This window comes from Flavobacterium sp., from assembly GCF_027531905.1.
In the GTDB taxonomy this organism is placed as follows: Bacteria; Bacteroidota; Bacteroidia; order Flavobacteriales; family Flavobacteriaceae; genus Flavobacterium.
This window is the reverse complement of record NZ_JAPZSU010000008.1, coordinates 1-57671: the sequence shown is the minus strand read 5'-3', so window position 1 is coordinate 57671 and position 57671 is coordinate 1. Positions and strand designations below refer to the sequence as shown.

The 57671-nt window shown below is 35.5% G+C and carries 51 protein-coding genes (1 of these 51 running past the window's edge); 24 read left to right on the top strand and 27 right to left on the bottom strand.

Going from position 1 to position 57671, the window contains the following annotated elements:
• Nucleotides 1-827 carry the 5' portion of an amidohydrolase gene (locus O9307_RS02450; RefSeq protein ID WP_298294980.1) on the bottom strand. Its footprint begins 799 nt before the window's first position, so the window shows 827 of its 1626 coding nt (coding positions 1-827); the start codon lies at nucleotides 825-827; its stop codon lies off the left edge, out of view.
• 363 nt (nucleotides 828-1190) lie between these two features.
• On the opposite strand from O9307_RS02450, the gene O9307_RS02445 reads away from it, so the two are divergent.
• Nucleotides 1191-1451, top strand: a complete 261-nt coding sequence (locus tag O9307_RS02445) for a hypothetical protein (RefSeq protein WP_298294979.1) — start codon at nucleotides 1191-1193, stop codon at nucleotides 1449-1451.
• Nucleotides 1452-2029: 578 nt separating this feature from the next.
• Here O9307_RS02445 and O9307_RS02440 read toward each other — a convergent pair.
• From O9307_RS02440 to O9307_RS02420, 5 genes are all read right to left on the bottom strand, one after another.
• A complete protein-coding gene (locus tag O9307_RS02440) occupies nucleotides 2030-2479 on the bottom strand; it encodes a hypothetical protein (protein ID WP_298294977.1) in 450 nt (149 codons plus the stop codon).
• Nucleotides 2480-2606: 127 nt separating this feature from the next.
• Entirely contained in the window at nucleotides 2607-3653 is a 1047-nt protein-coding gene (locus tag O9307_RS02435) for a carboxypeptidase-like regulatory domain-containing protein (protein ID WP_298294975.1), read from the bottom strand.
• 22 nt (nucleotides 3654-3675) lie between these two features.
• Nucleotides 3676-5430 (bottom strand): TonB-dependent receptor, encoded by a 1755-nt coding sequence (locus tag O9307_RS02430; RefSeq protein ID WP_298294973.1) that lies wholly within the window; start codon nucleotides 5428-5430, stop codon nucleotides 3676-3678.
• A 47-nt stretch (nucleotides 5431-5477) separates the two neighbouring features.
• Nucleotides 5478-6341 (bottom strand): PhzF family phenazine biosynthesis protein, encoded by an 864-nt coding sequence (locus O9307_RS02425; protein WP_298294971.1) that lies wholly within the window; start codon nucleotides 6339-6341, stop codon nucleotides 5478-5480.
• 66 nt (nucleotides 6342-6407) lie between these two features.
• Nucleotides 6408-9422 carry a tetratricopeptide repeat protein gene (locus O9307_RS02420; RefSeq protein WP_298294969.1) on the bottom strand — a complete coding sequence of 1005 codons (3015 nt, stop codon included), beginning with the start codon at nucleotides 9420-9422 and terminating at the stop codon, nucleotides 6408-6410.
• Nucleotides 9423-9828: 406 nt separating this feature from the next.
• Between O9307_RS02420 and O9307_RS02415 the strand changes: the two genes are divergently transcribed.
• The gene (locus tag O9307_RS02415) at nucleotides 9829-10512 is read left to right on the top strand and encodes an ATP-binding cassette domain-containing protein (protein ID WP_298294967.1); all 684 of its coding nucleotides are present in this window, start codon (nucleotides 9829-9831) and stop codon (nucleotides 10510-10512) included.
• On the top strand, nucleotides 10512-11408 hold the full coding sequence (locus O9307_RS02410; protein WP_298294965.1) for a glycosyltransferase: 897 nt from the start codon (nucleotides 10512-10514) through the stop codon (nucleotides 11406-11408). Before O9307_RS02415 ends, O9307_RS02410 begins: the two co-directional genes overlap by 1 nt.
• Here O9307_RS02410 and O9307_RS02405 read toward each other — a convergent pair.
• Genes O9307_RS02405 through O9307_RS02395 form a run of 3 tightly spaced genes read right to left on the bottom strand, consistent with a single transcriptional unit; the run spans nucleotide 11395 to nucleotide 13723 of the window.
• Entirely contained in the window at nucleotides 11395-12498 is a 1104-nt protein-coding gene (locus tag O9307_RS02405) for a glycosyltransferase family 4 protein (RefSeq protein WP_298294963.1), read from the bottom strand. The genes O9307_RS02410 and O9307_RS02405 overlap by 14 nt on opposite strands.
• Nucleotides 12495-12902 carry an FdtA/QdtA family cupin domain-containing protein gene (locus O9307_RS02400; protein ID WP_298294961.1) on the bottom strand — a complete coding sequence of 136 codons (408 nt, stop codon included), beginning with the start codon at nucleotides 12900-12902 and terminating at the stop codon, nucleotides 12495-12497. Before O9307_RS02400 ends, O9307_RS02405 begins: the two co-directional genes overlap by 4 nt.
• Nucleotides 12899-13723: a glycosyltransferase family A protein gene (locus O9307_RS02395; RefSeq protein WP_298294959.1), complete on the bottom strand. Its 825-nt coding sequence runs from the start codon at nucleotides 13721-13723 to the stop codon at nucleotides 12899-12901. The genes O9307_RS02400 and O9307_RS02395 overlap by 4 nt, the downstream gene beginning before the upstream one ends.
• Before the next feature lie 44 nt (nucleotides 13724-13767).
• On the opposite strand from O9307_RS02395, the gene O9307_RS02390 reads away from it, so the two are divergent.
• Nucleotides 13768-14907, top strand: a complete 1140-nt coding sequence (locus tag O9307_RS02390) for a glycosyltransferase (protein WP_298294957.1) — start codon at nucleotides 13768-13770, stop codon at nucleotides 14905-14907.
• On the opposite strand, the gene O9307_RS02385 is transcribed toward O9307_RS02390, so the two are convergent.
• The 4 genes from O9307_RS02385 to O9307_RS02370 are packed head-to-tail and all read right to left on the bottom strand — an operon-like array spanning nucleotide 14904 to nucleotide 18882.
• The gene (locus O9307_RS02385) at nucleotides 14904-16175 is read right to left on the bottom strand and encodes an O-antigen translocase (protein WP_298294955.1); all 1272 of its coding nucleotides are present in this window, start codon (nucleotides 16173-16175) and stop codon (nucleotides 14904-14906) included. The two genes, O9307_RS02390 and O9307_RS02385, sit on opposite strands and share 4 nt — an antisense overlap.
• A gap of 33 nt (nucleotides 16176-16208) precedes the next feature.
• Nucleotides 16209-17318, bottom strand: a complete 1110-nt coding sequence (locus tag O9307_RS02380; RefSeq protein WP_298294953.1) for a DegT/DnrJ/EryC1/StrS family aminotransferase — start codon at nucleotides 17316-17318, stop codon at nucleotides 16209-16211.
• Nucleotides 17315-18265, bottom strand: coding sequence for a FemAB family protein (locus O9307_RS02375; RefSeq protein WP_298294951.1), 951 nt, complete (start codon nucleotides 18263-18265; stop codon nucleotides 17315-17317). The genes O9307_RS02380 and O9307_RS02375 overlap by 4 nt, the downstream gene beginning before the upstream one ends.
• 2 nt (nucleotides 18266-18267) lie before the next feature.
• Entirely contained in the window at nucleotides 18268-18882 is a 615-nt protein-coding gene (locus tag O9307_RS02370; RefSeq protein WP_298294949.1) for a trimeric intracellular cation channel family protein, read from the bottom strand.
• Nucleotides 18883-19050: 168 nt separating this feature from the next.
• On the opposite strand from O9307_RS02370, the gene O9307_RS02365 reads away from it, so the two are divergent.
• From O9307_RS02365 to nudK, 6 genes are all read left to right on the top strand, one after another.
• Entirely contained in the window at nucleotides 19051-19836 is a 786-nt protein-coding gene (locus O9307_RS02365) for an RNA methyltransferase (RefSeq protein ID WP_298294947.1), read from the top strand.
• Between the two features lie 89 nt (nucleotides 19837-19925).
• Nucleotides 19926-22148, top strand: coding sequence for a RelA/SpoT family protein (locus tag O9307_RS02360; RefSeq protein ID WP_298294945.1), 2223 nt, complete (start codon nucleotides 19926-19928; stop codon nucleotides 22146-22148).
• Nucleotides 22149-22229: 81 nt separating this feature from the next.
• Nucleotides 22230-22688 carry a transcriptional repressor gene (locus O9307_RS02355; protein ID WP_024981183.1) on the top strand — a complete coding sequence of 153 codons (459 nt, stop codon included), beginning with the start codon at nucleotides 22230-22232 and terminating at the stop codon, nucleotides 22686-22688.
• Between the two features lie 78 nt (nucleotides 22689-22766).
• Nucleotides 22767-24038, top strand: coding sequence for an adenylosuccinate synthase (locus O9307_RS02350; RefSeq protein ID WP_298294942.1), 1272 nt, complete (start codon nucleotides 22767-22769; stop codon nucleotides 24036-24038).
• Between the two features lie 55 nt (nucleotides 24039-24093).
• Nucleotides 24094-25104, top strand: coding sequence for a cellulase family glycosylhydrolase (locus O9307_RS02345; protein WP_298294940.1), 1011 nt, complete (start codon nucleotides 24094-24096; stop codon nucleotides 25102-25104).
• Between the two features lie 5 nt (nucleotides 25105-25109).
• Entirely contained in the window at nucleotides 25110-25730 is a 621-nt protein-coding gene (gene nudK / locus O9307_RS02340; protein ID WP_298294938.1) for a GDP-mannose pyrophosphatase NudK, read from the top strand.
• Between the two features lie 359 nt (nucleotides 25731-26089).
• Here the strand turns inward: nudK and O9307_RS02335 are convergent, their stop codons facing one another.
• Nucleotides 26090-27001, bottom strand: coding sequence for an AEC family transporter (locus tag O9307_RS02335; RefSeq protein ID WP_298294936.1), 912 nt, complete (start codon nucleotides 26999-27001; stop codon nucleotides 26090-26092).
• Nucleotides 27002-27038: 37 nt separating this feature from the next.
• Nucleotides 27039-27236: a hypothetical protein gene (locus O9307_RS02330; RefSeq protein WP_159682995.1), complete on the bottom strand. Its 198-nt coding sequence runs from the start codon at nucleotides 27234-27236 to the stop codon at nucleotides 27039-27041.
• Nucleotides 27237-27338: 102 nt separating this feature from the next.
• Here O9307_RS02330 and meaB point away from each other — a divergent pair, with 102 nt between their 5' ends.
• Nucleotides 27339-28427: a methylmalonyl Co-A mutase-associated GTPase MeaB gene (meaB, locus tag O9307_RS02325; RefSeq protein WP_298294933.1), complete on the top strand. Its 1089-nt coding sequence runs from the start codon at nucleotides 27339-27341 to the stop codon at nucleotides 28425-28427.
• Nucleotides 28428-28475: 48 nt separating this feature from the next.
• On the opposite strand, the gene O9307_RS02320 is transcribed toward meaB, so the two are convergent.
• The 5 genes from O9307_RS02320 to O9307_RS02300 all read right to left on the bottom strand — a co-directional run bounded on the left by O9307_RS02320 (nucleotide 28476) and on the right by O9307_RS02300 (nucleotide 34711).
• Complete coding sequence (locus tag O9307_RS02320; protein WP_024982332.1) at nucleotides 28476-28706, bottom strand: hypothetical protein; 231 nt, start codon at nucleotides 28704-28706, stop codon at nucleotides 28476-28478.
• Nucleotides 28707-28842: 136 nt separating this feature from the next.
• A complete protein-coding gene (locus O9307_RS02315) occupies nucleotides 28843-29748 on the bottom strand; it encodes a prohibitin family protein (RefSeq protein WP_298294930.1) in 906 nt (301 codons plus the stop codon).
• Between the two features lie 71 nt (nucleotides 29749-29819).
• Nucleotides 29820-31202, bottom strand: coding sequence for an MATE family efflux transporter (locus O9307_RS02310; RefSeq protein ID WP_298294928.1), 1383 nt, complete (start codon nucleotides 31200-31202; stop codon nucleotides 29820-29822).
• Between the two features lie 129 nt (nucleotides 31203-31331).
• Nucleotides 31332-33101, bottom strand: a complete 1770-nt coding sequence (locus O9307_RS02305) for a cytochrome c peroxidase (protein WP_298294926.1) — start codon at nucleotides 33099-33101, stop codon at nucleotides 31332-31334.
• Nucleotides 33102-33265: 164 nt separating this feature from the next.
• On the bottom strand, nucleotides 33266-34711 hold the full coding sequence (locus O9307_RS02300) for a hypothetical protein (RefSeq protein WP_298294924.1): 1446 nt from the start codon (nucleotides 34709-34711) through the stop codon (nucleotides 33266-33268).
• A gap of 327 nt (nucleotides 34712-35038) precedes the next feature.
• Between O9307_RS02300 and O9307_RS02295 the strand changes: the two genes are divergently transcribed.
• The 3 genes from O9307_RS02295 (at nucleotide 35039) to O9307_RS02285 (ending at nucleotide 37147) form a co-directional block, all read left to right on the top strand.
• Nucleotides 35039-35878: a hypothetical protein gene (locus O9307_RS02295; RefSeq protein WP_298294922.1), complete on the top strand. Its 840-nt coding sequence runs from the start codon at nucleotides 35039-35041 to the stop codon at nucleotides 35876-35878.
• Between the two features lie 104 nt (nucleotides 35879-35982).
• On the top strand, nucleotides 35983-36639 hold the full coding sequence (locus O9307_RS02290; RefSeq protein ID WP_298294920.1) for a hypothetical protein: 657 nt from the start codon (nucleotides 35983-35985) through the stop codon (nucleotides 36637-36639).
• A complete protein-coding gene (locus O9307_RS02285; RefSeq protein WP_298294918.1) occupies nucleotides 36614-37147 on the top strand; it encodes a hypothetical protein in 534 nt (177 codons plus the stop codon). Before O9307_RS02290 ends, O9307_RS02285 begins: the two co-directional genes overlap by 26 nt.
• A gap of 496 nt (nucleotides 37148-37643) precedes the next feature.
• Here the strand turns inward: O9307_RS02285 and folK are convergent, their stop codons facing one another.
• The gene (gene folK / locus O9307_RS02280; protein ID WP_298294916.1) at nucleotides 37644-38786 is read right to left on the bottom strand and encodes a 2-amino-4-hydroxy-6-hydroxymethyldihydropteridine diphosphokinase; all 1143 of its coding nucleotides are present in this window, start codon (nucleotides 38784-38786) and stop codon (nucleotides 37644-37646) included.
• Between the two features lie 136 nt (nucleotides 38787-38922).
• Here folK and sppA point away from each other — a divergent pair, with 136 nt between their 5' ends.
• The 10 genes from sppA to mtaB all read left to right on the top strand — a co-directional run bounded on the left by sppA (nucleotide 38923) and on the right by mtaB (nucleotide 48892).
• Nucleotides 38923-40683, top strand: a complete 1761-nt coding sequence (gene sppA, locus O9307_RS02275) for a signal peptide peptidase SppA (protein WP_298294914.1) — start codon at nucleotides 38923-38925, stop codon at nucleotides 40681-40683.
• A 347-nt stretch (nucleotides 40684-41030) separates the two neighbouring features.
• Complete coding sequence (locus O9307_RS02270) at nucleotides 41031-41954, top strand: ATP-binding cassette domain-containing protein (RefSeq protein ID WP_298294912.1); 924 nt, start codon at nucleotides 41031-41033, stop codon at nucleotides 41952-41954.
• Between the two features lie 235 nt (nucleotides 41955-42189).
• Nucleotides 42190-43506: an ABC transporter permease gene (locus O9307_RS02265; RefSeq protein WP_298294910.1), complete on the top strand. Its 1317-nt coding sequence runs from the start codon at nucleotides 42190-42192 to the stop codon at nucleotides 43504-43506.
• A gap of 70 nt (nucleotides 43507-43576) precedes the next feature.
• Nucleotides 43577-44740, top strand: coding sequence for a sigma-54 dependent transcriptional regulator (locus O9307_RS02260; RefSeq protein ID WP_298294908.1), 1164 nt, complete (start codon nucleotides 43577-43579; stop codon nucleotides 44738-44740).
• 107 nt (nucleotides 44741-44847) lie between these two features.
• The gene (locus O9307_RS02255) at nucleotides 44848-45492 is read left to right on the top strand and encodes a DEAD/DEAH box helicase (RefSeq protein ID WP_298294906.1); all 645 of its coding nucleotides are present in this window, start codon (nucleotides 44848-44850) and stop codon (nucleotides 45490-45492) included.
• A 162-nt stretch (nucleotides 45493-45654) separates the two neighbouring features.
• Nucleotides 45655-45873: a DUF2007 domain-containing protein gene (locus O9307_RS02250; protein WP_159682878.1), complete on the top strand. Its 219-nt coding sequence runs from the start codon at nucleotides 45655-45657 to the stop codon at nucleotides 45871-45873.
• A gap of 35 nt (nucleotides 45874-45908) precedes the next feature.
• The gene (locus O9307_RS02245) at nucleotides 45909-46286 is read left to right on the top strand and encodes an addiction module protein (RefSeq protein ID WP_298294901.1); all 378 of its coding nucleotides are present in this window, start codon (nucleotides 45909-45911) and stop codon (nucleotides 46284-46286) included.
• Nucleotides 46286-46594, top strand: a complete 309-nt coding sequence (locus tag O9307_RS02240) for a type II toxin-antitoxin system RelE/ParE family toxin (RefSeq protein ID WP_298294899.1) — start codon at nucleotides 46286-46288, stop codon at nucleotides 46592-46594. Before O9307_RS02245 ends, O9307_RS02240 begins: the two co-directional genes overlap by 1 nt.
• Before the next feature lie 69 nt (nucleotides 46595-46663).
• Nucleotides 46664-47455 carry a Cof-type HAD-IIB family hydrolase gene (locus tag O9307_RS02235; RefSeq protein ID WP_298294897.1) on the top strand — a complete coding sequence of 264 codons (792 nt, stop codon included), beginning with the start codon at nucleotides 46664-46666 and terminating at the stop codon, nucleotides 47453-47455.
• Nucleotides 47456-47563: 108 nt separating this feature from the next.
• Nucleotides 47564-48892, top strand: a complete 1329-nt coding sequence (mtaB, locus tag O9307_RS02230; RefSeq protein WP_298294895.1) for a tRNA (N(6)-L-threonylcarbamoyladenosine(37)-C(2))-methylthiotransferase MtaB — start codon at nucleotides 47564-47566, stop codon at nucleotides 48890-48892.
• A gap of 394 nt (nucleotides 48893-49286) precedes the next feature.
• Here mtaB and O9307_RS02225 read toward each other — a convergent pair whose 3' ends face one another.
• The 6 genes from O9307_RS02225 to hisS all read right to left on the bottom strand — a co-directional run bounded on the left by O9307_RS02225 (nucleotide 49287) and on the right by hisS (nucleotide 57118).
• The gene (locus O9307_RS02225) at nucleotides 49287-51440 is read right to left on the bottom strand and encodes a von Willebrand factor type A domain-containing protein (protein ID WP_298294894.1); all 2154 of its coding nucleotides are present in this window, start codon (nucleotides 51438-51440) and stop codon (nucleotides 49287-49289) included.
• Nucleotides 51441-51475: 35 nt separating this feature from the next.
• Nucleotides 51476-52420: a hypothetical protein gene (locus O9307_RS02220; RefSeq protein WP_298294892.1), complete on the bottom strand. Its 945-nt coding sequence runs from the start codon at nucleotides 52418-52420 to the stop codon at nucleotides 51476-51478.
• Between the two features lie 2 nt (nucleotides 52421-52422).
• Complete coding sequence (locus O9307_RS02215; protein WP_298295128.1) at nucleotides 52423-52923, bottom strand: sigma-70 family RNA polymerase sigma factor; 501 nt, start codon at nucleotides 52921-52923, stop codon at nucleotides 52423-52425.
• A gap of 765 nt (nucleotides 52924-53688) precedes the next feature.
• Nucleotides 53689-54798, bottom strand: a complete 1110-nt coding sequence (dnaJ, locus tag O9307_RS02210) for a molecular chaperone DnaJ (protein WP_298294890.1) — start codon at nucleotides 54796-54798, stop codon at nucleotides 53689-53691.
• A 51-nt stretch (nucleotides 54799-54849) separates the two neighbouring features.
• Nucleotides 54850-55425, bottom strand: a complete 576-nt coding sequence (locus O9307_RS02205) for a nucleotide exchange factor GrpE (RefSeq protein ID WP_298294888.1) — start codon at nucleotides 55423-55425, stop codon at nucleotides 54850-54852.
• A 322-nt stretch (nucleotides 55426-55747) separates the two neighbouring features.
• Nucleotides 55748-57118, bottom strand: coding sequence for a histidine--tRNA ligase (gene hisS, locus O9307_RS02200; protein WP_298294886.1), 1371 nt, complete (start codon nucleotides 57116-57118; stop codon nucleotides 55748-55750).
• Nucleotides 57119-57671: the final 553 nt, after the last annotated feature.

The window sequence follows — 57671 nt, the reverse complement described above, 5'->3', positions numbered from 1 at the left end:
TTTTTTTGATTGGCCGTAATCATCGCATAGACGTTGATTTTCATTTTACCCGCTTGTTGCAAACTGTCTATCAAATGGATAATATCTGGATCTAATCCTGCGTCGTTTACTGTTGTCAAACCATAATCAAACATTACTTTTTCGGCATCCAAAAGCGCGGCGATTTGTGTTTTTCGGCTAGGTTTTGGAATGATTTTAAAAACCAATTCCATAGGATTATCAATCAGAATTCCGGTTGGTTCTCCATTTTGAAGTTCAATTTGTCCGCCATCCGCTTTTGTTTTGGAGGTAATTCCAGCCAATTGAAGCACTTTCGAATTGACCACAATAGCGTGTCCGTCAATGCGGTTGAGCACCACTGGAATGTTTGGAAAAGCGGCATCGAGTGCTGTTTTGGATGGAAATTTCTTCACCGCCCAATCGTTTTGATCCCAACCATTGCCAACAATAAATGTTGGATTTTTTGCTTTTTGAAACGCTTTAAGGCGAGTGATTATTTCTTCGAAGCTTTTGGTGCCTCGTAAATCTACTTCTTGCAAGGTTAGTCCATAGCCATAAAAATGACAATGCGCATCTATTAATCCAGGATAAATAAATTTTCCTTTGTAATCTAAAATGGTCTTGGAAGTGTATTTTTTCAGAAGCGAATCCCTATTTCCGATAGCTAGAATTTTCCCATCCTTAATCGCCATCGCAGTAGCTTTTTCGAAGGCAGCATTTACGGTATAAATGGTCGCGTTGGTCACAAGCGTATCCACTTCAGTCTGTGTGCTAGACGTACAAGAAAACAGGAATAGGGATACAAATAACAGAGCAAATGATTTCATATATGTAAATTTTGTTTTTTAGAGGTCATATATGGTTTCGCCTTTTACTTATCGGTGTTTGTTTTCAACAAACTTGTTGTTAGTGGCGATTTCATATTTTTGAAATTGAGTTTGGTCTTGCTAAGATAAGGAAAAGTAAAGTTTAAAATGCTTTTAGTCTGATTGCTAAAAATGAAGTTATTGACTATAAGCTGGCTTTATAGAACAGTTATTTAATCTTCAAACACAAAAAATAGTCTAAAATTTTAAAGATATTTACAGAAAAAATCGTGAGACTTTTAGTATGTTTACGTATTCAAAAATAAAAAATAAACACGAAAACATAAGACTTCGTAGAGCGAAAAACAATTAAGTAAATTTAATATGGATTTTTTTGAAATATTTTTTGGTAGAGGAATACTTGAACTTGTTGGAGGATTTATTAGATTTTTTTTAAATAAGTGCTATTCATTATTAACTGGAAAACCTCCCAAGTCATTATCTTTTTATTTTAAAGAGACAAAAGATGAGACATTTTCAAATGGCGCGGGAAATCATGTAGTAGGAGTTATTTTCTTTGGACTAATTGTTCTAATTACCATCTTTTTAATGTCACCTGAAGGTAGAAAGTTTTTTAGCAAATAATATCTACAAGAATACTCATAAGTTATTATTTTTTATTGCCGATGGCTCGAATATGGATAAAACTTCTCAAGCATAATAGGGCAATCTCAAACTTCTCATCATTTCAAATCGTGTTGCCTATTCGTAAACGCGAAAAAGTCACGCTACTTTTACCATTACAATTTATAGAGTAATTGGCTTTTCGAAAGCAAAAACTTTAAAACAATCCTTGGGTTATATTGATAAAACTATAGAGATTTAGAGGCTTTAGCCGAAGTTAAAGTCCATTTTTGGCTAAAGCCTATACCAAACTCATTTTAAAGAACGGGCTAAAGCCCATTCCTATTCAATATTTGCATAAAAAATCTAACACAAGAACGGGCTAAAGCCCACTCCTATTAAATATTTACAAAAAAATAACCGAACTGGAGCTTCAACTATTTTTTCCCTTCTTTCCAAAATATCCAAAACAATCCCTGCTAGCCCCGGGAGGAGCGGCATCCTTTGCTGCCGGGGTTCGGCAGCAAAGATATAGCGGATCACGGGACGATGAAGCCAAGAAAACCAAATGCTTTCTGCTCCTACTCCAATTAATGCTTTTAATATATTTCTTGAATGGTGTATTTAGTGGTGTTGATTTCGAATTCGAAACCTACTTTGTTGCCCATTAATTTACTGCCCAAAGGCGATTGTGATGAAAGCGCGATGATGTTGATGCCTTCAATGGTGATTTTGGGCAAGGCCAAACTAAGGTACAGGTAAATACCATTGGCAACGACTAAACTCCCCACGACGATGGTTTCGGGGATAATGGTGGAATCGATTTTGTCTAACACCGCTTTTTGTCCTAAAACTTCTTGGAGTTTGTGGTTGAATTTTTCTTGCTCAAGATGCATCATTGAAAGTGCGGTTTCATGCTTGTCACCTGCGGACCCTTTGGCGTCATTTTTTGAGTCTTCGGTCAATGCAGTAATCATATCGCGAAAGGCATCGATGCGGTCTTGCACTAATTGTAGGTAGTAGGCGTGTATTTTTTGTTTGAAGGTCATAGGAAAAGGTTAATCACAAAGTACACTAAGAGAGCGCAAAGTACACAATGTATTATTATTAATTTCTTTTGAAAAATGTTTCGCAAAGTAATTCAAAAAAAAGAAAAATATAACTTCTAAAACAACTCTAAATTTGCTTCAAATTAGTTTTTGAATCAGCTTGTGATTTGTAGTTCATAGGGAGTAAATCGCCCATTTTTTTGGTAGATAAAACCCCTGAATACTCCACATCTTTGACATTAAGATTATTTCCAAAATTATCGATGTAAAGTGTATTTGTCTTGAAAATAATCTGAGATTGCTCTTTCTTTTTGTACAAGACGTTATATACTGAATAAAATTTAGGTTTCTTACCCGCAAGCAATACGTCTTTCAAATCATTGACCAGAATCGTTACTTTTTTCAAATCTCCATTGTCCTCGACTTTAAAAAATTGTGAAGGGTCGGCTTGAAAACTCTTTCGAAACAATAAAAAGTCATCTTTTCCCCAAATAGCATTGGTAAGGTTCTTAAAAAAATGCATAGATGAACCTTGGTAAACTTTCTCTCTTCTTGATTTTACTTTTTCATCATTAATTACCTCAGAAAACAAGGCAGTTCCTAGAAACAAACTTTGAGTTGCATCTTGACTTTTTATTGACTTTTTATAAAATTTCAGGCTAAACTCATATAAATCAAACTTTATTTTATATCCCAAATACTCATTATTTACTATCAAAGGAACTGAAGAACTAGCCGTCAATAGGTTGTTATCATAATCGTATACAAAACTAATTTCATCCTCATTTTCTATCTTACATGATTTTCCTGCTACCGTTCTTCCTAAAAAATACTCTCTGAAAATGTTTAGCATACTTTTTCGACTGAACCCATTTTTCACAATTACTACTTCTTTTAAAGCTTCAGGTTTTAAAGAAAGAGTAACGTTCTGATTGTTGTTTTCAAAAGGATTAGCTATAAAAACCGAATTATAACCTAGGTAACTAATCACCAATGAAGAATTAATCTTTTCTTTTACCACAAGATAATACTTCCCCTCTGAATCAGTCAAAGTACTGATTGTTGTCCCATCCAAATACACTGTAGCTCCGGGTAAAGGCTTTTTTTGTTCATCCAACACAGCGCCTTGAATTACTTGTGCAAAAGCAACGTATGAGAAAAGTAAAAAAAACAAAAGCACCCTTATTTTCATAACTTTAAAAATCAAATTTATAACTCGCTCCCGCTACGATTTGAAATCCTTGAACGGGAAGATTGAGCCATTTTTGATAGGCTTGGTTAGCGATATTGTTGGCTCTTAAAAAAGCAGTAATGCGTTCGCTATATTTATAACCTACATTCAAGTTTACATCAAAATAAGAAGGCAAAGTAATACTAGCAGAATTGGTAACCAAATCCGTGTTGAGTTGATTCTCTTTTCTCTCGCCTACGAAAAAGGCTTTCGCACCTGCAAACCATTTATCGGTAATGACAACGTCTAATGCCGAATTGATTTTCATAGTGGGCAAATTCCAAGCCTCTGCTTGCACATCTGTCGTATAGGTATTTAAAGTAGCATTGATTCCAAAGGCCACGTTTCTTGAAAAATCGGCTTTTAATTCTGCAAAAAGGATCATCGTTTTTACATCATCATAGACAATACCTAATGAATTTCCGAAAGCGTATGGCTCATTGGCACTGTTTTCTGTATAATTATTTGCTTTGAACAAGGCCTTATTCCCTTCATTCAAATAAGACGCGCTAACATTGTAACTAATTGAATTCGCCAATTTCCCCTTTAATCCAGCAAAAAGATTGTACTTGGAATCTGTGGGCTGAATTAATAAAGTTGGTGAAAGAAAAGGATTTTCGTTCACGAAATCCATATAAGTATTCTGTTTTAAACTACCGTCTGCACCTAAATAAAAAATCATCAAATCGCCCACCACTTTGTAGGATGCTTTAAAATTAGGATAGAAATACAATTTGCTTTTACTAGCTTGGGCATCCAAACTATAAAACAAACTTGCGCCTATTTGCAAAGTCCAATCGTTCTCTGCAATGGCAAATCGAGGGGCTAATCCAAAATTCAAGAAGCGATACTCAATAGCCTCTGTATTGGTTTTAGCATAATTATTCTCAAAGGATCCTCCCAAATAATCCAAAACAACAGAGGTAGTGACTGCTTCATTCCAAAGATCCATTCCAAAAATAGATTCTGCAAAAAATCGATTTTCAGAAGATCCAAAACCATCTGTAAAATGATGAAATTTTATTTTGGATTCATCTAACAAACTTTCATCCATAGTGAGATTTCCTGACAGCGTAATGGTATTGTATTTTTGTTCAGGAGCAATTCCGTTGATTAAATCGTTACGCTCACTTGGAGTCAAAGAAATTCCGAAATCAGCTGGCAATCCATACCAATTATAAGTTTGACTTTGAAATCCACCAGCAACATCCCAAGAATAATCACTTTCTTTTACCCCATAAAATAAATCTAATTTGGTATCATAAAAATGGTCATCGAGTAGCACATCATTTATACCGCCTTGAGAAGAATGATGCTGAAAACTTGCTCCTATAAAATCTCTAGCTTGTAATTTTTTATACACAAACAACGAACCTTGAAGCGTTCCGTAATTCCCAATACCCAAAGCAGCATAATTTTCGAACAACTTAATGGCTTTGCCTTTTTCTACGGCAGCTGCCACTCCTTTGCTTGGGGTAAAAGTTGAGGCAACTGGAAAAGGCAAAACCGTATACTTCACGGTTTCTTTCTTTGCATTACCCTTATCGTCCAAAAGCGGTATTTCTTTGATCTTGAAAGCATCCGAAACCGTTGGCGAAAAAGATTTAACCACATTTACTTCTTCTGCTCCAATGGTTTCGTTCTTTTTTTGGGCAAACGAAAGTTGAAGTGTCAACAACAACAGTATAGAAAGGATTATAGTTTGGTGTTTAATTTTCATTTTTTTTCTATTTGTTAAATAGTATGTTCATTACTGAATTGTCTCTGTTATATTTCCCATTCTCCTTTGGCAACAAACTGTGCTTTTCCGCCAATTTGAATATCAAATTGATCATCGGTTACTTTCCCTTTAAAATAAATCTGAGAAGGGCGTCCAATATAATCTCCTTGATAATTAATAATTTCCAATGCAGGCAGATGATATTTCAACAAAAAAGCTTGCAAACAAGAACTAGCGCTTCCGGTAGCGGCATCTTCAATCAATTGATTGTTTTCGATGCACAACATTCGGCTAAACAATTTTGACCCTTCTATATAATAAAAATACAAGGCTCTGTGGGCTGTTTTGCAATTATTTTTCAACCAGTAATCGGTTTTATCTTTATCTAAAACCAATTGCTCCAGCGCTCTTTTACTACTCAAACCCACCAACACAAAGGCGCTTCCTGTTGTTACTTCTTGAATAGGAAATTGATTTTCAAAATCTTCTTTGTTCAGGTTAGTAAATCCTGAAAATTCTTCTTTCGAAAAAATATCCCAAAATTTGGGCTGTGCTGCTTTTAACCAAATCAACTCCTCTGTTCTATGAATCGAAATTGGACCAATCGGAACATTTAATTTTATAGTTTCAGGAGAATTCTCAAACATTTTTCGCATCAAAACCCACGAAGTCCCAATAATCGGATGCCCAGCAAATTGCATTTCATGAGCTGGTGTAAAAATCTTAATCTCGGCACTATTATTTTGGGAATCTAGCTTGGTAATAAAAGTACTTTCGGCAAAATTTATTTCGCGAGCAATCTTTTGCATTTGTTCTGAACTCAAGCAAGCTGCATCTAAAAAAACAGCCAGCTGATTCCCTGCATATTTTTTGTCTGTAAAAACATCAACTATATAAAATGGTAAAGTCATAAATTGTAAAAGGTATTTTGTTAGAAGTAAAATGTAAAACCATCTTTTTTACATTTTGTATCGAACCTATTTGGTAATCGAAGCATTCGTTTTGGCTTCTTCTGTTTTAATTTTCTCTAATGCTGCTTGTGCCGTAGCGACCACATCTTTATAATCCGTGAAATTTTTGATGACACTTTCTAAAATATAAGTCGCTTGAAAACTGTCTTTCAAACCATAAAAATTATTAGCCATAACGACCAAACCTTTGGCTCCCAAATAACGATAGCTGGAATAATTTTTTGCTAATTTTTGAACCGCTTCGTTTGAAGCTTCAAATTTCCCTTCTTTATTTTTAAAATAGGCATCATAATAAATCGCTTCGGCGGCTAATTCCCCTTTAGCAATAGGCAATAATCTCGCATAAGCTTCTTTTGCTTTTGTTTCGTTTCCAGCTTGAATAGCGCTTCGTGCAATAATTATTTGCGCATCGCTTTTCACCATTTCTTCAATCTTGGCTTCGGCTAAAACTTTTTCTGCATAAATAACTGCTTTTGGGTATTCTTTCGTTTCATAATACAACTTCATCAAATTAGAAAGTGCAAAAAACTTATTTTGTTCGATATCCGATTCTGTTTCTAAACGCAACAATACTGGAATAGCATAATCGGCTCTTTTGTCTTTTAGATGAATTTGAGCCAAACGCACCAAAGATGGCTCTGTATATTCAGAACGTGCTTGTTGCACTACAAAATCAAAATGAGGAATAGATTTCCCCACAGCGCCTTCATCATAATACGCTTGCGCCAACTGGTAATTGGCTTTCAAAGCGTGAACGCCATTAGGGAAAGAGGTCACATATGCATTAAGCCCAGCTATCGCTTGCTTCGTATTGCCTTGCTGCAATTGTTTTTCGGCGGCTTCATAACTGTCATTATCTAATTCTACATCAGTTACCGATACAAATGACAACGTACGTACCCAAGTCGCATATTCATTTACTTTCCCGCTATCTACATAAATCAAACGAGCCGAGGCAACTGCTTCGAGTGCTTCTGGTGTTTTGGGAAAATCGGTTGCAATTTTTTTGAACTTGGTTAACGCCAAATCATCTTTATCATCATTATAATACACTAAACCTTGTCGCAGCAATGCCTTTGATGTAAAGGTTCCTTCTGGAAATTCGGTTATTAATTGGTTGTAAGTAGTTATTGCTAATTCGTCTTTTTTGTCAGCTACGTAAGTATTTCCCAATTCGAATAGCACATCATCTCTGTAAACAGATTGTTTGTAACGCTCCAAGAAAGCTTTCAACTCTATTATTTTCTTGTCATTTTTTCCTAAAAAACCATATGATAATGCCTTTTGAAGATAGGCATAATCAGCATCTACACTTTTTAACTCGATAGCTTTTACATAATTATCAATGGCTGGCCAATATTTTGACCCCACAAATCTACAATCTGCCAAACGCAAGTAAGCGTCTGCCAATCGGGCTTTATCCTCTGTATTAGTATCGATTTGTTTTTGAAAATAACTCGCTGCCGATTCATAGTCTTTTAATTTAAAACAAGAATAGCCTAAATTATAATTGCTGTTTTTAAACTCCATTGTAGTTGCTGCACTAGGCAAAACAACAAATTGTTTAAAACCTGCCAAAGCCGATTTGAAATCTTCCAAAACAAAATCCGATTCGGCTTTCCAGAAAGTAGCCCTTGCGGTGATATTTGCGTCTTTTGACTGATTTATTGCACGATTAAATAATTTGTTAGCAGTTGCATAATCGGCAGCAGTAAAAGACTCTAGTCCGCTATAAAACAACACTTTTTGATAAGCCAGTTTATTCTCAGCCGTTTTATTTCTTTCTAACAAAACCAATGCTTCTTTATAATTCTTAGAGGAGATATAAGAATCTATCAACAAACGCTCTACCTCAGCAACATTAGGATTACGAGGGTATTTATCTAAAAAAGCCAACAAAATAGAAGGCACACTTTCGTATGAATTTCCAATTTCATAACTCAACTTGGCATAATTAAGTGTGGCATCTTCCTGAAGCTCGGTATTAAAATCCATTTCAGAAGCATTCTTAAACGCGTTCAATGCCTGCGTTTTTTGTCCTAAATCCAAATACGATTCTCCCAAATGATAATACGCATTTTGAGCCACAAAATCTTTTCCATCAATGATTTTATTAAACTGTGCAATGGCATTTTCATATTGCTTTTGCTGGTAATACGCGTAACCCAATTGGTAAAAATCGGTATTGTTCCATTTCCCTTTTTTCCCTTTGTATTCGGACAAATAAGGAATCGCTTTCTCGTAATTTTTTAAATTAAAATAACTCTCCCCAATAATTTTATTCAATTCAGACAACTCCATTTCATTCGATTGTGCCATTGCTTTCACCCCTAAATCAATCGCTTTTTGGAAATTACCTAACTTAAAATTCATATCCGCCTGAAAATACGACAACTTCTCTTTGTATTTTTCTTCACCCGAAACCTCGTCAAAATACTTAGTTGCCGCTTTGTAATCATCACCTTCATACGCCATAAACCCTAGATAATACTTAGCCTGAGCACCGTATTCTGCCGAGTTCAAAACCATATTCAAGTATTTTGTAGCTTCTTTTTTCTTTCTGGTGGTGTAATAGCTATACCCTTTTTGAAAATTAAAACGCTCCAATTCTTGTTTTGTAAGTTCGTCAGCTTCCACTTTATCAAACCAATACAAAGCTTTTGGGTAATTATTTTGTTCAAAATAGTAATGTGCAGCTTCAACATAAGCTTGATTGCGCTTAGAGCTAGTAGGGTATTTTTTTACGAATAATGCCACCAAATCCTCAGCATTATTGGTGTTTGTTCGGATAGCACAATTTGCAATGTAGTACGCACAATCCCCTTTGATATCCTCATTAGAAACATTCTGTTGCACTTTTTCAAAAACAAGTTGAGCGCTAGCATATTGCTTATTCGTATACAAATCCATTGCTGTATCAAAACGCTGCAAATCGTGAGTATAAACAGTAGATTTTTGTGCAAAAACACCAGAAAAACAAAGTAAAAAAGGTAGAATTAGGAGCCAATAAAAGGTACGCATTGTGCTATTTTTTTGATGATTCAAATATATCATATTTATCGTATTACAAACGAGAAGAAACAACATTTTATTATCTCACTCCAATCGAGAATCGTAATTAGGAACAGAAAAATAAGGCTTTTTTGTATACATCGTCCTGCTATACACTATATCTTTTGTTACGCTATCGCTTCACAAAAGGATGCCGTTTCTATCAGGGTTAAAAGCCAACATTATGGCATTCTTGGAAGCATTAAAATCCGACTTAAACTTCCCCAAATTACTTTACAAAACAAACTAAAGCCTTTCGCTATTACCATTACACAACGAAGCAACAATCAAACTGATGATTTTAGCTCATTAGCTTCGAATTTATTTTGAATACAAAGGCTAACTTCTTACTTTTACGCAATAAATCACTTCAATCATGTCACAAACCGTATTAGCTTTAAACAACGTAACCATTTATCAAGAAGGAAGAACCATTTTATCCGATGTTAATTTAGAAGTAAAACATGGTGAATTCATCTACTTAATAGGAAAAACAGGTTCAGGAAAAAGTAGTTTACTCAAAACCTTATACGGTGACTTGCCTTTAACAGAAGGTACTGGACATATTGTAGATTACAATTTAGAAACTTTAACTGAAGTAGAAATTCCTTTTTTAAGAAGAAGAATCGGAATCGTTTTTCAAGATTTCAAACTCTTACCCGATCGTTCTATAAATGACAACATGTTGTTTGTACTCAAAGCAACTGGTTGGACAGATTTGAACGATATGAATAACAAAATCGAAGAAGTGCTTACCAAAGTTGGCATGCAAGATTTTGGCAACAAAATGCCACACCAACTTTCTGGAGGAGAACAACAAAGAGTTGCTATTGCTAGAGCTTTGCTCAACGACCCTGAATTCATTCTTGCTGATGAACCTACTGGAAACTTAGACCCACAAACCAGTGCCGAAGTACTTGAGGTACTAAAAACCATCAATGCTCTTGGCAAAACCATCATCATGGCCACTCACGATTATGCTTTGTTAATGAAATACCCTTCTAAGACCTTGAAATGTGAGGACACCAAAATTTTTGAGGTAGTTCAGCGCACGGTATAATGCTTTCTGTTCTTATTCCGGTATACAATTATGCTGTATTTCCATTAGTTTTGGAAGTACACAAACAATGTATTGCCGCCGGAATTCAATTCGAAATCCTTTGCCAAGACGATTGTTCTACATCACATATAGAAGAAAATCTTGCTATTGAGCAGCTACCCTATTGCACCTTTTCTCAAAACAAAGTCAATTTAGGCAGAGGAAACAATCGAAACCTACTGATTCAAAAAGCTCAATTCGATTGGTTACTGCTTTTGGATTGCGATACCTTTCCTAGAGATTCTTTTTTTATCAAAAACTATCTTTCATTTATACAAAAACCGATGTCATCTTTGGTTTTTGGAGGCATTATATATCATCCCAAAAAGCCACACAACTCACAATTGTTACGCTGGGTGTATGGTCAAAAAAGAGAAGCACTTCCTTGCAACATCAGAAATAAAAAACCTAATAGCAGCGCTTTAACTTCTAATTTATTAATAAAAAAAGAAATCGCTAAACAGTTTCCATTTCCAGAATCTCTAAAAGAATACGGATATGAAGATTTTTGTTTTCTCACCAATTTAGCTTTACACAACATTACAGTATTCCATCTTGACAACCCTACTTTTCATCTCAATTTAGAAACTTCAACAGCATTTTTAGCCAAAACAGAAATGGCGCAAAAAAACTTGTTGTTTTTAGTCCGCCATCAAATCATCGATACCAAAGAAAGCAAGATTGCTCGCGTATTTTTATTAGCGGAAAAATTAAAATTATTGGGACTCCTCAGTTGGTTGTTTCAAAAAACGAAAATGAAAGTCAGCCAAAATTTGTGTTCAAAAAAACCATCATTACTCCTTTTCGATTGGTACAAATTGGGTTATTTATGCCACTTGCAAACTAACACTGTATAATCAAACTATCGAACAAAGCCTTCCACTGGTTCATAATAGCATTTAGCTCGTAGTTAGCTATGCTTTTTTGAGCATTTTCACCCATCGTTTTTCTCAATCTTTCATCCTGAAAAAGCAATGCCAATCGCTCCACAAATGCCTCAACATTGCCATCCTCAACCAAAAAACCATTTACACCATCAGTGATAATTGACCTTGGACCAATTGGACAATCGTAAGCCACACAAGGCAAACCAGAAGCCATAGCCTCAAGCAGCACCAAACCCAATCCTTCATAACGCGAAGTCATCACAAACACAGCACTATCTAAATAAACCGTCTCAACGGCCACAAGAGGTGGATAAAACGTAACGCTACTTTCAATACCTAATGTCTGAGCCAACTGAAGCAATTGGGTTTCGGGATTCAAAACGCCATAAATACAAAGTTCCCATTCGGGTTGAAGCTTAGCCACTTGCTGCCAAATAACCAGCAAACGGTCCAATCCTTTTTCATAAGCATTTCTGGCAATTGCCACTACGCGTTTAGAACTGATTTGCTTTTTTTCTGCAGTTCTAATTACTAAGGGATTAGTAATAATTGTGCAATTTGAAGCTGGCCACTCTTTGGCACTTTCAGCATTCAAAACAACGAAAGTATCAAATCGTTTGGCTGCCCATTCTTTAAACCAAAGGGTGCAATTGTATTTCATTTTGTTCAAAAAGGAAATAGAAAACGGCGCTTCTTTTTGGTATTTCGACCCGTGACATTCGAATACAATGGGTATTTTTTTGTTTAATAAAAATGGAACCAAATAGGCTTTCAATCCATTGTCTGCAACAATAATACTATCGGGTTGTAAAGAAAGTGCTACTTCCTTAAGTTGCTTTTTATATTGAAAAACAGCCTTCATCGATTGCCCTTTTCGCTCAATATCATGCCAAACAATAGTAGGATGAAAATCAAAAAAAGGATTTTTATGACCTTCGTTTTGGGTAACTACGTGGATTTCATAACCCCATTTTTCAATAAAATAATGCGTTTTAAGAGCAAGTATTTTGGCCACACCTCCCGCATTATTGACTGACGGAATCAGATAAAGCAATTTCATTGTTTGGAAGCCAAAAATTGTGGATAGTCTCGAATATAATCCGATTCTTCAAAAACATCCGATGCCAAAACCAAACAAACAGAACCCGAAGAAAAATTTTGTAATTCTCTCCAAATCCCTGTCGGAATCAGTAATCCCAGCGAAGGTTTATTGAGCAAAATTGTTTTTTTCTCAAAACCATCATCCAAAACTACCTCAAAGCTTCCGCTGAGAGCAATCAAGACTTCTTGTTGTTCAATATGAGCGTGTCCACCCCTAAAAGCACTACTAGGCACATCAAACAAGTAATACACTCGCTTAAAATCGAAAGTTAAGATATCATTTTGAATAAATCCTAAATTCCCACGGGTGTCTTCTACCACTGGAATTGCAATCGTTTTTAGGTCTTTAAGAGTAGTTTTCATTGGGTAATTTCTAAATAATTTTTGCGCCCATTAAACGCAAATTGAATGGCTTTGGGTGTTTCTTTTAGCCTTATCTTTTTCTGTTTTACATCATAAAACACTTTTTGTAAAACGCGAAAAATCCAATTGCTCATTCCTATACGTTTCAAAAAAGCGCCTTGAATGTAATACCGCTGCAAAAATGATACTTTATCTGTCGTTGTTTTGTCTGTATGCGAAGCAATAACTTTGGGAACAAAAGAAATTTGCTGTTGTTGACGGTACAAATCCATTAAAAAAATGGTCTCTTCCCCCATTTCAAAGATCGCTCCTAATCCAAAATGAGTATCAAATTCAATTCCTGAGGCGTCCAAAATGGCTTTATTTATCGTTATTTCAATAGACATCACAGAAAACAAAGTCAATGGTTTTAAAAACATTTGACTTTTTTTTGGATATTTTTTAAACAACTTCCTATTTTCGTTTTCAATCTGAAAACTAATCACTGCTGCATCAGGAAACAGTTCATAAGCAGCGACAATTGTTTCTATAAAATCAGGTTGAAATACTTCATCATCATCTGCCAAAATTAAAATTTCTCCTCGGGAATTTTTCAATCCCAAATTTCTACTTTTAGACAGCCCTATTTCAAAGGAATTAATGACTTTGACAGTAGGAAAATCGGAGGTCAAAATAGCATTTTCATGGGTTTGATTGACGATTAAAATTGAAAAATCAGCAAAATGAGCAAAAGGAAACATCGGAATCAAAAAATCCAACGAATCCCTATTCATCGTTGCAATTATAATTTCAACAGCCTCTTTTGTATAGCGAATATTCAATTTGTTCTTACATTTACACAAATATAGAAAAATAGGGTTTGTAAATGAAAATACTTTTGATTGGCGAATACAGCAGGTTGCACAATTCTTTAAAAGAAGGCTTGGTGGCATTGGGTCATGAAGTGGTACTTGTAGCCTCGGGTGATGCTTTCAAAAACTTCCCTTCTGATTATTCAATTCGAGCCCAAATCACCAATAGTAATTGGTTTTTTAAGAAAATAAGAAACCTTATTTACAGTGTAAGTCGAATTGAAACTGAACAGATAGAACATGCGATTCGTTTTTACTTTTTACTTCCAAAACTTAATAAATTTGACCATGTTCAACTCATCAATTCAGATGCATTAGCCACTTTTCCTTGGGTTTCGAGATTTCTATATCGCAAGTTATTTCAAAATATAAAAAGTCGAAGTTTGGTGGTTTGCGGTGACGAAACGCCCGTCATTGATTATTTGCTAAAAAAAGAATTGCCTTATTCTATTTTGACGCCTTTTTTTGAAGATGCTACACTCAAAAATCATTTTTATTACCCTCTAAAATACACCAAACCTCAGTATCGAAAAACCTTCGAATGGTTAGCACAAAATTGTCAATCGATGACGACTTCTGATATGGATTATAAAATTCCGATGGAACGTATGGGATTCAATGCACCCTTGATTCCTAATCCAGTCAATTGTGAAAAGATTTCTTTTGAAGCCATAAACCATCTTGAACCCGTTGTGATTTTCTTGGGCATTAATCGAGGCAGTTATATTAAAAAAGGAATACCTTATTTTGAAAAAGCATTGGCCGAAATTGAGAAAAAATACGGCACTAAAGTTTGTATCTCTATTTGCGAAAACCAACCCTATGAAGCTTACATCAGCCTGTATAATAAAGCACATATCGTGCTGGACCAAATTTATGCTATGGACCAAGGGTATAACGCTTTGGAAGCTATGGCAAAAGGAAAAGTAGTTTTTACGGGTGCAAGCGAGGCGTTTATGAATTATTATGGTTTAAATGAAAATGTAGCAATTCACACGCTACCAGATAAAGATTACCTTGTGAACCAATTATCCCACTTAATCGAAAACCCAAGTAAACTAAAGGAAATTGGAGAACGAGCAAGAGCATTCATAGAAAAAGAACATCATTATAAAAAAATCGCAAAGCAATATCTTGCGGCTTGGAAACTTTAACTCTTCGGTAAAAAGAGTTTTCTAAACACTAACAAAATCAATACAAAACCTAAGGCACTAGCACAGCAATACGCTTGAATCGCTCCTTCATATCCTCGCGTTTTTATCCAATACAGTGATAGCACTAAATAGCTCAAATTAAAAGTTATTTCAAGAAAAAAATAAACTTTGAGTCGTGCTTTGACCAAAATTTGGTAGCCAAAAGCTAAAGTTAGTATTTTAAAAAAATCACCTAAAAATTGCCAAATCAATACCGATTGTAACTTCAAAAATTCTGGTGTGAATACCCACTTCAAAATCCATTCTTTGGCAAAAAACAAAACCAATAACATTACTAAAAACAAAGGAACAAAAGACGAAAAATACACCTTTACTTCTTGCTTAAAAGCGTCCTCGGTTGACAATGACGCTAATTTTGGCATATAATACAATGACAATCCAGAAGTAAAAAAAAGCATATAAAAACTAGATAATTTGGTGGTGGCTTCCCAAAAACCAGCTTCGACTAAAGAATAATTTTCAGTAATTGCATTCCGTATCAAAAGCAGTGTTAACGGAGCAATAATGGCCGTAAGCAAAGCCATCGCAGAAAACTTTTGAATCGCCGTCGCGTATTCTTTTTTAATAAAAAACCGAAAGTGAAATTGAAAAAGGCGTTTGTCTTTTATGACGAAAACAAAAGTAGCAAGAACCATCAATAATTCACTTAAAGCAATTGCCCACACCGCACCACTAATGGTATGAAAATAAATCAAGCTTATGGTAACCAAAAAAACCAAAACAGAAGAAACCAATTGCACCAAAACAATAGTTTTGAACTGTTCCAATCCATTATAAATGGCTAACCAAAACGTATTAAGCAAGACCAAAGGCAAAGACAAACCTACTATTCGGATTGGAGTAGTCCATTGGTTGGAATGAAACAAAAGCTGTCCGATAGCCTCCGCAAAACAGAAAACCCCAATGGCTAATAAAGAAGAAATAATAAAAAAAACGGATAGAAAAGTAGCATACAATTCCGAAATTGCTTTTTTATTTTCTTTGTTCTCAGCTACTAATTTTACCAAAGAAGTACTAATACCAAGCGTTGCAACGGATTTTAGCATCGCACCCAGATTTCTGAAATTGCCCAATATTGCCATTCCAGAGGGTCCTAAAAAAACCGCAACCACCTTGTTCGAGATAAAACCCAATACAAAAGTAGTTCCTACCGAAAGTGAATTCACACTCAGCACCTTGAATAGATCATTTTCTTTAAAAAACTTCAAATACTTATTCTTAAAATGGGTCAAAATCAGCAATTAATATTGGTTTAATGCATTGATAATAGCACTAACTTCTTCATCCTCTAGAGCTGGATGTAGCGGAATACTCAAAACCTCCTCGTGTATCTTCTCGGTAATGGGAAACGAGAGTGCATTCATTTGTGTCAAAGCCTTTTGCTTGTGCGGCGGAATGGGATAATGAATTGCTGTTTCGATGCCGTGTTGTTGTAAATAGACTTGTAATTCAGCCCTTCTTGAAATTCGAATCACAAACAAATGGAAAACGTGATTTTTAGAAAAATCCCAAAATGGCAAGATGATTTTATCGTTTTTGATTTCGGTCAAATAACGTTTGGCAATACTTCTTCGCTTATCATTATCTGCATCTAAATTAGATAATTTCAGGTTCAAAAAAGCGGCTTGAATTTCATCCAATCTTGAATTTACACCAATAAATTCGTTCAGATATTTTGTTTCGGAACCATAATTACGAAGGGATTGTATCACTTTCTCCAATTTAGCATCATTGGTAACAACCGCTCCTCCATCGCCCAAAGCTCCTAAATTTTTACTCGGATAAAAACTGTAGGCAACAGCCCAGATTCTGGTTTTGGAATTTGGAATTTCAAAATTAGAATTTCTTTCTATTCCGTGAGCTTGCGCTGCATCTTCCACAACAATCAAACTATGTTCAGTGGCGATAGCATTAATTCGCTCCATTTCTGCCAACTGACCATACAAATGAACCGCCAAAATAGCTTTGGTCTTTGGCGTTATTTTTTCTGGAATCAAATCAGGATTAATGTTGTAAGTTTCTAATTTGGGTTCGACCAAAACGGGAACCAAATCAGCAGCTAGAATAGCTAAAATACTTGCAATATAAGTATTGGCTGGGACAATAACTTCATCCCCTTTTTGCAATTTTCCTAATTGGATATAGCCTTTAAAAATCAAAATCAAAGCATCCAAACCATTGCCCACTCCCACACAATGTTGGGTTTTACAATAGGTTGCAAAATTATTTTCGAAGGTTTCGACTTCTTTGCCTAAAATATACCAACCACGCTCTAAAACCGATTTCAATGTGTCTTGAAATGCCGTTTCATACCGTTCGTTTATTTTTTTTAAGTCTAGAAATCGTATCATTTTAAGGAGTTTTTATAAAAATCCTGACTCCATACCGTGCAACCCAATTCTTCTTTTTGCTGTAATAAGCCGCTATGAAATCCTTTTTCGCCAGAGTCATTTACAATTCCCATATCAAAAAAAAGTTTGCCCTTTTTTTGAAAAATATCTAGTAAAGAAATGAATAAAAAATCCAAGGCGCGGTATTTTTCACCTTTTTTGGAAGTGGCACCGTACTGCGATTTTACTCCGTTTTCAAATTCAAAAATGGTGATTCCTGCTACAATCTTATCCTCTAAATAAGCTGAAAATTGTTTGATATTTTTGGGGAATCTTTCGTGAAGCAATTGAATTTCTGCTAAGCTATGAACTGGTTTTGCATCGTATTTTTCTACTAATCTTGGCTCTAGAATTTTTTCCCAAAAAGGCTGAAAATTAGTTTCTTCTACTACTCTCAATCCTAATACTTCTGTCCGTCTAAAATGCTTTAATTTACTTTTAGAAATTGGAATCTCTTGAGGCAAATGTGCGACCATATTCATTTCTTTTCGGTACAATTGCGCTCCTTTTTTCATCAAAAAAAAGTCAATTGCTGCATTGCCTTGTCCTAAATAAAACGAAGGAATTGGATGTAAATAAAAATGTTCTATTCGCTTGCTTTTGAAAAAATCAAATAACAAATCCAGAATCGTTTCTATCTTTTCTATTTTTAATTTGGAAGCATACACCAATCCGCCGTATGTCAATCCTTGATGTGAATATACCTTGTTGTCTACTCTATTGGCGGGTAAGACTGCGACCAATTTAACTTTATCAAATACTAACAATGAAAAATCATCGAATCGATCTTGATGGTACTCCATAAAGTCCCTATGAAACAAAAAGGTTGCATTGTATGCGGCACTCACAAAGGTGTTCCAAAGCTCATAATCGCTTTCTTGATAAGGCCTGACACTATAATTTTTCACTTTTATTTCAATTTTAAATCCAATGTAGGCAACGACCAATTGAATTTGACCACCAACAATCGAATAATAATAATCACCAAAGAGGTGACTAACTGAATGAATTGATCAGGGAAGTTTCCTTGCTCTAACATAAAAAAAACAAAACCTCCAAAAATACATATCGTTGCATAAATTTCTTTTCTAAAAATGACGGGGATTTCTGCACACAAAACATCTCTGATAACACCACCAAAACAAGCGGTCATAGTACCCAGTGCCACACAAATAAACGGATGCATCCCAAAATCGAGTCCTTTTTGAATTCCAATTAAAGTAAAAACTCCCAAACCAATGCTATCCGAGAATAGCATTGATAATTTAAACCGATGTAAATTTCCTCTGAAAATCAACACTAAAACAAAGCCCAAACTTATGATATATAAATAATTCAAATCTTGCATCCAACCCACAGGTGTCCTACCAATCAAGACGTCTCGAAGCGTACCCCCACCAACGGCAGTAACAAAGGCGATAATTAAAACCCCAAAAGGATCCATTCTTTTGTGAAGCGCTGTAAGTGCTCCAGATATGGCAAATGCCAATGTTCCGACTAAGTCTAATGCCTCAAAAAATGTCATACAGTAACTTTTAAGTTGCTAAATTAAAATGTAAAAATTGTATCAAAAGTAAAGAATTATACTTTGTAAAAAGACATTGATTTGAAATGGAATTGATCTGAGTGATTTTCTTGGTTCAGAATTTTAAACAAAACCCACACAATATGTATCTTTGTCATTAAAAAAAGCTTGAAACAAATTACTTCTATACAAAATCCGTATATCAAATCCTTGGTTTTATTGCAAGAAAAAGCCAAAGCTCGTAAACAAACGGGCACTTTCTTGATTGAAGGGCAAAGAGAAATTAGCATTGCCATTAAAGGCGGATACGAAATTGAAACCTTATTGTTTGTTCCCGAAATTTGTTCAGAAAACCAAACCAAACAATTGGCTCCAAATGCAGATTTAATCGAAATTACTTCGGTAGTTTATGAAAAACTGGCTTACAGAGATTCTACTGAAGGTGTCTTGGCTGTAGCCAAAACCAAATCGACTTTGTTATCAGATTTAAAGCTCTCCGAAAACCCATTGATTTTGGTTGCCGAAGCTCCTGAAAAACCAGGCAATATTGGCGCATTATTACGAACGGCAGATGCCGCTAATTTGGACGCCGTAATCATTGCCAATCCCAAAAGTGATTTGTACAACCCTAATATCGTTCGTTCGAGCGTCGGTTGTTTGTTTACCAACCAAATCGCCACAGGCAGTACGGAGGAAATCATTGCTTTTTTGAAAGCAAGAAATATTAGTTTTTATTGCGCTACTTTACAAAACTCCAATAGCTATCATCTTGAAAATTATACTAAGCCTACCGCTTTGGTCGTGGGAACAGAAGCTACAGGATTAACACAAGAATGGCGCGATGCAGCTACACAAAACATCATTATCCCGATGCAAGGCGAGATTGATTCGATGAACGTTTCGGTTGCGGCGGCTATTCTGATTTTCGAAGCCAAAAGACAAAGAGGATTTTAATACCTCCAAAAATCTCAAAACAGAAAGACTAACTCGCAGTTGCAAGTCCCACAATAATTGTTTAGTTTTAGAAATTGAACCATGCCGTTATGACAGAATTAGAAATAGAAAAAGAAAACAAAGCGATTGCGCAAGAATACAAAGAATTATTGCGAATCAGTTATCAAACGTTGACGCCTACCGACAAAAAACTAATTCGGAAAGCTTTTGACGTATCTGTAGATGCTCACAAAGACCAAAGAAGAAAATCAGGGGAAGCTTATATTTTTCACCCCATTGCTGTGGCCAAAATTGTGGCTTCAGAAATTGGTTTAGGTGCCACCTCTATAGCTGCTGCCTTACTTCATGATGTGGTCGAAGATACACCAATGACCGTTGAAGATATTGAACGCCTTTTTAATCCAAAAGTTGCTCAATTGGTCGAGGGACTTACCAAAATTTCATTGGTTCAAAAAGACTTAAATGCCTCCATTCAAGCAGAAAATTTCAGAAAAATGATTCTTACTTTGAACGATGATGTTCGGGTAATTTTAATCAAACTTGCCGATCGTTTGCACAATATGCAAACTATGGATTCGATGCGTGAGGATAAACAAACCAAAATCGCTTCTGAAACTTTATATATTTATGCTCCTTTAGCGCATCGATTGGGATTGTACAACATCAAAACCAAATTAGAAGATTTAGGATTAAAATATACTGAACCCGAGATATACAATGAAATTGTCAGTAAAATAAAAGAAACCAAAGAAGAACAAGACGCCTATATCAAAGATATTTCGGATGTACTAAAAAATTCTTTGGACCAAGAAGGAATTGAATACATTATCAAGGGTAGACCTAAATCAATTTATTCTATTCGTAGAAAAATGAAGGCTCAGAATGTAAGTTTTGACGAAGTTTACGATAAGTTTGCCTTACGTATAGTGTATAAAGCATTACCTAATGAAGAGAAATTTTTTGCCTGGAAAATTTACTCAATAGTTACCGATCACTACAGACCTAGCCCAAGCCGTTTGAGAGATTGGATTTCCTCTCCAAAATCAACAGGTTATGAAGCTTTGCATATTACCGTTATGGGACCTAGAGGACGCTGGGTAGAAGTGCAAGTGCGAAGTGAAAGAATGGACGAAATTGCCGAAAAAGGCTATGCAGCGCATTACAAATATAAAAATGGTGCCTCAGAAGAAAGTGGCTTAGATGTTTGGCTAAACTTACTGAGAGAAGCTTTAGAAAATTCTGAAACAAACGCCGTTGATTTTGTAGAAGATTTCAAAATGAATCTCTATTCTAAAGAGATTTTTGTATTTACTCCAAAAGGAGAAATCAAATCACTCCCAAAAGGCGCTACCTCGTTGGATTTCGCCTTTAGTATTCACTCTGAACTAGGAATTAAAACCCGAGGAACTCGCGTTAACGGAAAACTAGTGCCGCTGAATTATGAACTCAAAAGTGGTGACCAAATAGAAGTCATTACTTCGCAATACCAAAAACCAACCGCTAACTGGTTGGACTATGTGACCACTTCAAGAGCAAAAACAAAAATTAAAAACGTTCTCAACGAAAACACCAAAAAAATTGCTGAAGAAGGAAAAGAAATACTTACCCGTAAGCTAAAACATTTAAAAATCACCCTCAGCGAATCCGTTACCAATGAGTTAGTGAATTTCTTCAAACTCAAAACCAGTTTGGATTTGTATTATAGAGTAGGAATTGGAGCCATTGAAAATCAGCAATTGAAAGATTTTGCAGCTAAAAAAAGTAACACTTTCATCAATTTTTTCAAAAATAAAATCAAACGCAATCCAAAAAATACAGCTGACGCCGACATTCACAAACCAGAAATCAATACTAATTATGATTTACTAGTTTTTGGCACAGAGCATGACAAATTAGATTACAAATTAGCCCCCTGTTGCAACCCAATTCCCGGAGATGATGTTTTTGGCTTTGTTACTATAAATGAAGGCATTAAAGTACACAAAAAAGATTGTCCAAATGCCATAGGAATGCAGTCTAACTATGCTTATCGCATCATGATTGCCAAATGGATCGACTCTACGCAAGAAGAGTTTAAGGCACTACTCGATATTACAGGAATGGATATACTTGGATTGACCAACCAACTTACAAAAGTAATTTCAAACAATATGCATGTCAACATTCAAAGTATTTCCTTGAGTACCAATGCAGGGCTTTTTCATGGTCAAGTAGCGGTAATTGTTCAAAACAATGCCATTCTCAAGAAAATGATCAACAACATCAAAAAAATAGACGGCATAGAAAAAGTAACTAGAGTCTACAATACTTAAATTTCGATTAAGAACATTTAATCACAAACTTTAAAACTAGGGACTTTAATCTTTAAACAAAATAATTTATCTTTGCAAGATATGACACTCATCTCCACAGAAAACAATAAAAATCAAGAAATTGTAAAAAATGTTTTTACAATGTATCTTGAAAATAAAGGACATAGAAAAACGCCTGAACGCTATGCTATCCTTCAAGAAATCTACGATAGTGAAGAACATTTTGATATCGAAAATTTGTATATCAAAATGAAAAACAAAAACTATCGTGTGAGCAGAGCTACCTTATACAATACGATTGAATTGCTTCTGGATTGTGCCTTGGTGCGTAAACACCAATTTGGTCAAAATCAGGCGCATTACGAAAAATCATATTTCGACAAACAACACGATCACATTATCATGACCGATACGGGAGAAGTAATCGAGTTTTGTGATCCAAGAATACAAACGATAAAAAAAACGATCGAAGAAATTTTTGATATAGAAATCACCAATCACTCGCTGTATTTATATGGCAACAAAAAGAAAACAGAATAATTTTTTTATAGACTAAAGAAGACTGGACAACACAACCGTTGTCCAATTCTATTTATTTAACAACAAACAATACACATAATGACCGTAGATTTATTATTAGGATTACAATGGGGAGATGAAGGAAAAGGAAAAATCGTAGACGTACTTACCTCTAATTATGATATCATTGCACGTTTTCAAGGAGGACCAAATGCAGGTCACACCCTAGAATTTGATGGAATTAAGCACGTTTTAAGAACGATTCCTTCTGGTATTTTTCATAAAAAAGCTGTAAATATTATTGGAAATGGTGTAGTAATTGATCCTGTTGTTTTTCAAAAAGAAATTGAAGGTCTTCAAAAATTTGACATCGATATCAAAAGTAAATTAATCATTTCTAGAAAAGCTCATTTAATTTTACCTACACACCGTTTGCTTGACGCAGCTTCTGAAGCGGCAAAAGGAAAAGCAAAAATTGGCTCTACTTTAAAAGGTATTGGCCCAACGTACATGGACAAAACAGGTAGAAACGGACTTCGCGTTGGCGATATCGAATTAGAAGATTTTGCTGATCGCTATAGAGCTTTGGCAGACAAACACGAAGAAATGATTAAATTCTATGATGTAGCCATTCAATATAACTTGGCCGAAATGGAAGCTGAATTTTTTGAAGCTATTCAAGAATTAAAAAAATTAGATTTTATTGATAGTGAAGAATATTTACACCAAGCACAAAAAGCAGGAAAATCTATTTTGTGTGAAGGGGCTCAAGGTTCTTTATTAGATGTTGATTTTGGAACCTATCCATTTGTAACTTCATCTAATACTACAGCTGCTGGAGCTTGTACAGGTTTAGGTATTGCCCCGAACAAAATCAAAGAAGTGTACGGAATTTTCAAAGCTTATGTAACACGTGTAGGAAGTGGACCATTCCCAACTGAATTGTTTGACGAAGTAGGTGCAACAATGGCCAAAATTGGTAATGAATTTGGATCGGTTACCGGAAGACAAAGACGTTGTGGTTGGTTGGATTTAGTAGCATTAAAATATGCCGTTCAAGTAAACGGTGTAACCCAATTGATGATGATGAAAGGTGATGTACTTTCTGGTTTTGACACTTTAAAAGTGTGTACTTCATATCAATACAAGGGAGAAAAAATCACTCATTTCCCTTACAACATTGAACCAGAAAATGTAACTCCTGTTTACCAAGAATTCAAAGGGTGGGCACAAGATTTGACTGGAATGACTACTTATGAGGAATTACCAAAAGAATTGAAAGAATACATTGAATTTATAGAAAAAGAGGTTGAAGTACCTATCAAAATAGTTTCTGTTGGACCTGACAGAAAGCAAACTATATTAAAATAAAAAACCAACGCTCTGAGATTTCAGAGCGTTTTTTATTCCATCTTATTTGAAGAACATGAAAAAAAAGTTATCTGTTTTCCTTCTGATTCTAATTCTTTTTTCTTGTAAAAAAGATGAGATAGAAACTCCCATAAATAGCACTACAAAATACAGTATCTTGGGTGCAAAGCTTCTTATGGACCAGAAAACTATACAACTTATTGGTGTGAATGCATTTCATGTTTTTGGGGTAGGAAGTACCGATATGAATGCTTGGAAAATAGATATTATTAGAGAATTTATTGGCAATACAAAGGAGACACCACTTACGGGTAGCCTAATAAAAGATGCCACAGGAGCCTATTTATATTCGCTTGAAAATATCATAGCAGATAATAGAGTCAATAAAAGAGTTACTATTATTTGTGCTTTTGGTTGGGATGGCACCCAAAACACCGCTTTTACTGGGAAAAGTCCACAACAAACCAATTGGTGGCAGGAATACAAAACCCGATTAAAAGAATGGGCTACTTTCCTTAAAGACCAGCCTGATGTATGGATTGAAGTATGGAATGAACCTTACAGATATGACAGAACTGATGGCTATACCGACCAAGTTTGGCTACAAGACATGAATGAATTAGTATCAATAATTCGGTCTACAGGAAATCAAAACATTGTCGTTGTGCCTTGTGCGGAACAAGGACAAGACGAAAGTGTAGTATTAAATAAAGGCAATGAATTTCTTAACGGAAAATCCAATATCTTATTTGATATTCATGCGTATGAAAAATGGCTTTTGGATAGCAATAGTTCAATTGAAAATCGGTTGAACCAATTGAAAAATAAAAACATTCCGATAATTATAGGAGAAACTGCTCCTATGAATGCAGGAATTTTAATGAATCCAAAACCATTTCTGGATCTTGCTTATGAAAAAGGACTATCAGTTTGCGCTTGGGTTTGGAAAAAAGAAGCCAATGATAAAGATGCATTATTAACCGAAAATGGACTAGTTAACGACAATAACAATAATAATTGGGAAACAACATTCAAAGACTTAACCAATAGAAGTAGAAAACCATAAAAGCTATGTCAAATCCGAAATACAAAATCCAAAAGACCGAATTACTATCCGACAATTGGTATATTTTGAACAGGGTCACTGTTGATTATCAAAAAAAGGATGGCACATGGGATACTCAAAAACGAGAGGTGTACGACAGAGGCAACGGAGCCGCCATTTTATTGTACAACATTCACAAAGGAACTGTGGTCTTGACCCGACAATTTCGATTACCAACTTATATGAACGGTAACCCAACTGGAATGCTAACCGAGGTATGCGCTGGTTTACTTGACGAAGATGACCCAGTCGCTTGTATCATTCGTGAAACCGAAGAGGAAACAGGTTATCGCCTTTCGTCTGTAAGAAAAGTATTTGAGTCTTATATGTCACCTGGAGCTGTGACTGAAATTTTATATTTTTTTGTTGGCGAATACGATGTTAGTATGAAAGTTAGTAGTGGCGGTGGATTGGATCAAGAACATGAAGAGATTGATGTGATTGAAATTCCATTTGACCAAGCGTATTTGATGATTGAAACCGGAGAAATCAAAGATGCCAAAACAATTATGCTCTTGCAATACGCCAAAATCAACCAACTGATTCCAAATGCAACAAGGCTGGCTGATGATTATAGTAATGAATAATTTTGCTAACTCAAAAGCCCTTTGCTTCTAACTAGCCCCGATAGGAACCTACCGTCTGGACACATCTTTTGATAGGCCACAGATGACACAGATTGAACGGGTTTAAACCAATAAGTTTGTTGTCTTTTAAAAAAATGTGTTGAAAAAATATTAAGTTTTATAAATAATATTTTTAACATACAACCAAAAATCGGCGATAATCTGCCTAATCTGCGTGCCATTTTAACATAAAAATATTTGTGTCCAGACGGTAGGATAGGAACGGCATCCTCCTGACTTGTGACCGAACAAGGCAGGAGATATAGTGGATAGCGGGAAACCTGCCTCCTGAAAAAGCCAACTGTTTCGCTCCTAAAACATTAGATATTTTGCACTAAAAAGTACCAAAAAAGAAGAGTGAAAAAGGAAATAGGAATCCCAAAACCAATCATCATACTGCATAATTTTGGTTTTAATCCGTGACTTGCGGCCAAAATACAACCAGTAATCATAGGCGCCATAGCGGATTCTAACAAAGCTACCTGAATAACCTCTGAACGTTGCTGTAATAACACCACATACAGCAAAAAAAGAAATGCTGGAGCGATAAGTAGTTTATAAAAAAGTCCAAGTCTCAAAAAAGACCAATGCTTGCTTTTGCTATCAAATTGTAACTGCAAGCCCACCGAAACCAATGCCAAAGGCGTAACCCCCGCGCCAATAATTTTGAGTCCTTGTTGAAAGAAAGCGGGCAATTCATAATCGTAGCAATTCATTAAGCAAGCGATGACAAAGGTGATAAAAGGCGGAAAAAAAGCTATTTTTTTTACGATTTGTAGCCCGCTTGTTTGCCCTTTGGAATACAAAGTTGCTACCAATATTCCTAAAGTGGATAGCACCACAAAGGAACCCGGCTGATCGACTAAGATGGCAGTTTTCATTCCGCTTTCGCCATAAAGGGCTGTAATAATGGGAAATCCGAGAAAGGACGTGTTACTAAGACCACTACAGATAATTAAACAACCTGTGAGTTTTCGGGACCAACCGAAATGTTTCCCAAGAAGCGCAAACACCAACCAAGATAAAAAGAAAATAATCCAAGCGACTAGAATTGGGTATAACAATTGAGCATTCCACTGAATCTTTGGAATGTAATACAAAGCCAAAGCCGGAAAACAGATTTGAATAACAATCCAGTTGAGTTTTTTCGGAGCTGTTTTTGGGATAGAAGGCAGTCGCTGAAGTGCTAGTCCGAGAATCAAAAAAACAACGATACTAATAAAATTAATCATAGGGTTTGTTTATAAATGATTTTACAAACAAACATATTTAGTCTTTATAATTTACTATTCTTACAAGGAGTGCTAATCCAATAAAGGTTTTCGAAAACAATCCAGTATAACTTCCTAAATTATATGCTGTAGAATTTAAATTATTCCAATCAAAATGAAACAATTGACTAGCACCTTTAACAAAAAGACCTAAGGCTAAAGAAGCAATTAAAATTAAATAAAATTTGTTATTCATTGTGACACTTAATTTTAGTTTCTCAAAAATACAATTAAAAAAAATTCAATAACAATAAAAATCATAAGTTTTATTTAATTTTACTCTCAAAACAATTTTATCTTGGCCAATACGAATCCAAAAAAATCAGCGCTTCACGAAATTCCGGGTATTGCTTCACCCGAAAGTGTTAGTGCTGTAGCGGCTAACACCATTCAATCGTTTCGAAAAAAAACACCTACTCCTACGGAATTAGTTCAAGGGATTTTGGCTGGTAATATTACCGCTTTGAGCCGTGCCATTACGCTAGTGGAAAGCACTAACCCTAAGCATTTGAGTCAAGCCAACGAAATCATTAATTCGTGTTTGTTACACGTAAAAGAATCCGTTAGAATAGGCATTACAGGAGTGCCTGGTGTTGGCAAAAGTACTTTTATAGAAGCTTTTGGAAAACACTTAACGAGTTTAGGCAGAAAAGTGGCTGTTCTCGCTGTCGACCCTAGTAGCACCATTTCGCACGGAAGTATTTTGGGCGACAAAACCCGAATGGAAGAATTGGTGAAAGATAAAAATGCTTTTATTCGACCTTCGGCATCTGGGGAAACCTTGGGCGGTGTGGCTCGAAAAACCAGAGAAACCATCACCTTGTGCGAAGCTTTTGGCTTTGACACCATTATCATTGAAACCGTTGGTGTTGGTCAAAGCGAAACCGCTGTGCACAGTATGGTCGACTTTTTTTTATTGCTAAAAATTGCGGGAGCTGGCGATGAATTACAAGGCATCAAACGCGGCATTATGGAAATGGCCGATGCGATAGTCATCAACAAAGCAGATGGCGACAATATCCGAAAATCAAATTTGGCTAAAGTGGAATTCAACCGTGCTTTGCATCTTTTCCCAGCCAAAAAATCGGGTTGGGCACCTACTACTTCAACGTGTAGTGCCCTAACAAAAGAAGGCATTTCAGCCATTTGGGAAACCGTTTTGAGCTATATAGAAACCACTAAAAGGAATCTGTATTTTTTTGATAAAAGAGCTGCACAAAACCAATATTGGATGCTGGAGACTATCAATGAGTATTTGAAAAACCATTTTTATAATCATCCAGAAATTGTTCCGCTATTAGAAAAAAACAAAGAAGCTGTTGCGCAAAATGCCCTCTCGCCATTTGCTGCTGCGCAAAATATTTTGGATGCTTACTTTAAAAAATAAAGGAATCCAATTTGACATGAATTCCTTTAAAAGCTTTATTTGCCAAAATTATTCTTCTTCGAATCGTGCTATTTCGCGGTCATAAAACGCATTCGCTTGTTCGATTAAACCTTCCATTTCGGCGTTCAATTCGGCTTCGTCTAAATCTTCGGGTTCTTCTAAAAACTCTACCTCATCATCTTTAAGATTAATGATAAATCGAGGATAATCCATATGAATGATAAAAATATCGTCTGGAAAGTCGGTATTGTCGCCTAGTAAAAATTTTGGTAATTCCATTTTTATTTGTTGTTTATTGTTTGTTGTCTATTGACTGTATTTTACTTCAAAGCAAAGCGTATAACTTTTTACAAATTTAAGCATTCAGTTCGTAACAGTTAACCGATTAAACAAATCACCGATTAACCTCAAAAAACTATTTATCCGAAAGAATCACGGGTGCAGTTCCTTTTCCCATAAAAATAATTTTAGTGTTCGGTGAAGTGGCAATTTCTTTCTGTGCTTTGATTTGCTCGTATTGCAATTGTTTCTCGGTTAGCCCTAAAGAAATGATACGTTGGTAATCTGCGATACCTTGTGCTTCTACCCTTTTACGTTCCGCTTCTTGCTTTTCTTTTTGCAAAACAAAGGTCATTTTTTGAGCATCTTGTTCGGCATTAATTTTACTTTCGATGGTTTTCTTTACGGATTCTGGCAAATTGATGTTTCGAATCAATAATTGCTCTAACACCAATCCTCTAGATTTAAAATCGGCTTCAATACTTTTGAAAATGCGTTGTTGAAATTCATTTCTTTTGGTCGAATACAAAGCCACTGCATCATAATAAACAGCGTTGTCGCGAATACGAGTTCTCGTCACTGGACGTACAATTTTATCGGTGTAGCTTTCCCCAATTCCTTTCAAAATTTTAGGTGCTTCATTTGGGATTACACGATACAACACCGTTAAGTCTATGACTACTTCCAAACCATCATTGGATAATACTCTGATGGCGTCATCACCTTCTTGAGCCCCTTCATTATGAACGGCTGACATGGTATAGTTTTGTGTTTGTACATCAAAAACAGTAATATCCAAAAGCGGATTTACTACGTGAAGGCCACTTTCTAAAACATCGGGTTGTACGCTACCATAAAGCGATTTTACGCCTACTTTACCCGCGTCGATTTGCTTGAACATCGAAGAAAAAACTCCGATTAGGAGTAATAGAACACCAATAATTTTTAAAAGATTAGAAAATTTAGATAAAGGATTAGCGTTGTTGTTTAAAGTAAAACTAACGACTAATAAAATTATTCCGAGAATAATAAATACTATCATTTTTTTTGGGTTTAGTTGATATGCTTATTATACGAGGAAATAAAACAGAAGTTACATTTATAAGAAAAACTTTATTCGGCTGCATTCAAACGAACCAGTTTTTTGGTCAATCGAGAAAATCGAATGTATAAAAATACTGCCGCTGCCGTCAATCCCGCTAATAATCCAATCCAAATTCCTACCGCCTTTAGATCCGTATATTTTCCTAGATAAAAGGAAACCGGAAACCCAACAATCCAATAGGCTACAAAAGTAATGTACATTGGAATTTTCACATCTTGAAGCCCTCTCAAGGCTCCCAAAACTACTACTTGAACTCCATCTGAAATTTGAAAAATTGCTGCAACCAACAACAATTTAGCCGTTATCATTATAATTTCATTGTTGTCGGCCAATTGAGAAACATCAGTAGTATTCAAGAATAAATGGGGCAAATAATTATGGAAGACAATAAATAAAATAGCAAATAGCGATTCAATAAGGATTGCCAATAAAAAAATAGAACGTGCTACCACAATTAATCCTTTAAAATCGGCTGCTCCCTTGGCGTGACCCACACGTATCATTGCCGTTACATTCAATCCCATTGCGACCATAAAAGTAGAGGAAGCCAAAATTAATGCAATTTGATTGGCGGCTTGATTATTTTTACCCAAGGTTCCTGAAAGCCAAATCGCAGCGGTAAATAAAGTAACCTCGAACAACATTTGCATCGCTGAAGGAAAACCTAGATCGATGATTTTTTTTAAAATCGATTTTTTGATTTCTTTGAAGGTGAAATTTTTAAAATGGCGTTTCATAATGGCGTTATGCTTCATAATATAATGCATAAAAATCACCATCAAGATTCTAGAAATAACGGTTCCTAAAGCCGCACCTACAATCCCCAATTTAGGAAAAATCCAAACGCCATAAATCAAAACATAGTTAAAAAACACGTGTACCACATTGGCAAAAAGAATGGCATACATTGAATATTTGGTTTGCGATAATCCATCGGCAAATTGCTTATATCCTTGATAAATAATTACAGGAATTAATGAAAAAGCCACCCAATCAATGTATGGCGCTGCCAAAACAACAACTGTTTCGGGCTGGTTCATAAAATACATTAGTTGCTTGGACAAGACCGTCAAAACAAACAAGACAACGCCTAAAATTGTACATAACAACAAACCATGATGAAAAGTTGTTCGGATTTTTTTGGTGTTTTGTTCTGCATCCGCTTCTGCAATCAATGGAGTAATAGCCGTAGAAAATCCAATACCCACAGAAAGTGCCAAAAAAATAAAACTATTGCCTAACGAAACCGCTGCCAATTCAGTAGATCCCAAATTACCAACCATGTAGTTATCGACAATACCAATTAAGGTGTGTCCTAGCATCCCTAAAACAACTGGATAAGCTAATTTTATGTTGTATGAAAACTCTTTAGTGTATTGTGACAAGTTCATTTTATTGCTTTTAAGTCGGCAAAGGTAATCAGAAGAAATTGATTCTTTGAATAGAAATTTAATTAAAAAATCATTTCTAACCCCTTCAAATCAACCATGAATAAAGCAATTCTGACATCTACAATCTTTTCAATTTCTCTTATCAGTAAGGGTTTTCATAAAAGCGATTAACTGTTTCTTTTCCTTATCTGAAAGTAGTAATTCATCTTCAGGCAAGGTTTGATTAGGCACTTTAAATCCAAGGCCAATTCCACCACCTTTGTTATAAAAATCAATGACTTCTTCCAAAGTTTTAAAAACACCATTATGCATATACGGAGCCGTTAACTCAATATTTCTGATGGTGGGTGTTTTAAATGAATTTCTATGAATTTCGGCTTGGGTCAATTCATATTTTCCTAAATCGGCATCTAAATAGTTATGCCTATTGGGTACTCCTAAAATTTCGCTTTCTGTTTTCATAAAATTAGGTGGGACTGTCCCGTTGGTTAAAGGAATAAAATGGCAAGTAGCACATTTGGCTTTGCCAGCAAATAGATTAAAACCTGCTTTTTCGTCTGTCGAATATTCGACTTCATCACGCATGTATGCATCAAACTTTGAATTGTAATCACTCAAAGAGCGAACGTAGGAAGCCAAGGCGTTTTTGATTCCGAATTCGTTAATCTCATTTTTAGGAAATGCTTTTTTAAATTCGGCTACGTACTTTTTATCTTTTTGCAAGGCTTTTACTGATTTTTCAAGAGAACCGTGCATTTCGATTTCGTTTGTAATAACAGCCACAGCTTGGTCTTCGAGATAACTTACTTTAGAATCATAGAAGAAAGCACGTTGAAAAGCGATGTTCATCAAAGTGGGTGTATTTCGTTTTACTTTGGTTTTGCCATCTAAGGAAATCGTTTGTTCTAAACCATCTGTAAAAGCAATATCAGAATGGTGGCAAGAAGCACAAGAACGCGAATTGTTGCCTGACAAAATAGGGTCATTGAATAACTTTTTTCCTAAGGCAATTTTTTCTGGAGTGGTTTTATAATCAGGAAAACCATTGAAAGCTTCTATATCAAAAGCCTCTTTATCAAAGAGCGTTTGCGCTGTAGTTTTTAGAGCTCTGGTCTCTTTTACAAAAGGAATCGAAGCCCTTTTTTGACATTGATATAACTGTTTACTCAATGGATTAGCTATATTTTTTATAAAATACGCTCTATCAAAAGCATTGAAGTTGGTATGAGTTGCTAGGTATTTTGTTCCTTGAGAAAGAGTAGCTGAAAGCGCTTGAAATGACTTAGCATCCAAAGTGTTTTCATAAAAAGTTATATTTTTCGCAATGCTTTCTAAAACTACTTTTGCTTCTGGGATGGAATGCAGTGCAACTGGTGAATCAAAGCCCGTAATTCCGAGGGTAATCATTCTAAATACGGATAGTCGCAACGCATCAAAAACCGAAGCATCTGTCAATTCATTGGTTTGCGCTATTTTTTCTAATCGATTTAAATTCGCATTCAAAATGCCTATTTCTGTCAATACTTCAGCTTTTGTTGACTGATTGTATTTTGGAAAAAAATATTCTTCAATGACTTGAAAGCCTTCTGGAGGCAACGTTTTTCCATCGTTTTCTTCAAACTCTGGTAATGCTGGTCCGTTGATGGACTTGGCAACTGCTGGAAAATAATACTCGGTCAGCCATTCCACTTTTTTGTAACTACTATGAGCTTTCAAAAATTGAAATTTAATCTTTTGGGAATTGGTATCAGATTGCACCAATTCTTTTAAATGTTCAACTTCGACTTTTAACTGCTTTATATTTATTTCAAAATTAGCGGCAACTTTTTGATGGTTTTCCTCAGCGGGTTGACAAGAAAACAAGGCAAATGAGAAGAATAAAACAATGATTTTTTTCATATGTTGATATTTATTGTTTTTTATCGGTCCTATGTAATTCGCATATCATCATTGATTTTTGCGACCAATTTCCTGTCATGCTCATTTCATGATTATTTTAGAAATAAAAAAACCAAAACCACGATAACAAAATGCCATCGTGGTTGTGGGTAATAAAAGATATGTTATCTAGCTAATCCTTTGATTAATACAATTTGACTCGCTTGATCTTCGTTTGGACGATTTGTACCGCCATCAACACCTTTGTATTTTGTCCCTTTCCAAGAATGCGGTTGAACGCTCAACAAAAAGGTGTCATCGATTCCCAATTGCTCCGATACATCAATCATAGCACCATATTCCCAGTCTCCAAATTTTGAAGTTCCTCCTACGTTATATTTGGCAGCATCAGTAGCCGTACGACGGTGGTCTAATTCGAAAACTACTTTTAATTGCTTTTTAGCAATATCATATTGATAGATGTAGGCATCGTGAGTTTCGTCACCATATCCATTGGCATCTTCTTGCACATACACAAAGTTTTTGGTCACACAAATGTTGTCTGGATTTTGAAATTTACCCGCAATTCCGTTACGGTCATCACCATCCAAAATCACTTCTAAATTTCCGATTAATGGATTGTTAGCATCTAAGTTCAATTTATACACACGACCGTATTTGGTTCTAGAAGCATCTGCATTGGTTCCTGTAGTATTTTGACCCGTTACGTTGAAATAGATTTCACGTGCACCTTCAGCACTTCCTTTTCGGTAATCCAAATCTTCTACTCTTCCAAATTTGATACCTTTTAAAGTATTTACCGAAGCGTTTAATGCAGCACCAGTAAGTGTTGTATGATTCTCGATTTTTACAAATGATACAGGATATTTTTGATTCACTACCATATCTTTTTCTCTTTGATTGTCGTCTTGACGTTTCATCATATACAAAGAACCATCGGCTAAATCACCAACACGATTAGACACATACATTATTACCTGTCCTCCGTAAGTTCCTGAATCGTCATCTCCAATCACTACAACCGTTTTCCCAGCATAAGCTTTTGCATTTAATGGCATAGCATTTTCAGCACTCAAACGCCCAAATGAAGCTAACTCTTTGGTAACAGATGCCATTCCAGCATCGGCATAAGGATATACTGCGTGCGTACGAGATTCCTCTCCTGATTCTCCACTAGTTAAGTACAAAGGTCCAAAACCGTGTTCTGCAACAGTAGCCATAGTAGCACCACATAATCTCCAAGTTCCACCATTTGAGTTTAACAAATACTCTCCTTTCAAAGGTTTGAAGGTTTTATCAAGAGTAACTCTTGAAACTGCAAAATTGTCTTCGTGATTTACCAAAAAAGTAAATGTTCCATCATCGTTTCTTAACAAACCAGAACCGTCAGCAGAACCTCCAAAAACGAACTTTGGGCTTCCAGCCAATACATCATCAGAAGAAATTAAAGAGAATAACTCCACGTTTTCAAAACCTGCTTTTTTAGTAAGCAATACTGGAGTTACTGATTGATTTGCCAATACCACACTAGTTGGTTTAGCGTCATTAGAGTCGTTCTCACAAGAAATAAGTGAAACCAAACACAATAAGGGTAAAATTAGTTTTTTCATTGTTATATGTTTTTTTTATACCCACAAAATAAGAGTATGAATTTAAACACATTATCACGTTGGGATTAAGAAACAGCTATCAATCCGTAAGATTTTATAATGTAATTTAATCTAAAATTTACAATCTAACAGTAACGAAATATTGAGTTTAAATTGAGTTAACAATGAGAAGTCAAATCTCACTAGCTTTCGAAAAAAGTATACTAAGAAACTTTTTAAAGTCCACCTAAACGAAAAGATTCTGCTGACAAATCACTACTTTAGTTGCTTTTTAATTTATCTGGATTCCGCACTTTAATGGAATTTGGATACAAATATTATAATACAATGGAAAAATTCACACTCGAGCTTTTATTTCAAATCATAGGAATTGGTTCTGCTTCTGGTCTTATTTACAAATCGCCTTCCTTATATGTTATTGGTGACAACAGCGGGTATTTGTACGAATACTATATGGAAGCCAAAGACTTGCAGCAACACGCTATTATTGAAAACGCCAGCATAAATATTGCTAAAAAAGACAAACCCGATTTTGAAGCCATAACGAGTTTTGATGACAGGTTGTATATTTTTGGTTCTGGTTCTACTCCTAAACGCAACAAAATGGTGGAAATCAATACAACCGAAAAAGAGATTAAAACCAACGATTTGACCGATTTGTATGGCGTAATGCAAAGCTTTGGTCAAATTAAAGCCGATGACTTTAATCTGGAAGGGGCTATTTATACAGGAAAAGAATGGCTACTTTTTAATCGGGGGAACGGGAAAAAGAGCAAAAATGTGATTTTTACAATTTATGGTAAAAACCTAATCAACGAATTCAATATGATTAGCAACGAGTATAAGTTGCCCAAAATTAATGGGGTGCGTAGCAGTTTTACCGATGCCGTTTTGGTTGATACTAAAATTTATTTTTTGGCTACCGCCGAAGATACACAGTCAACATATAATGATGGAGAGGTGAAAGGAAGCTTGGTTGGAATAATAGATATAGAAACGATGAAGCTAGAATTTACGCAAAAAATAAGCGATACGCATAAATTTGAAGGTCTTACCCTCTATCAAAATTCGGATAAAACAGTGGAGTTTTTGTTATGCGAAGACAAAGACTCGGAGGTGTTGGAAACGAATATTTATAAATTGGTACTTGACAAGAGTACGCTTTGAATCGCGAATATCGGGGCGACTCGTGATGAAACACACACTACTTGAGATTGGAAAAAAAATATAAATAAGTAATCATCAATACAATTAAAACCAAAGTCAATTATATGAAAATTAGAACTATATTTAAACTATTTGCACTACTACTCGTTACCTATAGCAATGCCCAAAACTATCAAACTCAAAAAACAGTAGTAGATTTACTTACTAAACTCCCATTAGAAAACGTAATAATTTCTAACCAAAAAGATTATTCTACTACGAATGCCGAGGGTAAATTTATTTTTGTTTCTGCAAACAAAGCCATCAATTTGAATTTTTTGGGATATGAAACTATAGCGACAACTTTTGACGAATTAAAAGAGTCCAAAGACACCATCTTTATGCAACAAAAAACAATCCAACTACCCGAAATCATCGTTGGGAATTCGGCAGCATATATTCAAAAAGTGTACGATAAAATCAAAGACAATGAATTAGGTAACTATACCATTGATTTTTTCTTGAGAAATATTTTGAAAAAAGAAGATGAACCAATGGTACTACAAGACTTATCAGGAAAAAGAAATAAAGACAATTCAGCCAAGAATAAAACAAGCATTGAAATTTTGAATATGCGTAAAGTAAAACTTTATGATAAAAAAGAGGGTATAGACTTTAAATTTCAAAATTTTGAAGAGATATCTAACTTGGTTGCGCCATCACCAAGCGGATGCAATTTTACTGAAATTGCCTTTAATGATGAGAATTACAAAAAAAATTGAATTTGAATCCAAGAATAAAAACAATCAAGGCCTTGGTATCAAAGGTTATCTTGTCATCAACAAAAAAGATCTTGCCATTGTTGAATTAAAAATGAGTTCAGATATTGATACTATTCTACTGCCCTATTCAAAATTTATGCTTTCCAAGGTTAAATACAGGACTCCCGAGTGGACCAAGCACATAAAATTCATCAAAGACGTGGCTTCAAATAAATACTACCCTGTTTCATTAAAAATGGATGTCAAAGTAGAAGTTGCAACAGATAAAAAGTCATTTTTCTTTGATAATTCAATAGATTTCTTTGTAACTAGTGCTCCCCGAGACGAGAAAATTACTTCAAATTTTTCAACAGATAAAGACCTATTCAAAGCTAAATTTATCTACTCAGCTGATTTTTGGAAAAATCAAAATCAATTGCCTTTGACCAAAGAACTCGATACCTTTTTGAAATTAGTAGCGGATAAAAAAGATAAAACAAAAGAATACGAAGTGATGGGAAATTTTTAATCAAATAAAAAAAACTGACAGTGTATGTACAACCGAAATCATTTTAGCAGATAAACAATAATACAAATGAGAACTAAAAAGCTTAAAGAAGCTACAAACAGCGTATTTATAAATTGGTACTTGACAAGAGTACGCTTTGAATAGTAAGATAACACGCTGATGAAAAAGTGAATTTTGTTCTTTAGCCCCTTTAGATTTGCAAATGCAATTTTATTTATAGAATGATCTTTGAAAATTCAGAATTTCTATTTACTTCTTTTTCTTTATTGAAAACTCTAATTTAGTTAATAATTAAAAAGAGAACCAACGATAGCGGCACATTATCTTTTAGCCCAAGGTTAATGATCTATGATCGGATTTAATCCCGATTGTAGTGAAAATCCTTATGACCCGGGGTTCGTGGCATAAGATTGCTTCGTCAGTTCGCTATCGCTCGGGTATAACGGAAAGCGGGAAACCATAACTCCAAAAAAGCCTTTTGATGCGCTCCTAAAAATCAGGAAGTGTGATGTATTTTCTTTTTGATTTCATTTAAAACAAAAAGATAATCTGACTGGTTTTTGACAAAGTCAAGATTTGAAACATCGATGATTAACACGTTCAAATCTTTTTGTGATTTGATATAATCGAGATAGCCCGTATTGATTTTTTCTAGGTATTCTTCCTGAATATCTTGTTCGTAGCTTCGGCCTCTTTTCTTTATGTTTTGCAATAAACGCTGGGTGTTTTGATACAGATAAATGTACAAATCGGGCTTGGGCATTTCTTTATAAATGATGGAAAAAAGGGTGTGGTACAAACGGTACTCGTCTTCTGCCAAAGTGATTTTTGCAAAAATTAGGGATTTGAAAATATGATAATCGGCTACGATAAAATCTTTGAACAAATCGAATTGCGCCAAATCGTCTGACAACTGTTGGTACCTGTCGGCAAGAAAAGACATTTCGAGAGGAAAAGCATATCGGTTTTGGTCTTTGTAAAACTTTGGCAAAAAGGGATTGTCTGCAAAGCGTTCTAATACTGTTTTAGCATTAAAATCTTCGGCGATTTTGTTAGCCAATGTTGTTTTTCCTGCTCCAATATTACCTTCGAATGCGATGTAATTGTATTTTTCTAGAGGAATGCTGCTCAATGGCGCAGGGATTGTCGCTACGACTTGACACCTGCTTTTATCGGTTGTTTCTGCAATTAATTCAGTGACAGATTTTTTAAAAATTGGGTGTATCCAATCCAATTGTAAGTCACAAAATGGCAATAAAACAAAATTGCGGTCTTGCATTAGTGGATGAGGCAATTGTAGTTTTTCAGTATCCACTACCAATTCATCAAAAGCAATGATATCAATGTCAATATTTCTCGCTGCATAACCAACTGTAGTCGTCCGAATGCGACCTAAACGCTTTTCTATTTTAAGAATTTTGCTTAAAACTTGTACAGGAGAAGCGTTGGTGTGCAAAACTAAGGCGCAATTGTAAAAAGGTGTGCTTTCAAAACCCCAAGCTGGCGATTCATAAACTGGGGAAATTTTTAAAACCGTACCTACCTCAAGATGCAATACATCAATACATTGGATAATGGTTTCTAACCTTTGCCCCTGATTACTACCTAACGACAATACGACTTGATGCTGTGACTTCATAATAGGTACAAATTAAGGAAAAGAAAATTAAAATCACTACTGATATACAAGTAGATTATTTTGAAAAAAGAAATTTAAATCTACTTTTGTAACAATACAATTGGATTATAGACTTATTGATAAAAAATAACTAACTATGAGATTTTTAGGAAATGTTTTGGCTACCGTTATTGGTATTTTTGTTTTTATGATGCTTTCATTCTTTGGAATTATCCTTATTGGAGTCATTTTTGGAGGCGATTCTGAAACTGTTGAAGTTGAAAATAACTCAGTTATAGAACTAAATTTATCTGATCTTTCTGATGACTATGCTGGAAAATACTCAGACCCTTGGGTAACGGCTTTTTCTGAAAGAAAAAAAATTGGTTTGACTGATGTTATCAACGCTATAGAAATAGCAGAAACTGACGATGCCATTAAGGGAATTTCTATCCTAAATACCAATTCTAGTTTAGGAATGGCACAAAGCAAAGAGCTTCGTGATGCATTGAACCGCTTTAAAAAATCAGGAAAATTTATTTATTCCTATGCTAATAGTTATTCTCAAAAAGAATATTATTTAAACTCTGTTGCCACTTCAATCTACATCAACCCAATTGGCGAATTGGATTTCAAAGGATTGTCAACTGAAGTTATGTTCTTTAAAGATTTTCAAGAAAAGTCAGGCTTAAAGATGGAAGTAATTCGTCACGGAAAATACAAAAGTGCTGTTGAACCTTTTCTAGAAAACAAAATGAGTGATGCTAATAAGGAACAAACTATGGCATTACTAAACGGAATTTGGACAAACATAGTAGAAGACATTTCGAAAAGTAGAAATATCTCAGTAGAAAAATTGAATACAATTGCTAACGGTCTTTTGGCGAGAACCCCAGAAATGGCCAAAGCACAAAATCTTATTGACTACATTGCTTATGAAGATGTTTACCATAACGCCATAAGAAAGGTATTAAAAGTAGACAAAGACGAGGATTATAACACGGTCTCTATTGCCGATTACACCCAAAAAACAACTACTACTTCTGTGAATATGGATTCCAATGATGCTATTGCTATCGTATATGCACAAGGAGAAATTGGTAGCGGCGAAGGTGATGTAAACGAAATTGGAGAAGGCTCGATGCGTCGTTCGCTTCAAGAGGCCAGAAAAGATGACGACATCAAAGCAATTGTTTTGCGTATTAATAGTCCTGGTGGAAATGCTTTAACTTCTGACTTAATCTGGAGAGAAATAGAATTGACAAAAAGAGTAAAACCTGTTGTAGTGTCTATGGGTAATTATGCCGCTTCAGGTGGGTATTATATTGCTTGTAACGCCAATACCATCTTTGCTGAAAAAAATACGATTACAGGCTCAATTGGCGTATTTGGAACGCTACCTAACTTCTCTGTTGCTGCGAACCGCTACGGCATCAATACTGAACAAGTTAGAACTCACGAAAACGCATCGAATTATAGTCCGTTTGTACCAATGGATGAAAAATTCAAAGCTATAACGCTAGAAGGTGTTGAAAATATCTACGCTACCTTTATTGGTCACGTTGCAGAAGGCCGCAAAATGACTACTGCCCAAGTAGATTCTATTGGTCAAGGTCGTGTTTGGACAGGGTCTGAGGCAGTAAAAATTGGACTGGTAGATAAAATTGGCGGCTTGAGAGAAGCAATAGCCGAGGCAGCAAAATTGGCCAAAATTAAATCGTATAGCACGGTGAATTACCCAGAATATGAGAAAAATTTTGAGGATATTTTTGCAAATTTCCCGTTTGCAAAATCAAAAACAGCTTTTATAAAAGAAGAGATTGGCGAGGAAAATTACCGACTATTACAAGAAGTAAAACGCTTTCAGAATCGTAAAGGAATTCAAGCTGTAATGCCTTTTGAGATTACTATTCAATAATAAAAGTATAAAAGATATAAACCAATCCGTTTAAGGCATACTTAAACGGATTTTTTGCTTTAGAATGTGTATTTTAGTTGGTTATCTAAATTACAAATGTTGCTTTTTAGCCCCGATTGCAGTGGAAATCCTTTGATGCCGGGGTTCGGCAGCAAAGATTGCAACGGAAAGCGGGACGACTCGTGATTGAAATGTCCAATCGTGCTGCTCCAAAAAACAGGAAATGACTTCAGGTTTATGGGTGTAGTTTATTTGGTTTTTGTTGTGGTTAAAAAGCCGTATTTTCTGTAACATTAAGGCGTTGTTGACTACTAATTACCTATTTTTGCAATTCTAAAAATCAAGCTATGAGTAGTATTCTCGAAGTAAATAATGTGGTGAAGCAATATGGCGATTATGTGGCGCTTAATGCCGTTTCGCTTTCGGTACCCAAAGGCAGTATTTATGGTTTATTAGGCCCTAATGGTGCCGGAAAAACCTCTTTAATTCGTATCATCAATCAAATTACGTTGCCCGATAGTGGGGAAGTGCTTTTGGATGGCGAAAAATTACAACCCCATCACATTCAGCAAATTGGTTATCTTCCCGAAGAGCGAGGCTTGTATAAATCGATGAAAGTGGGCGAGCAGTGTTTGTATTTGGCGCAACTGAAAGGGCTTTCTAAAAAAGAGGCTGAAATTCAGTTGGACTATTGGTTTGACAAATTAGACATCAAAGGCTGGTGGAACAAGAAAATCGAGGAGTTGTCCAAAGGAATGGCACAAAAGATTCAGTTTGTAGTGTGTGTGTTGCACCAACCCAAATTGTTGATTTTTGATGAGCCGTTTTCAGGTTTTGACCCTGTGAATGCGAATATTATCAAAGATGAGATTTTAGGATTAAAGGAAAAAGGTACGACCATCATTTTCTCGACCCATAGAATGGAAAGTGTAGAGGAATTGTGTGACCATATCGCTTTGATTCATAAATCGAATAAACTCATAGAAGGAAAATTAGAAGAAGTTAAACGCCAATACCGCTCTAATAGTTTTGAAGTGGGCATTTTGACGGATAATGTCGAAGGCTTAATGTATGATTTGACGCAAAAATTTACCGTGGGTCCAGCCAATTTCAAGTCTTTGAATCAAGAATTAAAATTAGAAATTCAGCTAGGTACAGGTACACCCAACGAGTTGTTGCAAGTCCTTACGCAACGTGGTCAAGTGACGCATTTTGTGGAAAAAATTCCAAGTGTGAACGATATCTTTATTAAAACTGTAACTGAAAAATAATCTTTTGAAATTTTAAAATTCCAAATATCAAAAGTATTGGAATTTAAGTTTTAAATTTTTAAACAAGTATTACCATGAATTGTGTGGGTAAGGAAAAAGTTTTTTTACCATTAAGAGATTAAGAAGATTAAGGTTGCGATTGCTTAATGAAACTTAATTACTTAATGGTTCAAAGAAATAAAAATTTTAATTTTAAAACCACACGATTGATAGTAAGACCTATAAAACTAACTATATGAGTATGATTTCGTTGATTATAAAAAGAGAATTTATTGCCAAGGTGCGCAACAAATCGTTTATCGTAATGACTTTTTTGAGTCCGTTATTGTTTGTTGGAATTGCTGTTTTTGTTAGCTATTTGGCGTCTATGAAAGCCGATACCAAGCAAATTGCGGTTCACGACGAAACGGGTTTGTTTGTTGCCGATTTTATGGCTAAAAATAAAAAAGATAGCGAATACCAGTATTTGGATTTGTCGGTTTTGGACGTGAAAGCCCTTAAAGATAGCATTACACAAGAGCGTTTTGAAGGCGTGTTGCAAATTCCTAAAACGGCATCTATTGCTGAGTTGGATAAGAAGATTCAATTCATATCCAATGATAGTCCAAGTATCACTTTTATTGAGGAAGTTCAGGATATTTTGGATAAAAAAATTACCCAACTCAATTTTCAATCCGCAAAATTGGATACTGTGGCGATACATAAAGCGCAGTCCAATATTAGCATCAGTTTGAGTAAAGCCTCAGGCGAGGAAAGTTTGAAAGGATTGAATGAAATTAAAATTGCCATTGGCGGTGCGTTTGGGTATTTGATTATGATGTTTATCGTGATTTATGGCAATATGGTGATGCGAAGCGTAATCGAAGAAAAAACTAATCGTATCATAGAAATTATTATTTCTTCGGTGAAACCTTTTCAGTTGATGATGGGGAAAATCATTGGAACTTCACTGGCAGGCATTCTTCAGTTTTTAATTTGGGCGATTATAGGTTTAGGATTGTTTTTGGGTGCTTCGCTGTTTTTCGGTGTCAATTTAGGGCCTACTTCCAAAGTTCCGCCCGAAGTGATGCAAGCAGCACAACAGGAAATAGCAAGTACGGCGCAATTGTATTTGGCTGAATTATGGAATCTTCCGATTGGAACTTTACTGACTTGTTTTGTGATTTATTTCATTGGAGGCTACTTTTTATACAGTTCCTTTTATGCTGCCATCGGTGCTGCGGTTGACAACGAAACCGATTCACAACAGTTTTTGTTACCGATTATTATGCCTTTAATTTTGGGTGTTTACATCGGGTTTTTTACGGTAATCAATGACCCTCACGGCACGGTAGCCACCATTTTCTCGATTGTGCCTTTGACATCGCCAATCGTGATGCTAATGCGTATTCCTTTTGGCGTACCTTTGTGGCAAATTTTGCTTTCGATGGTACTTTTATTCGGAACGTTTTTATTAGTAGTTTGGTTTGCTTCCAAAATTTATCGCGTGGGTATTTTGATGTACGGTAAAAAACCAAGTTGGAAAGAATTGTATAAGTGGTTGAAGTATTAAATTCCAAAAAGTAAATCCCAAAATCCAACTATTGGAATTTGGAATTTTTAAAATTTGAAAATTGTTAAGAATGAGTAAAATATTAATTATAGAAGACGAAGCGGCGATTCGTAGGGTTTTGGTCAAAATTCTTTCAGAGGAGAATGATTCGTATCAAGTAGACGAAGCTGAAGACGGCGCTGTAGGTTTAGAGAAAATAAAAAATACCGATTATGATTTGGTGCTTTGTGATATCAAAATGCCAAAATTAGACGGGGTGGAAGTGTTGGAAGCTGTCAAAAAAATCAAACCTGAAATTCCAATGGTGATGATTTCAGGACACGGCGATATGGAAACGGCCATCAATACGATGCGTTTGGGAGCTTTTGATTATATCTCAAAACCGCCTGATTTGAACCGATTGTTGAATACGGTTCGCAATGCCTTGGACCGCAAAAAATTAGTAGTTGAGAATAAAATTCTTAAGAAAAAAGTAAGCAAAAATTACGAAATGATTGGCGAGAGCGAAGCTATTAATCATATCAAAATGATGATTGATAAAGTAGCTCCTACCGAAGCCAGAGTATTAATCACAGGACCTAACGGAACTGGAAAAGAATTAGTAGCCCATCAATTGCACGAGAAAAGCGAACGCGCAAGTTTTCCTTTAATCGAAGTGAACTGTGCCGCTATTCCGTCAGAATTGATAGAAAGTGAGTTGTTTGGACACGTCAAAGGCGCTTTTACATCAGCTGTAAAAGACCGTGCAGGAAAGTTTGAAGCAGCAGATAAAGGCACTATTTTCTTGGATGAGATTGGCGATATGAGTCTTTCGGCTCAAGCCAAAGTGTTGCGTGCGTTGCAAGAAAGTATGATTACGAGAGTGGGCGCCGATAAAGATATTAAAGTCGATGTTCGTGTGGTTGCTGCAACCAACAAAGATTTGAAACAAGAGATTGCCGAAGGTCGTTTTAGAGAAGATTTGTACCACCGTTTGGCGGTTATTTTAATCAAAGTTCCTGCCTTGAATGAACGTCGCACTGATATTCCGATGTTGATAACACATTTTGCAGAGAAAATTGCTTCAGAACAAGGTAATGCTGTGAAGCAATTTTCCGATCAAGCCATTAGTTTGCTACAAGAATACGATTGGACAGGAAATATACGAGAATTACGCAATGTGGTAGAACGCTTAATTATTCTTGGTGGAAGCGAAATTTCGGAAACAGATGTAAAATTGTTTGCTAGTAAATAGCCATCAGGCAAAAGGCAAAAGCCATTCGCCAAAAGGATTAAGAAATACAGGCCCTATTTTATTAAATGTAGCTTTTGGCTATTGCCTTTTGCCTAATAACTTTAAAAATGAAACTAAAAAAAATAAACGAAAATCTTCAAAAAGCATTGATAGAAAATGGTTTAGTAGAAGCCAATGTTATGCAACAGGAGACTTTTTCTACACTTAAAAGTGGTGCAGATTGTTTGATTATTGCACCAAAAACAAGCGGAAAAACAACGACTATTGTTATCAATGTAATTCAGCGTTTAGCAGGCGCCAATGAAGAATCTCCAAGAGCTTTGATTGTAGTTGAAGACAAAGCCAAAGTGTTAGAAATGGAAGCGCTTTTTGATCAATACAATCGGTATACTAAGTTAGAAGTATACGGTGTACACGATAAAGGCGATATGGATTATGATAAAAATTATATTTCTACAGGTATTGATGTTTTGATTGGTACACCTAGTCGATTGAATGAAATGTTCTCTTCTGCAGGTTACAATGTCAATCGTTTAAAAATGTTCATCATTGATGACACTGACCCTATATTGAAATTACGTCACGAAACCAAGATTATGCGTATTTCAAACAGTATTACCAAAACGCAGCGTATCATTTTTGCGGAACAAATTACGGAACGAATTGATTTGTTGGCAGAGAAAATGCTAATCGAACCTTTTGAGTTTGATTTTGATGAAGAAGAGGAAGAGGACGAAGAAGATACAGAATAGATTTTAGACGTTAGATTTTAGAAAGCAGCCCTCAGAATAGTGCCTTTGCGCTTAAATTTGAACTCAACAACAAACCCTCAACAACAAACCCTCAACAACAAACTATTAACCACAAACCACAACTAATCAACCACCAACCCTCAACAACAAACATAAAACAGTATGGGATTAATGAAAGTGTTTTCAGGCAGTGAAATATTAGCACTAGCCTTACAAGAAAAATTAGAAACAGCGGGAATCGATACCGTAAAAAAAGACAATATTCAATCGGCTCGTTTGGGTGGATTTGGTGGTTCTGATTTGGCCATTGAAATTTTTATTCAAGAAACAGATTTTGCTAAGGCGAATCCAGTTATCGAGGATTTTAGAATGAGTATTTAGATTTCGTATATTTGTTGTTCAAATACTTCTATGAGATGAATATAGCTGCTAAAAAAATAGATCTAATAGATTGGTTACTTCATAGTACGGATGAAAGTAAACTAAATGAGATTTTAGCACTTAAAGATATCTTAGATAAGAAAGTTGTTGATTATTCCTCTGACAAAATAGAGAACTTCAATAGTTTAGAAGAACCAAGTGAGCCTAGCGTATTAAAAGACGATAGAGGAAATGAGGAATTCGAAAGTTTAGACGATACTTTGAAAGCAGTAGAAAGAATTTTGAAAAACTATAAATCGAGTTTATTAGAGATTCCAGAAGAGCATCAAAAAGAGTTGGATTTACGATTAGAACTTTACAGAAAAAAGCCTCAAGATTTATTGGACTGGGAAGATTTTAAGGAAGTTTGGTAATGATTTATAAGTTAAAGTTAGTACCCGTTGTTTATCAGGATATAAGAAAAGCAAGAAAATGGTATTTAGAAATAAATAAATCATTAGGCGAAGATTTTAAGTTGAAAGTAAATGAAGAGTTCGATTACATCAGAAAATATCCAGCCCATTACCAGAAACGATATAAGGAAATAAGACAAGCTTTTGTTGACAGATTTCCATACACGATTTATTATTTAATTGAAGAAGAACTAAGAATAGTTGTGGTTATTGGAGTTTTGGCTCAAAAACAAAGTTTTGAAAGAATAAAAAAAAGATTGAAAAAATAGCACAATGACCGCTTCTTAAGAGCGGTTTTTTTAATGAATATTTAATACAATTTGAAATAAAAAAAAACAATGAAATACAAAATGCTAGTTTTAGACATGGATGACACGCTGTTGACAGACGATCATACCATTTCTAAAGAGAATCGAGCCATGATTGCTATGGCACAAGAAAAGGGTGTTGAAGTGGTTTTGGCATCAGGAAGACCTACGCCAGCGATGACACATTATGCAAAAGACTTGCAAAATAGTTATATGATTTCGTTCAATGGAGCTGTAGTTACCGATTTAAAAAAGGATACGGTAATTTTTGAGCAATCGTTGACTAAAGAGCAAATTCATGAGCTACATGATTATAGTTTGAAAATGAAAACGCATATCATTACGTATATTAATGATACGATTGTAAGCGAAACCCACTCTGAATTTATTGAGGTTGAACGAAGCATAACGGGTATGCCGCATGAACTAGTTCCTGATTTTAAAGCGGCTGTGACTTCTAATGCAGTAAAATGTATTTTACTTGAAGACCCTTCTTATTTGAAAACGGTAGAAAATGATTTGAAACAAGCAATGCCAGATTTAAGTGTGTCCATGTCGAAACCTTTCTTTTTGGAAGTTGCACCTAATGGCATCGACAAAGCCGCAAGTATTGCATTTTTAGCCAAGAGATTAGGTATTGAACAAAGCGAAATTATTGCAGTAGGCAATGCAGGAAACGATTTGACCATGATTCAATATGCGGGATTAGGCGTTTGGGTGGATAATGTAACTCCCGAATTGAGAGGTTTTGGAGATGTTATTGTAGCTTCGAATAATAATCACGGCGTAGCTGAGGTGATTGAGCGATTTATATTGAGTTAAGCATTGTATTAAAAAAATCTTAAGCACTAAATAATTAATTTTTAGTTTTTTGTTCGTAATTTCGCAACCTCAATTTTTTGACAACGATTTCATTAATTGAGCTATCTTATGGAAAATAAAAAACGAGTGGCCTTCTATACGCTGGGTTGTAAACTGAACTTTTCAGAAACGTCAACCATAGCGAGAAATCTTCAAGAAGAAGGCTTTGAAAGAGTGGATTTTGAAGAAGTAGCAGATATGTATGTTATTAATACGTGTTCGGTTACAGAAAATGCAGACAAACAATTCAAGCAAGTCGTGCGCAAAGCGATGAAGCTGAATGATAAAGCCTTTGTAGCCGCTGTGGGTTGTTATGCACAATTAAAACCAGAAGAACTCGCCGATGTTGACGGTGTAGATTTGGTTCTGGGTGCCACAGAAAAATTCAAACTAGCAGATTACATTAACGATTTATCCAAAAACGATTTTGGTCAAGTGCATTCTTGCGAAATTGCCGAAGCCGATTTTTATGTAGGCAGTTATTCAATTGGCGACAGAACAAGAGCCTTTTTGAAAGTACAAGACGGTTGCGATTACAAATGTACCTATTGTACGATTCCATTAGCGAGAGGAATTTCTAGAAGTGATGCTTTAGAAAATGTATTAAAAAATGCTTCCGAAATTTCGAAACAAGGGATTAAAGAAATAGTGCTTACGGGTGTGAATATTGGCGATTACGGAAAAGGAGAGTTCGGGAATAAAAAACACGAACACACCTTCCTCGATTTGGTAAAAGCACTCGACGAAGTAGAGGGAATAGAACGCCTTCGTATTTCGTCTATCGAACCTAATTTATTGAAAAACGAAACGATTGATTTTGTTTCCAAAAGCCGAACATTTGTACCGCATTTTCATATTCCTTTGCAATCTGGAAGTAATGAAATTTTGGGTAAAATGAAGCGTCGTTACCAACGTGAAGTGTATACCGATAGAGTTGCCAATATTCGACAAGTAATGCCACACGCTTGTATTGGTGTGGATGTAATTGTTGGATTTCCAGGAGAAACAGACGAGCATTTTCTTGAAACCTATCATTTCTTGAATGATTTGGATATTTCTTATTTGCACGTTTTTACCTATTCAGAACGCGATAACACCGAGGCGGCTGTGATGGAAGGCGTGGTTCCTAATAATGTACGCTCCAAGCGAAGCAAAATGTTACGTGGCTTATCGGTGAAAAAACGTCGTGCGTTTTATGAAAGTCAATTGGGAACCCAAAGAACAGTTTTGTTTGAAGGTGAAAATAAAGAAGGCTACATTCACGGCTTTACCGAAAATTATGTAAAAGTGAAAACCCCTTGGGATCCTGCATTAGTGAATACCTTACACGAGGTGCAATTGACCCGAATTGACGAAGACGGAAGTGTTCGCATGGAGTTCTTAAATGTTGAAGTGTAATTGTAAAGCACTTCTTTGTAATAGTATTAAGCGAGTAAGAATAAAATCGTACTCGCTTTTTTTAGTTAGTATTTAGTTGCTATTATAAACTAAATATTATCTTTAATGTCTACCCTGAATTGAGTGGTTTTTACTGTTTTAAATGGTTTTATTCTAACACAAACAACTTCTATTTTTGAACCATTTAAGGTATTTAAGGTCATATAAGTTTGATAAAAATACCGCTCTTATTTCTTACACAACTCTTACTATCTCAACTAGAACGAATTAATATGTCTAAATTTATAAATAGGTAATGGTACATTTTTTCAATTCTTCTTATATGACCTTACGTGCCTTATATGGTTGTTTTTTTGATTGTGTGTTTACCCAAACAGTTGAGGGTTGTACCTTCTTAATTTACAGCCTCTACCAAGCGAATGAATTCTGCTTTGTAGCCTTCGGCGTCATTTGTCAAGCCTTGTTTTGCCAAAGCAATAATGTCTTTTGAAGATGAATTGGTAATCAGTTTTGAATCTCTCAATTTTAAACCAAACCAAGCTACGGCATTACTAAATTTAAAATCATCGCTAGTGTTTTGTAGCAAGCTACTTTTGTTTTCTATGGTTTGCACCATTTCGATGCTTTGGTCACCATCGGTTTTTTTGTAACGGAATTTTATGGTCGCTAACTCGTTAGTATATTTATTTCCCGTTGGCTTTGTGCTGGTGTATTTTAGTTCATCCACTTCTGTATAAAACTTACTTTTGCTGCCTGTTGGTATGATTTCATACAAAGCCGTCACCGAATGATTACTGCCTAATTCTCCTGCATCTATAGCGTCATTTTTAAAATCTTCTGGTCTTAGTTTACGGTTTTCATATCCAATTAATCGGTAGGCTTTCACTTGGTTGGGATTGAATTCAATTTGAATTTTCACATCTTTAGCAATTGCAAACATCGACCCTTTAAATTCTTTACCCAAAAAACGATTCGCTTCTTGAATGGTATCAATGTAGGCGTAATTTCCATTTCCTTTATTAGCCAATACCTCCATTTTGCTGTCTTTGTAATTCCCCATTCCGTAGCCTAAACAAGTTAGGAATACACCAGATTTTCTTTTCTCTTCGATGAGGTTTTCCATATCAGCATTAGAAGAACTCCCCACATTAAAGTCACCATCAGTAGCCAAAATTACTCTGTTGTTGCCTCCTTTGATGAAGTTATCTGCGGCAATTTTATAGGCAAGCGTAATGCCTTCGCCACCCGCTGTACTTCCTCCTGCGTTAAGTTTTTCTAAAGCAGCATTTATCATTTCTTTTTCATCTCCAGAGGTTGGAGGTAATACTAGACCAGCGGCTCCAGCATACACTACAATCGATACTTTGTCTTTGGCTCTCAACTCATTTACTAATATTTTCATAGATTGTTTTAATAAGGGCAATTTATTCGCAGCACTCATAGAACCTGAAACATCAATTAAGAAAACCAAATTCGAGGCTGGCAAATCAAGGGTCGGAATGTTTTTTCCTTGCAATCCAATTTTCAAAATTTTAGTATCGGTATTCCACGGACTGTGACTCAATTCAGTTTGAATAGCAAAAGGATATTGGTCATTAGGTTGTGCGTAATTGTATTTGAAAAAATTAACCATTTCCTCCACGCGAACTGCATCTTTAGGTACTTTTTGTCCGTTATTAATCATACGTCTTACATTGGTGTACGAGGCATTATCAACATCAATAGAAAAAGTGGAAAGCGGTGCTGTTTTTGGACTTTCAAATGCATTTTCTACAAAACTTTCATAGTCTTCATCATTGATTGGTTCTGGTTGATATGGATGGAGTTGTTGTAGTCTTTTGTTTATTTCTTTCTCGCTTAAGTTTTTATAGATTTCATTTTTTGAGGTGATGATAACTACACCATTTGCAGCTCTTGCTCCGTATAGCGAAGTGGCAGCACTGTCTTTGAGTACTTTTACATCTTGAATATCGTTTGGGTTGATTTTAGCTAAAGCATTCGATTTTACAGGCACACCATCGATGATATAAAGTGGTTCATTTTTAGAAGAACTACTGTTCGTGCCTCTAATGACGATGCTTTGCGGAGCGTTGGCAATGGCGTTAGTGTTAGACGAAATCGTCAATCCTGCGACACGACCTTCGAGCTTTTGAACGGATGCAGCGGTCGAGGCTTTCTTTTTTTCATAGAAAGTATTATCAGATTCGTATTCGGCGTTACTGCCGTAGCCTACTACGACTACTTCATCTAGGGACATTTGGTCTGCCACTAATTTTACATTAATGATGTTTTGTTCTCCCACTTTTTTAGTTTGCGGTTTATAACCAATGTAACTAAACACCAATTGGTCTCCTTTTTGCGCTTGAATGGTATACTTGCCATCAAAATTTGTACTAGCGTTTGCTTTTGAGTTTTTGTTGACAATGGTAACTCCAGGAAGCGGACCAGAGGTGTCAGAAACGGTTCCTGTGATTCTTTTTTCTTGTGCTTTTGTTACGAAACATATAAGCATAGCAAGGCCTAATGAAATAAGTTTTACGTTTTTCATAATCGTGTTTTTTTAAGATTAGTGTTAGGGTATTCCTATTTTTGGACTGCGGGTTTTCCTGTTTTTGTAGTGATAATTACGACTCCTTTTTTGCCTTTTTCGCCATATTTTGAAACGGCATCGGTGTCTTTGAGAATGACAATGGTCTTAATGTCTTGATGATTGAGAGGTGCGTAAGGACTCTTGGGCTGTGGACCAAACAAATCGTCTTCCGAGAAGTAATTGCCATCAATGATATAAAGCGGATTGTCTAAAACTATTACCGACTCTAAGTTCTCGGGTTTAAAATTTGAAAGTCCTTCTTGCATAATGCGTTCTCTTTTTGAGGCATTACTGTCCGAAAGTGCTGTGTTGTCAATCACAACCAACGGACTACTTTTTTTAGTACGCTCTTGGCTTTTTTCAGCAAAAGCCATTTTGTAACTGGCTTTCTCTTTGGCTATTGGAGCAAGAGCAGCTAGTCTAGGCTCAATTTCATTGAATTCAGTATCCTTTTCATCCGCTACTTCCAAATTTGCGTTTGCTGTAACGATTTCAGGAATACTAATAGCATTTGTAGCACTACTCATTATCGTGTCTTTGGATTGCGTGTTATGAACCGCAACTTCTTGCCCAATAATGTTATCGATGATTTCTTCCGCTTCTGATTTTGTTACGATTGCAGGTGTAGTATTGGTTGTATTTTCGTTAGTTTCAACAGCCGATGGATTGTTTTTTGTGGTTGTAGTAACCACCGCTGGAGCCTCTTGAATACTTTTCGGGCTAGACGAATTCAAGAACTGAAATCCAATAGAAAGCACCAATAAAAGCGATGCAGCTACGGCGATTTTTTGCCATAAAGCAATAGTTTTTTTAGCTTCTTTTTTGTCTAGTTTTTCTTCTAAGCGCGACCATACTTTTTCCATTGCGGGAAAATCTTGGTTTTCAGCATTTCGCTCGGCTTCTTTTATTTGTTCGAATAATTTATCTTGATAGTCCATAACTATTTTGCTTTTTGATAATAGAGGTTGTTCACCAGTTCCTTTAGTTTACTTTTGGCGGCATTCAATTGTGATTTTGAGGTGCCCTCAGAGATTTGCAACAAACTCGCAATCTCTTTGTGTCCATAGCCTTCTATCACAAAAAGAGTGAAAATAGTTTTGCAGCCCTCAGGAATATGGTTCAAAAGTTCCAATAAATCGGCTTCTTCAAGCGCTGTGATTTCTTCAGTAAAAGGTTGCGAAAGCAATTTCACATCATCCAAATACATATTGAAATTGGTACTTTTTTTAATTGCTGCCAAACAGTGATTCACCGTTATTTTTCGGCACCAAGCCTCAAAAGCCAGCACCTCTTTCAACTGGTCTATTTTGGTGAAAATAGTATAAAAAGCGTCGGCCAAAACTTCTTCAATATCTTCCTCCTTTTTAAGATAGCGCTTGCAAGTGCGATACAGCTTGGGCGCCATATAGTCATACACCTCGCGCTGAGCATCACGGTGCATTTTTTTGCAGTTAGAGAGTAGGGTTTCGTTTATCACAATTGATGTCTTTATTACTAAAGAGCGATTAAAAATCAAAAAGGTTGGGAAGCCTATCAAAAAAATATTCTTTTTTTACTACAATCATCAAGAATTCTAGTTTTAAAAATGAATGAAGGAGCGCCAACATTAGGCTTTCTGGTTAGCAGGATTCCCGCTGTACGTTATATCTTTTTTATAACCGTCAGGTCCAAAAACCTGCCAGTTATAAAAAAGGATGCCACTTCCATCGGGGCTATGAGCCAACATAGTGCTTTTTACTATTTCAATTACCTTTTTAATGCCAGCCAGATTTAAACCGAAAATTCAGAAATAATCCCAACTATAAACACATATAAAATCTGAATACCTACAAGGTCAAAAAAAAGGCCTTGTAGGAAAGACTGCAACAAAACTCTTTTTCACTCCTCGAGCTGCAAGGTTTTCAAAACCTTGTAGGTATTACCCCAAATCAACACTTTTAAAATTTGCGAATTTGCGGTAACCCAGTTTCCAACAATATCTCTTTAATCTGAATACCTACAAGGTCAAAAAAAAGACCTTGCAGGAAAAGCTTCAACAAAACTCTTTTTACAATCCTCAACCTGCAAGGTTTCTAAAACCTTGTAGGTCTTACTCCTAATCAACTCTTTAATATTTTACGAATTTACGGTGATACATTTTTAAAACCAAAAAAAATCCCCATGCTACAAAAAACACAGGGATTAGTATAAAATAAGATTAAAATAATTAAGAAAACATATCTTTAACTTTCTCAAAGAATGATTTGTCTGATTTTTCAGGATGCGGGGTGAAATTATCGTCATTCAACGCATTTTCAAAGAATTGTTTTTGTTCTTTGGTCAATGTCTTTGGTGTCCAAACATTCACGTGAACTAATAAATCACCACTTCCGTAACCATTGATACTTGGAATTCCTTTTCCTTTCAAACGCAATATTTTCCCAGATTGAATCCCTTCTTCTAATTTGATACGCACTTTGCCATTTACCGCTTCGATATCTTTAGAAATACCCAAAACCGCTTCAGCAAAACTAATGTACAAATCGTAGTGTAAATTCTCTCCTTCACGTTTCAAGAATTCGTGCTCTAACTCTTCAATCGCTACAATCAAATCGCCAGGAATACTATTTCCAGGAGCATCATTTCCTTTTCCAGAAACTTTCAATTGCATACCGTCAACTACACCTGCTGGAATTTTGATAGAAACTGTTTCGTCTTCTAAAATCATTCCTTGCGCATCGGCATTGTTTGGTTTTTTATCCAAAATTTGTCCTGAACCTCCACAAGAAGGACAAGTAGACGCCGATTGCATACGACCCAAAATAGTATTGGTCACACGCATCACTTGCCCTTGACCATTACAAGTAGAACAGGTTTTATAGGAAACGCCAGGTGCTTGTACCTTACGCTTAACTTTTACTTTTTTCTCAACACCATTGGCAATTTCTTCCAATGTCAATTTGACTTTAATTCTCATGTTGCTTCCTTTGGCACGACGAGGACCTCCGCCTCCGCCTCCGAAACCACCAAAGCCTCCTCCGAAAATATCTCCGAATTGACTAAAAATATCATCCATGTTCATACCGCCGTGACCACCGCCAAATCCGCCAGCACCTTCAAAAGCTTGATGACCATATTGATCGTATTTGGCTTTCTTTTGTGGGTCGCTCAATACTTCATAGGCCTCAGCCGCCAATTTGAATTGTTCTTCGGCTGCAGGATTGTCAGGGTTTTTGTCAGGATGGAACTCTAATGCCTTTTTTCGATACGCTTTTTTGATTTCAGCATCCGAAGCACTCTTAGATATCCCTAATATTTCGTAAAAATCTTTTTTCATTTTATATGATGCTATTACATTTAGCTACAAATACGCTACTTTGAATTCTGATTATTGTCCTATTACTACTTTTGGGAAACGAATAATTTTATCGCCTAATTTGTATCCTTTCTCCAATACGTCAACAATTTTACCTTTTAAATCGTCTGATGGTGCAGGAATTTGAGTGATTGCTTCAGCAAAATCAGCATCAAAAGCATCTCCTACTTTAACATCAACTAGTTCTAATCCTTTGGTTACCAAAGTTCCTTTTAGCTTTTCGTGAATCAATTCCACACCTTTAGCTAATAATTCGTCCTCCGACTTATTGATTTCAACCATAGCACGATCAAAATCATCTAAAACAGGTAACAAAGCCAATAAAACTTCTTGACTCGCTGTTTTGAATAACTCGATACGCTCTTTTGTTGTACGTCTTTTGTAATTTTCAAATTCAGCGAATAAGCGCAAGAATTTATCTTTTTCTTTGGCTAAATCTTGTGCTAATTGTTCCTCAACACTTAATTCTTCAATGATTAGTTGCTCTCCATTTGCATTATTCTCCAACGTTGCATCATCTATTTCTTGATCGAACTCTGTATTTTCAGTAGTCATATTGCTTTTATTTTTAAAAAATTTTTTAAACATTATTTTTGATTCTTTTCAATTATTGTCAAAAGTATTGCCAAAACTAATAAAATGTCAAATTGTCAGCTATAAAAACAAATTGAAAGATTACTCTAAGACTACTACAAGATGTAACGATTTTACGAACTTCTTAAAAATTTAATATAATTTTAAGACAAGCACGAAATAGTTTGCCTAAATTTGTCAATCTATCATTATTACATAATAATTTATATCCATAGTATTATATCCGTTTTTAGTTAATTATTAATTCAGCATTGTTTATAATAAAAAAAGCTTCGTTTATTAAGAAAACGAAGCTTTTTTTTGTTATGTATTTTTACTATTGTAATTGCTCTTGTAAACCTTCATAATTCAAAACGACTTGTTCTCCCGTAACGAGGTTTTTCAAAGCAAAAGTGCTCGATTCTAGTTCTTGTGTCCCAATAATAACTGCAAACGGAATGCCTCTTTTGTCAGCATATTGTAATTGCTTGCCCATCTTGACAGCATCGGGATACAATTCTACTTTAATGCCTTCAGCTCTTAATTTCTGAATGGTTTGCATTGCTACAAAAGCTTCGGTTTCGCCATAATTCACAAACAATGCTTTCGAAGTTGCAGCAACCGTATCAGGGAACAATCCCAATTCTTCGATTACCAAATAAATACGATCCAAACCGAAAGAAATCCCCACACCACTCATATTCTTCAAGCCAAAAATACCCGTTAAATCGTCATATCTTCCGCCACCGCCGATGGATCCCATCGCAACGGTTTTGGGTGGAGCAATTTCAAAAATAGCTCCCGTATAATAATTCAGTCCTCTTGCCAAAGTCACGTCCAAATCCAACTGAGCTGTAGCCAATCCAAGTTGGGTCACTTTTTCGCAAATGAATTGCAATTCTTCAACACCTTTCATTCCTTCTACTGAAACAGAAAGCAATTGTGACAATTGGTTGATTTTCTCTGAAATCGTTCCAGTAAAACTAAACAAGGGTTGCACTTTAGCAATCGCTTCTTCAGAAATGCCTTTTTCAATCATTTCTTTCTTTACACCGTCTTCGCCAATTTTATCCAGTTTATCCAATGCCACAGTAAAATGAATCAGCTTATCCGAAGCACCAATCACCTCAGCAATTCCAGATAAAATTTTACGATTATTGATTTTGATAGTCACGCCCTCTAATCCTAAAGCCGTAAAAACCGTATCATATAATTGTACCAACTCCACTTCTTGCCACAATGATTTGGAACCTACCACATCGGCATCGCACTGAAAAAATTCTCTGAAACGCCCTTTTTGCGGACGGTCGGCGCGCCAAACAGGTTGGATTTGATAGCGTTTGAAAGGAAACTCGATTTCACTTTGGTGTTGTACCACGTAACGCGCAAAAGGAACGGTCAAATCATAACGCAAGGCTTTCTCAGAAATGCTTGCAGTCAATTTTAGACTGTCTTTGTTTTCTATATGCGTCGCATTGGCTTTTGACAAATAATCGCCCGAATTCAAGATTTTAAAAATCAAGCGGTCGCCTTCTTCGCCATATTTCCCCATCAAAGTATCTGAGTTCTCGAAGGAAGGAGTTTCTATAGGTTGAAAGCCAAATTTCTCAAAATTGCTTTTTATCGTTTGAATAATGTATTGTCTTTTGGCCACTTCGGCTGGCGAAAAATCGCGCGTTCCTTTGGGTATGCTGGGTTTTGAAGCCATTGTAAAATGAATTTTCAATTAGGTTTGCAAATATCTTACTTTTTAAAAGAAATCCTATCCAAAAAAAGTGGGTTTTATTATTCTACAACAAACCCATCTTATTTTTGAACCATTTAAGGTAGTTAAGGACATATAAGTTTTAGAAATACAGAACTTATTTGTTACAAACCTTTTTGGTTGGGTGAAATTATTTTTTACCACATAGGAGAAACAGAAAACTTATAGTTTTTAAAAGAAAAAGATAGACGTTTTACTATTCACATAGCTATACTATGTGCAAAATAGACCTACTTTTATTCATTCTTTCCCTAATGAGCACAACCTATAATGTTCCTATGTGGTTAAAACTTTATTGTAATTTCATCAATGGGTTATCAATATTGAAACTAATTACTAGACGAACTTTAATAAATTTGTTTCTACTGGATATTTTGTGAAAAGGTTAAATTTACAAAATGGAATACGATATAAAAACGATACTAGAGAAAATTATTTTACCGATTCAAGACGGCTGGAAATTATCAAAATTAGAAATTGATGAAGAAAAACTAGA

What these genes read in the sequence shown, in the direction of transcription:
- O9307_RS02440 (WP_298294977.1), bottom strand. Translation starts at nt 2,479, where the DNA reads ATGACCTTCAAACAAAAAATACACGCCTACTACCTACAATTAGTGCAA.
- O9307_RS02255 (WP_298294906.1), top strand. Translation starts at nt 44,848, where the DNA reads ATGAAACTAAAAAAAATAAACGAAAATCTTCAAAAAGCATTGATAGAA.
- O9307_RS02355 (WP_024981183.1), top strand. Translation starts at nt 22,230, where the DNA reads ATGACACTCATCTCCACAGAAAACAATAAAAATCAAGAAATTGTAAAA.
- O9307_RS02405 (WP_298294963.1), bottom strand. Translation starts at nt 12,498, where the DNA reads ATGAAATTGCTTTATCTGATTCCGTCAGTCAATAATGCGGGAGGTGTG.
- hisS (WP_298294886.1), bottom strand. Translation starts at nt 57,118, where the DNA reads ATGGCTTCAAAACCCAGCATACCCAAAGGAACGCGCGATTTTTCGCCA.
- nudK (WP_298294938.1), top strand. Translation starts at nt 25,110, where the DNA reads ATGTCAAATCCGAAATACAAAATCCAAAAGACCGAATTACTATCCGAC.
- O9307_RS02330 (WP_159682995.1), bottom strand. Translation starts at nt 27,236, where the DNA reads ATGAATAACAAATTTTATTTAATTTTAATTGCTTCTTTAGCCTTAGGT.
- O9307_RS02245 (WP_298294901.1), top strand. Translation starts at nt 45,909, where the DNA reads ATGAATATAGCTGCTAAAAAAATAGATCTAATAGATTGGTTACTTCAT.
- O9307_RS02345 (WP_298294940.1), top strand. Translation starts at nt 24,094, where the DNA reads ATGAAAAAAAAGTTATCTGTTTTCCTTCTGATTCTAATTCTTTTTTCT.
- O9307_RS02290 (WP_298294920.1), top strand. Translation starts at nt 35,983, where the DNA reads ATGAAAATTAGAACTATATTTAAACTATTTGCACTACTACTCGTTACC.
- O9307_RS02370 (WP_298294949.1), bottom strand. Translation starts at nt 18,882, where the DNA reads ATGACATTTTTTGAGGCATTAGACTTAGTCGGAACATTGGCATTTGCC.
- folK (WP_298294916.1), bottom strand. Translation starts at nt 38,786, where the DNA reads ATGAAGTCACAGCATCAAGTCGTATTGTCGTTAGGTAGTAATCAGGGG.
- O9307_RS02320 (WP_024982332.1), bottom strand. Translation starts at nt 28,706, where the DNA reads ATGGAATTACCAAAATTTTTACTAGGCGACAATACCGACTTTCCAGAC.
- O9307_RS02390 (WP_298294957.1), top strand. Translation starts at nt 13,768, where the DNA reads ATGAAAATACTTTTGATTGGCGAATACAGCAGGTTGCACAATTCTTTA.
- O9307_RS02315 (WP_298294930.1), bottom strand. Translation starts at nt 29,748, where the DNA reads ATGATAGTATTTATTATTCTCGGAATAATTTTATTAGTCGTTAGTTTT.
- O9307_RS02400 (WP_298294961.1), bottom strand. Translation starts at nt 12,902, where the DNA reads ATGAAAACTACTCTTAAAGACCTAAAAACGATTGCAATTCCAGTGGTA.
- O9307_RS02350 (WP_298294942.1), top strand. Translation starts at nt 22,767, where the DNA reads ATGACCGTAGATTTATTATTAGGATTACAATGGGGAGATGAAGGAAAA.
- O9307_RS02225 (WP_298294894.1), bottom strand. Translation starts at nt 51,440, where the DNA reads ATGAAAAACGTAAAACTTATTTCATTAGGCCTTGCTATGCTTATATGT.
- O9307_RS02380 (WP_298294953.1), bottom strand. Translation starts at nt 17,318, where the DNA reads ATGATACGATTTCTAGACTTAAAAAAAATAAACGAACGGTATGAAACG.
- O9307_RS02445 (WP_298294979.1), top strand. Translation starts at nt 1,191, where the DNA reads ATGGATTTTTTTGAAATATTTTTTGGTAGAGGAATACTTGAACTTGTT.
- O9307_RS02250 (WP_159682878.1), top strand. Translation starts at nt 45,655, where the DNA reads ATGGGATTAATGAAAGTGTTTTCAGGCAGTGAAATATTAGCACTAGCC.
- O9307_RS02360 (WP_298294945.1), top strand. Translation starts at nt 19,926, where the DNA reads ATGACAGAATTAGAAATAGAAAAAGAAAACAAAGCGATTGCGCAAGAA.
- O9307_RS02265 (WP_298294910.1), top strand. Translation starts at nt 42,190, where the DNA reads ATGAGTATGATTTCGTTGATTATAAAAAGAGAATTTATTGCCAAGGTG.
- O9307_RS02420 (WP_298294969.1), bottom strand. Translation starts at nt 9,422, where the DNA reads ATGCGTACCTTTTATTGGCTCCTAATTCTACCTTTTTTACTTTGTTTT.
- O9307_RS02410 (WP_298294965.1), top strand. Translation starts at nt 10,512, where the DNA reads ATGCTTTCTGTTCTTATTCCGGTATACAATTATGCTGTATTTCCATTA.
- O9307_RS02270 (WP_298294912.1), top strand. Translation starts at nt 41,031, where the DNA reads ATGAGTAGTATTCTCGAAGTAAATAATGTGGTGAAGCAATATGGCGAT.
- O9307_RS02300 (WP_298294924.1), bottom strand. Translation starts at nt 34,711, where the DNA reads ATGAAAAAACTAATTTTACCCTTATTGTGTTTGGTTTCACTTATTTCT.
- O9307_RS02335 (WP_298294936.1), bottom strand. Translation starts at nt 27,001, where the DNA reads ATGATTAATTTTATTAGTATCGTTGTTTTTTTGATTCTCGGACTAGCA.
- O9307_RS02215 (WP_298295128.1), bottom strand. Translation starts at nt 52,923, where the DNA reads ATGCACCGTGATGCTCAGCGCGAGGTGTATGACTATATGGCGCCCAAG.
- O9307_RS02235 (WP_298294897.1), top strand. Translation starts at nt 46,664, where the DNA reads ATGAAATACAAAATGCTAGTTTTAGACATGGATGACACGCTGTTGACA.
- O9307_RS02205 (WP_298294888.1), bottom strand. Translation starts at nt 55,425, where the DNA reads ATGTTTAAAAAATTTTTTAAAAATAAAAGCAATATGACTACTGAAAAT.
- O9307_RS02260 (WP_298294908.1), top strand. Translation starts at nt 43,577, where the DNA reads ATGAGTAAAATATTAATTATAGAAGACGAAGCGGCGATTCGTAGGGTT.
- O9307_RS02240 (WP_298294899.1), top strand. Translation starts at nt 46,286, where the DNA reads ATGATTTATAAGTTAAAGTTAGTACCCGTTGTTTATCAGGATATAAGA.
- O9307_RS02220 (WP_298294892.1), bottom strand. Translation starts at nt 52,420, where the DNA reads ATGGACTATCAAGATAAATTATTCGAACAAATAAAAGAAGCCGAGCGA.
- O9307_RS02430 (WP_298294973.1), bottom strand. Translation starts at nt 5,430, where the DNA reads ATGAAAATTAAACACCAAACTATAATCCTTTCTATACTGTTGTTGTTG.
- sppA (WP_298294914.1), top strand. Translation starts at nt 38,923, where the DNA reads ATGAGATTTTTAGGAAATGTTTTGGCTACCGTTATTGGTATTTTTGTT.
- mtaB (WP_298294895.1), top strand. Translation starts at nt 47,564, where the DNA reads ATGGAAAATAAAAAACGAGTGGCCTTCTATACGCTGGGTTGTAAACTG.
- O9307_RS02285 (WP_298294918.1), top strand. Translation starts at nt 36,614, where the DNA reads ATGATGAGAATTACAAAAAAAATTGAATTTGAATCCAAGAATAAAAAC.
- O9307_RS02305 (WP_298294926.1), bottom strand. Translation starts at nt 33,101, where the DNA reads ATGAAAAAAATCATTGTTTTATTCTTCTCATTTGCCTTGTTTTCTTGT.
- O9307_RS02425 (WP_298294971.1), bottom strand. Translation starts at nt 6,341, where the DNA reads ATGACTTTACCATTTTATATAGTTGATGTTTTTACAGACAAAAAATAT.
- O9307_RS02310 (WP_298294928.1), bottom strand. Translation starts at nt 31,202, where the DNA reads ATGAACTTGTCACAATACACTAAAGAGTTTTCATACAACATAAAATTA.
- O9307_RS02415 (WP_298294967.1), top strand. Translation starts at nt 9,829, where the DNA reads ATGTCACAAACCGTATTAGCTTTAAACAACGTAACCATTTATCAAGAA.
- dnaJ (WP_298294890.1), bottom strand. Translation starts at nt 54,798, where the DNA reads ATGAAAAAAGATTTTTACGAAATATTAGGGATATCTAAGAGTGCTTCG.
- O9307_RS02295 (WP_298294922.1), top strand. Translation starts at nt 35,039, where the DNA reads ATGGAAAAATTCACACTCGAGCTTTTATTTCAAATCATAGGAATTGGT.